51 protein-coding genes and 7 tRNA genes (1 of these 58 running past the window's edge) are annotated in these 57,671 nt (G+C 26.6%); 26 read left to right on the forward strand and 32 right to left on the reverse strand.

The features are described 5' to 3' along the window. Positions 1 to 298 precede the first annotated feature (298 nt). Positions 299 to 1,321 carry a transcription termination factor NusA gene (gene nusA / locus C7380_RS08190; RefSeq protein ID WP_109605024.1) on the reverse strand — a complete coding sequence of 341 codons (1,023 nt, stop codon included), beginning with the start codon at positions 1,319 to 1,321 and terminating at the stop codon, positions 299 to 301. Between the two features lie 15 nt (positions 1,322 to 1,336). Further along, positions 1,337 to 1,804 carry a ribosome maturation factor RimP gene (rimP, locus tag C7380_RS08195; RefSeq protein WP_109605025.1) on the reverse strand — a complete coding sequence of 156 codons (468 nt, stop codon included), beginning with the start codon at positions 1,802 to 1,804 and terminating at the stop codon, positions 1,337 to 1,339. Between the two features lie 310 nt (positions 1,805 to 2,114). Here rimP and C7380_RS08200 point away from each other — a divergent pair, with 310 nt between their 5' ends. From C7380_RS08200 to C7380_RS08230, 7 genes are all read left to right on the forward strand, one after another. Continuing rightward, complete coding sequence (locus C7380_RS08200) at positions 2,115 to 3,350, forward strand: hypothetical protein (RefSeq protein ID WP_109605026.1); 1,236 nt, start codon at positions 2,115 to 2,117, stop codon at positions 3,348 to 3,350. Positions 3,351 to 3,386: 36 nt separating this feature from the next. Next, positions 3,387 to 6,203, forward strand: coding sequence for a DEAD/DEAH box helicase (locus C7380_RS08205; protein WP_109605027.1), 2,817 nt, complete (start codon positions 3,387 to 3,389; stop codon positions 6,201 to 6,203). Positions 6,204 to 6,258: 55 nt separating this feature from the next. Next, entirely contained in the window at positions 6,259 to 6,720 is a 462-nt protein-coding gene (locus C7380_RS08210; RefSeq protein WP_109605028.1) for a QueT transporter family protein, read from the forward strand. A gap of 170 nt (positions 6,721 to 6,890) precedes the next feature. Then, positions 6,891 to 8,276 (forward strand): pyruvate carboxylase subunit B, encoded by a 1,386-nt coding sequence (locus C7380_RS08215; protein WP_109605029.1) that lies wholly within the window; start codon positions 6,891 to 6,893, stop codon positions 8,274 to 8,276. A 232-nt stretch (positions 8,277 to 8,508) separates the two neighbouring features. Continuing rightward, positions 8,509 to 9,708 (forward strand): sugar ABC transporter substrate-binding protein, encoded by a 1,200-nt coding sequence (locus C7380_RS08220; RefSeq protein WP_109605030.1) that lies wholly within the window; start codon positions 8,509 to 8,511, stop codon positions 9,706 to 9,708. 81 nt (positions 9,709 to 9,789) lie between these two features. Beyond that, positions 9,790 to 11,532, forward strand: coding sequence for an ABC transporter permease subunit (locus C7380_RS08225; RefSeq protein WP_109605031.1), 1,743 nt, complete (start codon positions 9,790 to 9,792; stop codon positions 11,530 to 11,532). After that, entirely contained in the window at positions 11,532 to 14,129 is a 2,598-nt protein-coding gene (locus C7380_RS08230) for an ABC transporter permease subunit (protein WP_109605032.1), read from the forward strand. Before C7380_RS08225 ends, C7380_RS08230 begins: the two co-directional genes overlap by 1 nt. Positions 14,130 to 14,177: 48 nt before the next feature. Here C7380_RS08230 and C7380_RS08235 read toward each other — a convergent pair whose 3' ends face one another. After that, entirely contained in the window at positions 14,178 to 15,839 is a 1,662-nt protein-coding gene (locus C7380_RS08235; protein WP_109605033.1) for a nucleoside kinase, read from the reverse strand. Between the two features lie 68 nt (positions 15,840 to 15,907). On the opposite strand from C7380_RS08235, the gene C7380_RS08240 reads away from it, so the two are divergent. Next, positions 15,908 to 15,982: transfer RNA gene (locus C7380_RS08240), tRNA-Gln, on the forward strand. A gap of 71 nt (positions 15,983 to 16,053) precedes the next feature. On the opposite strand, the gene C7380_RS08245 is transcribed toward C7380_RS08240, so the two are convergent. The 7 genes from C7380_RS08245 to C7380_RS08275 form a co-directional block, all read right to left on the reverse strand. After that, positions 16,054 to 18,042: a peptidylprolyl isomerase gene (locus C7380_RS08245; protein WP_109605034.1), complete on the reverse strand. Its 1,989-nt coding sequence runs from the start codon at positions 18,040 to 18,042 to the stop codon at positions 16,054 to 16,056. Positions 18,043 to 18,162: 120 nt separating this feature from the next. Then, positions 18,163 to 19,143, reverse strand: coding sequence for a thiamine pyrophosphate-dependent enzyme (locus C7380_RS08250; RefSeq protein WP_109605035.1), 981 nt, complete (start codon positions 19,141 to 19,143; stop codon positions 18,163 to 18,165). A gap of 16 nt (positions 19,144 to 19,159) precedes the next feature. Next, complete coding sequence (porA, locus tag C7380_RS08255) at positions 19,160 to 20,329, reverse strand: pyruvate ferredoxin oxidoreductase (protein WP_109605036.1); 1,170 nt, start codon at positions 20,327 to 20,329, stop codon at positions 19,160 to 19,162. A gap of 15 nt (positions 20,330 to 20,344) precedes the next feature. Beyond that, complete coding sequence (locus C7380_RS08260; protein ID WP_109605037.1) at positions 20,345 to 20,653, reverse strand: 4Fe-4S binding protein; 309 nt, start codon at positions 20,651 to 20,653, stop codon at positions 20,345 to 20,347. Continuing rightward, on the reverse strand, positions 20,646 to 21,221 hold the full coding sequence (locus C7380_RS08265; protein ID WP_109605038.1) for a 2-oxoacid:acceptor oxidoreductase family protein: 576 nt from the start codon (positions 21,219 to 21,221) through the stop codon (positions 20,646 to 20,648). Before C7380_RS08265 ends, C7380_RS08260 begins: the two co-directional genes overlap by 8 nt. 53 nt (positions 21,222 to 21,274) lie before the next feature. Further along, the gene (locus C7380_RS08270) at positions 21,275 to 22,870 is read right to left on the reverse strand and encodes a glycoside hydrolase family 57 protein (protein ID WP_109605039.1); all 1,596 of its coding nucleotides are present in this window, start codon (positions 22,868 to 22,870) and stop codon (positions 21,275 to 21,277) included. A 15-nt stretch (positions 22,871 to 22,885) separates the two neighbouring features. Further along, positions 22,886 to 23,593: a DUF4912 domain-containing protein gene (locus tag C7380_RS08275; RefSeq protein WP_109605040.1), complete on the reverse strand. Its 708-nt coding sequence runs from the start codon at positions 23,591 to 23,593 to the stop codon at positions 22,886 to 22,888. Positions 23,594 to 23,963: 370 nt separating this feature from the next. Here C7380_RS08275 and C7380_RS08280 point away from each other — a divergent pair, with 370 nt between their 5' ends. From C7380_RS08280 to C7380_RS08305, 6 genes are read left to right on the forward strand one after another with little or no spacing between them, the layout of a single operon-like run. Beyond that, positions 23,964 to 24,437, forward strand: coding sequence for an OmpH/Skp family outer membrane protein (locus tag C7380_RS08280; RefSeq protein WP_109605041.1), 474 nt, complete (start codon positions 23,964 to 23,966; stop codon positions 24,435 to 24,437). After that, entirely contained in the window at positions 24,437 to 25,144 is a 708-nt protein-coding gene (lptB, locus tag C7380_RS08285) for an LPS export ABC transporter ATP-binding protein (RefSeq protein ID WP_109605042.1), read from the forward strand. Before C7380_RS08280 ends, lptB begins: the two co-directional genes overlap by 1 nt. A gap of 9 nt (positions 25,145 to 25,153) precedes the next feature. After that, on the forward strand, positions 25,154 to 25,681 hold the full coding sequence (locus C7380_RS08290) for a TIGR00725 family protein (protein WP_109605043.1): 528 nt from the start codon (positions 25,154 to 25,156) through the stop codon (positions 25,679 to 25,681). Next, complete coding sequence (gltX, locus tag C7380_RS08295; RefSeq protein WP_109605044.1) at positions 25,678 to 27,051, forward strand: glutamate--tRNA ligase; 1,374 nt, start codon at positions 25,678 to 25,680, stop codon at positions 27,049 to 27,051. The genes C7380_RS08290 and gltX overlap by 4 nt, the downstream gene beginning before the upstream one ends. Before the next feature lie 9 nt (positions 27,052 to 27,060). Continuing rightward, positions 27,061 to 28,287, forward strand: coding sequence for a L,D-transpeptidase family protein (locus C7380_RS08300; protein WP_109605045.1), 1,227 nt, complete (start codon positions 27,061 to 27,063; stop codon positions 28,285 to 28,287). Between the two features lie 28 nt (positions 28,288 to 28,315). Beyond that, the gene (locus C7380_RS08305; protein WP_109605046.1) at positions 28,316 to 29,317 is read left to right on the forward strand and encodes a radical SAM protein; all 1,002 of its coding nucleotides are present in this window, start codon (positions 28,316 to 28,318) and stop codon (positions 29,315 to 29,317) included. A gap of 17 nt (positions 29,318 to 29,334) precedes the next feature. Here the strand turns inward: C7380_RS08305 and C7380_RS08310 are convergent. The 9 genes from C7380_RS08310 to C7380_RS08350 all read right to left on the reverse strand — a co-directional run bounded on the left by C7380_RS08310 (position 29,335) and on the right by C7380_RS08350 (position 33,458). Then, positions 29,335 to 29,410: transfer RNA gene (locus tag C7380_RS08310), tRNA-His, on the reverse strand. 50 nt (positions 29,411 to 29,460) lie between these two features. After that, positions 29,461 to 29,537 (reverse strand) — tRNA-Arg (locus tag C7380_RS08315). Next, positions 29,538 to 29,613 (reverse strand) — tRNA-Gly (locus tag C7380_RS08320). 5 nt (positions 29,614 to 29,618) lie between these two features. Then, positions 29,619 to 29,694 (reverse strand) — tRNA-Pro (locus tag C7380_RS08325). Positions 29,695 to 29,895: 201 nt separating this feature from the next. Beyond that, the gene (locus C7380_RS08330; RefSeq protein ID WP_109605047.1) at positions 29,896 to 30,156 is read right to left on the reverse strand and encodes a hypothetical protein; all 261 of its coding nucleotides are present in this window, start codon (positions 30,154 to 30,156) and stop codon (positions 29,896 to 29,898) included. 5 nt (positions 30,157 to 30,161) lie between these two features. Beyond that, a complete protein-coding gene (minD, locus tag C7380_RS08335) occupies positions 30,162 to 30,986 on the reverse strand; it encodes a septum site-determining protein MinD (protein ID WP_109605048.1) in 825 nt (274 codons plus the stop codon). A 135-nt stretch (positions 30,987 to 31,121) separates the two neighbouring features. Further along, on the reverse strand, positions 31,122 to 31,304 hold the full coding sequence (locus C7380_RS08340; RefSeq protein WP_109605049.1) for a ferredoxin: 183 nt from the start codon (positions 31,302 to 31,304) through the stop codon (positions 31,122 to 31,124). A gap of 59 nt (positions 31,305 to 31,363) precedes the next feature. Continuing rightward, entirely contained in the window at positions 31,364 to 32,308 is a 945-nt protein-coding gene (locus C7380_RS08345; protein ID WP_109605050.1) for an NAD(P)-dependent oxidoreductase, read from the reverse strand. 1 nt (position 32,309) lies between these two features. Next, the gene (locus C7380_RS08350) at positions 32,310 to 33,458 is read right to left on the reverse strand and encodes a pyridoxal-phosphate-dependent aminotransferase family protein (protein WP_109605051.1); all 1,149 of its coding nucleotides are present in this window, start codon (positions 33,456 to 33,458) and stop codon (positions 32,310 to 32,312) included. Between the two features lie 327 nt (positions 33,459 to 33,785). Here C7380_RS08350 and C7380_RS08355 point away from each other — a divergent pair, with 327 nt between their 5' ends. After that, a complete protein-coding gene (locus tag C7380_RS08355; protein ID WP_109605052.1) occupies positions 33,786 to 34,244 on the forward strand; it encodes a Dps family protein in 459 nt (152 codons plus the stop codon). 31 nt (positions 34,245 to 34,275) lie between these two features. Here the strand turns inward: C7380_RS08355 and C7380_RS08360 are convergent. The 6 genes from C7380_RS08360 to C7380_RS08385 form a co-directional block, all read right to left on the reverse strand. Continuing rightward, positions 34,276 to 34,351 (reverse strand) — tRNA-Trp (locus C7380_RS08360). Positions 34,352 to 34,420: 69 nt separating this feature from the next. Continuing rightward, positions 34,421 to 34,774, reverse strand: coding sequence for a hypothetical protein (locus C7380_RS08365; RefSeq protein ID WP_109605053.1), 354 nt, complete (start codon positions 34,772 to 34,774; stop codon positions 34,421 to 34,423). Further along, positions 34,771 to 36,720 carry a ferrous iron transport protein B gene (gene feoB, locus C7380_RS08370; protein WP_109605054.1) on the reverse strand — a complete coding sequence of 650 codons (1,950 nt, stop codon included), beginning with the start codon at positions 36,718 to 36,720 and terminating at the stop codon, positions 34,771 to 34,773. The genes C7380_RS08365 and feoB overlap by 4 nt, the downstream gene beginning before the upstream one ends. Next, complete coding sequence (locus C7380_RS08375) at positions 36,710 to 36,949, reverse strand: hypothetical protein (RefSeq protein WP_109605055.1); 240 nt, start codon at positions 36,947 to 36,949, stop codon at positions 36,710 to 36,712. The genes feoB and C7380_RS08375 overlap by 11 nt, the downstream gene beginning before the upstream one ends. Positions 36,950 to 36,967: 18 nt before the next feature. Continuing rightward, positions 36,968 to 37,420, reverse strand: coding sequence for a FeoA family protein (locus C7380_RS08380; RefSeq protein ID WP_109605056.1), 453 nt, complete (start codon positions 37,418 to 37,420; stop codon positions 36,968 to 36,970). Between the two features lie 188 nt (positions 37,421 to 37,608). Then, positions 37,609 to 37,682 (reverse strand) — tRNA-Gln (locus C7380_RS08385). A 142-nt stretch (positions 37,683 to 37,824) separates the two neighbouring features. Between C7380_RS08385 and rpoD the strand changes: the two genes are divergently transcribed. Continuing rightward, positions 37,825 to 39,060 (forward strand): RNA polymerase sigma factor RpoD, encoded by a 1,236-nt coding sequence (gene rpoD, locus C7380_RS08390; RefSeq protein ID WP_109605057.1) that lies wholly within the window; start codon positions 37,825 to 37,827, stop codon positions 39,058 to 39,060. A gap of 63 nt (positions 39,061 to 39,123) precedes the next feature. Here the strand turns inward: rpoD and C7380_RS08395 are convergent, their stop codons facing one another. Genes C7380_RS08395 through sufC form a run of 6 tightly spaced genes read right to left on the reverse strand, consistent with a single transcriptional unit; the run spans position 39,124 to position 44,562 of the window. Continuing rightward, positions 39,124 to 39,504, reverse strand: a complete 381-nt coding sequence (locus C7380_RS08395; protein WP_371682085.1) for a CoA-binding protein — start codon at positions 39,502 to 39,504, stop codon at positions 39,124 to 39,126. Positions 39,505 to 39,509: 5 nt separating this feature from the next. Next, positions 39,510 to 39,935 (reverse strand): Fe-S cluster assembly sulfur transfer protein SufU, encoded by a 426-nt coding sequence (sufU, locus tag C7380_RS08400; protein WP_170110825.1) that lies wholly within the window; start codon positions 39,933 to 39,935, stop codon positions 39,510 to 39,512. After that, positions 39,932 to 41,161: a SufS family cysteine desulfurase gene (locus C7380_RS08405; RefSeq protein WP_109605060.1), complete on the reverse strand. Its 1,230-nt coding sequence runs from the start codon at positions 41,159 to 41,161 to the stop codon at positions 39,932 to 39,934. The genes sufU and C7380_RS08405 overlap by 4 nt, the downstream gene beginning before the upstream one ends. Beyond that, the gene (locus C7380_RS08410; RefSeq protein ID WP_109605061.1) at positions 41,139 to 42,353 is read right to left on the reverse strand and encodes a SufD family Fe-S cluster assembly protein; all 1,215 of its coding nucleotides are present in this window, start codon (positions 42,351 to 42,353) and stop codon (positions 41,139 to 41,141) included. The genes C7380_RS08405 and C7380_RS08410 overlap by 23 nt, the downstream gene beginning before the upstream one ends. A 28-nt stretch (positions 42,354 to 42,381) precedes the next feature. Further along, positions 42,382 to 43,794, reverse strand: coding sequence for a Fe-S cluster assembly protein SufB (gene sufB / locus C7380_RS08415; protein ID WP_206050568.1), 1,413 nt, complete (start codon positions 43,792 to 43,794; stop codon positions 42,382 to 42,384). A 21-nt stretch (positions 43,795 to 43,815) separates the two neighbouring features. Beyond that, complete coding sequence (sufC, locus tag C7380_RS08420) at positions 43,816 to 44,562, reverse strand: Fe-S cluster assembly ATPase SufC (RefSeq protein WP_109605062.1); 747 nt, start codon at positions 44,560 to 44,562, stop codon at positions 43,816 to 43,818. A gap of 226 nt (positions 44,563 to 44,788) precedes the next feature. Here sufC and C7380_RS08425 point away from each other — a divergent pair, with 226 nt between their 5' ends. From C7380_RS08425 to C7380_RS08455, 7 genes are all read left to right on the forward strand, one after another. Next, positions 44,789 to 45,376, forward strand: a complete 588-nt coding sequence (locus C7380_RS08425; protein ID WP_109605063.1) for a cyclodeaminase/cyclohydrolase family protein — start codon at positions 44,789 to 44,791, stop codon at positions 45,374 to 45,376. Between the two features lie 136 nt (positions 45,377 to 45,512). Continuing rightward, positions 45,513 to 46,634: a tRNA guanosine(34) transglycosylase Tgt gene (gene tgt, locus C7380_RS08430; protein WP_109605064.1), complete on the forward strand. Its 1,122-nt coding sequence runs from the start codon at positions 45,513 to 45,515 to the stop codon at positions 46,632 to 46,634. A gap of 153 nt (positions 46,635 to 46,787) precedes the next feature. Continuing rightward, positions 46,788 to 47,147, forward strand: a complete 360-nt coding sequence (locus C7380_RS08435; protein ID WP_109605065.1) for a VanZ family protein — start codon at positions 46,788 to 46,790, stop codon at positions 47,145 to 47,147. Positions 47,148 to 47,195: 48 nt separating this feature from the next. Beyond that, positions 47,196 to 48,968 carry a tetratricopeptide repeat protein gene (locus C7380_RS08440; RefSeq protein ID WP_109605066.1) on the forward strand — a complete coding sequence of 591 codons (1,773 nt, stop codon included), beginning with the start codon at positions 47,196 to 47,198 and terminating at the stop codon, positions 48,966 to 48,968. A gap of 12 nt (positions 48,969 to 48,980) precedes the next feature. Beyond that, positions 48,981 to 52,016 carry a hypothetical protein gene (locus tag C7380_RS08445; protein WP_109605067.1) on the forward strand — a complete coding sequence of 1,012 codons (3,036 nt, stop codon included), beginning with the start codon at positions 48,981 to 48,983 and terminating at the stop codon, positions 52,014 to 52,016. Then, positions 52,003 to 53,154, forward strand: coding sequence for a 23S rRNA (uracil(1939)-C(5))-methyltransferase RlmD (rlmD, locus tag C7380_RS08450; protein WP_109605068.1), 1,152 nt, complete (start codon positions 52,003 to 52,005; stop codon positions 53,152 to 53,154). The genes C7380_RS08445 and rlmD overlap by 14 nt, the downstream gene beginning before the upstream one ends. A 12-nt stretch (positions 53,155 to 53,166) precedes the next feature. Further along, complete coding sequence (locus C7380_RS08455; protein ID WP_109605069.1) at positions 53,167 to 53,940, forward strand: MBL fold metallo-hydrolase; 774 nt, start codon at positions 53,167 to 53,169, stop codon at positions 53,938 to 53,940. A gap of 76 nt (positions 53,941 to 54,016) precedes the next feature. Here C7380_RS08455 and C7380_RS08460 read toward each other — a convergent pair whose 3' ends face one another. Further along, the gene (locus C7380_RS08460; RefSeq protein WP_158274854.1) at positions 54,017 to 54,613 is read right to left on the reverse strand and encodes a TetR/AcrR family transcriptional regulator; all 597 of its coding nucleotides are present in this window, start codon (positions 54,611 to 54,613) and stop codon (positions 54,017 to 54,019) included. Between the two features lie 219 nt (positions 54,614 to 54,832). Here C7380_RS08460 and C7380_RS08465 point away from each other — a divergent pair, with 219 nt between their 5' ends. The 3 genes in view from C7380_RS08465 to C7380_RS08475 are tightly spaced (at most 25 nt apart) and all read left to right on the forward strand, a layout consistent with a single transcriptional unit that may run on beyond the window. Beyond that, complete coding sequence (locus C7380_RS08465; protein ID WP_109605071.1) at positions 54,833 to 56,365, forward strand: phytoene desaturase family protein; 1,533 nt, start codon at positions 54,833 to 54,835, stop codon at positions 56,363 to 56,365. Continuing rightward, positions 56,365 to 57,531, forward strand: a complete 1,167-nt coding sequence (locus tag C7380_RS08470) for a flavin reductase family protein (protein ID WP_109605072.1) — start codon at positions 56,365 to 56,367, stop codon at positions 57,529 to 57,531. Before C7380_RS08465 ends, C7380_RS08470 begins: the two co-directional genes overlap by 1 nt. 25 nt (positions 57,532 to 57,556) lie before the next feature. Further along, positions 57,557 to 57,671, forward strand: the start of a protein-coding gene (locus C7380_RS08475; RefSeq protein ID WP_109605073.1) for a hypothetical protein. It continues 653 nt past the right edge of the window; 115 of the gene's 768 nt are visible here — the first part of the coding sequence; the start codon lies at positions 57,557 to 57,559; its stop codon lies off the right edge, out of view.

Here is a 57,671-nt window from a genome sequence, read left to right on the forward strand (position 1 = left end):
TATTAAAAGCTTTTTCTAAGCTTTTTCTTTTGCTATCTTTTTTTCTTTCTTCCCTTCTCTTTTTTCTCTTTTTTATCGCTTTTTATTCCTTTTTTACTTGTTTTTATTTTTGTTGCTTTTCATTTACTTGTTTTTATTTCATATCCCTTTTTTATTGCTCTATTTTTCAAGTCACTATGTAAAACTTAATATAATATTATTATAATTAATTAATTAACGTACTTACACTAATCATAACATTTGTTTATTTAAAAAGTTTGTATATTTTATGAACAATTAATTAATAAAAAGAAACATGTTAAACTGTATGAATATCTATTTTCCAACCTGTTATCTTAGCTGCAGTTCTTGCTGTTTGTCCACCCTTTCCAATAGCAAGAGAGAATTGATCTTCTGGTACATATACTACGGCTTGAGTATTTTCTTCATCTATACTTATATTTTTTACTTCAGCAGGTGCAAGAGCATTTTTTATAAATATTTCAGGATTATCAGAATATTGAATTATATCGACTTTTTCTACTTTTAATTCATTTAATAATTCATTTATTCTCATACTGTTTTCACCTATACAAGCGCCAACAGCATCTACATCTTTATCATTAGACTTTACAGCTATTTTTGTTCTTATACCAGGCTCTCTATATATTTTTACTATTTCTACAATATTTTCTTCTATTTCTGGAACTATTGTTGTTAATAATTCTATTATTAATTCAGGAGAAGTTCTTGTTACAAGTATTTTTGGACCTTTCGTTGTTTTTTGAATATCTTTAACATGAACTTTTATTAAATCTCCTTGAAGTAATTTTTCGCCAGGGATTATTTCTTTTTCTGGAAGTTTTGTTTCCAATTTTCCTATTCTTATTTCTGCATATCCATCAGCAACTTTTAATACTTCTGCGTTTGTTATCTTGTTTCTCAAAGATACGTATTTATCAAAAAGAGCTTTCTTTTCAAGTTCTTTTATATTCTGTAAAATAACTTGTTTAGCTGTTTGAGCAGCTATTCTTTTAAAATCTTTCTTTAAATTAATTTTTTTCCTTATTTCTTCACCTATTTGAACTTTTGGATTAATTCTTTTTGCTTCTTCTAAAGACATTTCTTCCTGTAAATTTTCAACATTTTCAACAACTTGCCAAACTTGATAAACATTTAATTTCGTAAATTTATTATCCATTTCTACATCAACATTTTTTGTTCCATAATTTTTTTTATATGCGCTTTTAATTGATTTTAATATTATATCTATTAAAACATCTCTACTTATTCCTTTTTCTTTTTCAAATGTATCAAGCGCTTCTAATAAGTTTATATTCACAAATTACACCTCCGATTAAAAATCTATTTCAAGGTTGGCTCTTGATATGTTATCCATTTCTATTTTAAATAAACTCTTTTTTGAAGATTTTTCTTCTATAATTAATTCATCATTTTCAATTTTTTTTATGTATCCAGTGAAAGAGTTTCTATTTTCAACCTTGTTTTTTGTTATTATTTTTGCTAATTTCCCTTTAAATCTTATAAAATCTTCTTTAGATCTTAATGGCCTATCGAGACCTGGAGAACTTATTATTAAATCATAGCTTCCAAAAGGAAAATCTTGTTCTTCACACCAAGGTTCTATTTTTCTTGAGAAATTAGCACATGTTTCTATTGATACAAAATCTTTTAAATCATCTATTATTATTTCAATTGTTTTTCTTCTTTTTGAACCTTTTATATTGATTTCAAATATTTCTAAATTCATTTCTTTGGCTATTTCTTCAGCTTTTTCTGATAAAGTATTTTTTATATCTTTCATTCTCCGTCTTCCCCCTTATAACAAGATTCGAGGGCCGATTAGCCCTCGAAATTAATGCTTTTTATAGGTCTTCTGATAAATTATATCACATATAAATATAAAAATCAAGCATTGTTTAATATTTTTTGAATAGAATATTATGTTTTGTATATATTAATCAAAACATAATTTTTAATCTTTTTAATATTAATCTAAATAAATTAAAATATTAAATTGAAGATTATTTTACTTTTTTATAATTATATATTCAGTATAATGAACTTTTTTTATGATAGAATATTGTATGAATAAGTCTAATGGGAGGAAAATAATGAACTTTAAAATATATTTATTGAGTGTAATTTTTTTAATTCTTAGTTTTACAGGTTTTTCAGAAATAATATCATATATTTCAACAAAAGATGGAAAAATAATTGAGAATAGTTATATAGATGATTCATTATTATATGGAAGGTATTATGAAAATTTAAAAAATTATTTAAATATTGGAGATAAATATTATTTGTTTAATACATCTAATATATTATTCAATTCTTTGAAAGAAGTAGTTGATTATAAAATTATGGAGAAATATCTTAATGATAACAATATATTTATTGATTATGATAGTTTAAATGATAAAGTTGATCTTAATTATAATAGGCTTAAATCAAATGAATTTATTTTTAATAAAAGTGTCATTTTTTTTGATGAAGAAAAAAATATAAGAAATTATATGAAAGTTAAGATATGGATGGAATTAGTTGATGAAAAATTTTCTGATTTTCTGATCAATAAGAAAATAAATATTTCAGTTGAAAATTGGTTTGAAAAGTATAGAGAAAATTTTGATTTTATTGTTACTTGGAAACCTTTAAAAATAGAATATAGAATAGATAGAATTGATAAAACATCTAAATTAATAGAGACTGAACAATTTTATAGGAATATAATTTTTGAAGAAAAAGATGTACCTGATGAATGGATATTCTCCTATTTAAAATTAAATGATATTTCTTTCGAAAATAAAAAAAATACATTGGAAGATCTTAAAAAATTCAAAGCTCTCTCTCAATCTTTTAAAGATGGAAAAGTTATTGAAATGTCTTTGATTAATTTGAGTCAGGTATTGAATGAAAAATCTATAGAATTAGAGAATGAAAATATTTATAATTCATATAAGGAAATTTATTATTATAAAACATTATATGATATAAATTCAATGAATGAGCTTGATGAGAGAATAAAAATTTTAGAAGATGATCTGAATGATTTATCGAATTTTAAAAAAAGAATACTCAAGGAATTATATTATAAAAATAAAGATTCGCAGATTATAAATTATTTATACTCTAATTTTTCTGATGATTTAGATATAGATTATTTGTATTTTGATTATGTTTATGAAGTTATGAATGAATATTATTCTTTGTATGGAAGAGATGAAAATTTTATGATTAAAATAAAAAATAGTTTAACTCAATTACAAAATATATCTAGTACTTATGATGAAGATAAGCCAAAATTTGAAGATTTGATATACAAATTCAATAAACTTATTGATTAGCGAGATTATTATCTCGCTTTTTTGAGGAGATTTTTTATGAATTTTAAAGTTATTGCTTCTGATTATTTAAATAATGCGACTGATGAAAAATATAATAAGGCTAAAAAAATACTAAAAAATGAAGGTATAGAAAATTATAAATTTTATGAATTAGATGAAAAACTTTATATTTCTGGTTATGTTGAAGGAGTATTTAGTAAGTGTATTCTTTCAGAATCTTTTTTTTATGATTGTGAATGTGAATATTCAAAATTCAAAATAGGATTATGTGAACATATAACAGCTTTATTATTAAAATATATAAATTATATAGAAAGTGAAAAAAACAATAGTAATATTTTGAATTATAAAAGTGATTTTTTTTATATTGTAGATAAACTTGTTGATACATATCCAATAGAAAATTATTTTGATTATATTATGATCATAAGAGATGATAAAAATATCTATTTGAAATTTTATAAAAATGATAAAAATATTTGTGTCGATTTTGAATCTGATAACATTATATTGAATGAATTTTATTTAAATTTACAAAATAATATTTATTTGAATAAAGATAAATATCAAATAAAGTCTTTTAAATTTTTACAAAGATATTCTAATTATTTTTTTATCGATGGAGATTATTTTAATTTGAACAATATTGAATTGGAATTATCATTAAAAAAAGAAAATGAAAATAGAATATTTGTAAATTGGAATTTTAAAGATAATAATGAGATCTTAAATTCATTCGATTATTATATTTCGAATTTTGATTATTTGATAGAAGATAAAGAGAATAGAAGATTTTATTATCTTTATTTAAACGGTAGAACTGATTTGAAATTAGAAGAATTAAAAGAAGAAATAATTGAAATTGAAGATTTTCAAAAATTTTTTAATGATTATATATTTGATTTAAATATTAATACTAAATTTGAAGATTTTGATAAACTTATTTTAACTAAGAATTCTATACCAAAGTTGTATATTTTGAGAATAGGAGATAAATTCAAATTTAAAATTAAATTTGAATTATATGATAAAGAATTAGATTTTAAAGATATTAAAAATTGTTATTATGATGAGAAATTTTTAGAAAATGTCTTGAATGAATTAAATATTTATAAAATAGATTTGGATGATAATGGAGAAAAAGTTGTAGATATAACTTTTTTTGTAAATTTTATAGAAAATGATCTGAACAAAATTGATAAAAAAATAAAAGTTTTGTATTCTAAAAATATAAGAATATCAAACAATCCAATTATAAAAATTAGAACTAAAGTTTTTGATAATGAATATAAAATTGATTTAAATATAAATGATGAAATATTGAATCTTGAGAATATGAAAGAAAGTAATTATATTGTTTTAAAAAATGGAGATATAATAAAAATACCTTTAAAAATAAAAAAGATAATAAAAAAATATAATGAAAATAAGTATTTTAAAATAGGTGAATTAATTGATTATCAAGATATTCTTGAAGGGGATTTAAAAAAAGTATTTGAAGAGTTAAAAAAATTTAAAGAACTTGATAATTATGAATTAAATAATTTTAAAGGTAATTTGAGGGATTATCAGGTTTATGGATATAATTATCTTAAATTTTTGAATGAATATAATCTTGGAGGAATTCTTGCAGATGATATGGGTCTTGGAAAAACAGTTCAAGTTATAGCATTACTTTCAAATGTTTCCTTAGATAAAGGAGCATTGATAGTTTGTCCAAAAACACTCATACAAAATTGGAAAAATGAAATAAATACATTTTCTAACTTGGCTGTTGGAGAATACATCGATGATAATGACCTTAATAATTATGATATTTTAATAGTTAATTATGCGACATTGATAAATAGAGAAAATTTAATAAAAAATTATTTTGATTATATAATAATAGATGAAGCACAGTATATAAAGAATAGATGGACTAAAACTTCAAAAGTAATCAAGAGTCTTAGGGCAAAAAACAAACTTGCTCTAACTGGTACACCAATAGAAAACAATATTGAAGATATATATAGTATATTTGAGTTTATACTTCCTGGATACTTTGAAAATGAAGATTTCATAAAAAAAGTTTATAAAAATAAAGAAGAAAAAGAAAAATTCATAAAAAAAATAAGCCCTTTCATACTTCGAAGAAAAAAAGAAGATGTTTTAGATGAATTACCTGAGAAATTTGAAAAAGAAGTAAAATTAAATATGGAAGAAGAACAAAGATCTTTATATATTAAATATTTAAATTATTTTAGAAAAGAGATAAAAAAAGATAATATAAATATTTTTGAAGCCTTGTTGAGATTGAGACAGATTGCATGTCATCCTTATTTAGTTGATAAAACATTTAAAGAAAGTTCAGGAAAGTTTGAATTTTTAAAAGAATTTATTGAAGAAATTATGAATACTAATCATAAAGTCATTGTTTTTTCTCAATTTACTACAATGCTTGAGATTATTGAAAAATATTTAAAGGAAAAAGATTATAATTATTCAATTATAACTGGAAAATCTAAAGATAGACAAAATATTGTTGATGAATTTAATAATAATGATAATAAAAAGATTTTATTGCTGAGTTTAAAAGCTGCTGGAATTGGACTTAATATAACTGGAGCAGATTATGTTATTCATTATGATCCATGGTGGAATCCATCGGTAGAGAAACAGGCTACAGATAGAGTTTATAGAATAGGGCAAGATAAAGATGTCTTTGTTTATAAACTTATAAGTATTGATAGTATAGAAGAAAAAATTTCTGTTTTAAAAGATAAAAAAAATAAATTATATGAAGATATTTTGGGAGATAAAGAAATATTTTCTGATATGAAAAAAGAATATCTTGAAATTTTATTTGATTAAAGTTTATAAATGGCGGTCGGAGCACCCGCCTTATCAAAACACGGAGGTGTTATATATGAAAAATAACACAAAAAGGATAGTAAATTCAGGTGTTGTAGCGGCAGTTTATGTAGTTTTATGTATTTTATTCCAACCTATAAGCTTTGGGCCAGTACAATTTAGAATAGCTGAAGCATTTACTGTATTGCCATTTTTAGATGCTGCTTTTATTCCAGGTTTGTATATAGGTGTTTTATTGGCAAACATCATAGGAGGCCTTGGTGCTTGGGATATTTGGTTGGGGAGTTTTTTTACTTTAATAGCTGCATACTTAACTTGGAAGATGCCTAATAAATGGCTTGCTCCACTTCCTTCAGTTTTAGTAAATGCATTTGGTGTTTCTGCGTATGTATCGGTTTTGTACGAAGTTCCTTACTGGATTTCTGTTTTATGGATAGGAATAGGACAAGCTGTAGTTACATACTTAATAGGAATTCCTATATTAATATTATTTAAAAAACATTATAAACCATCTTAAGATGGTTTATAATGTTTTTTTTAAAATTAGTGAAAAAATGAATAAAAGTATAATATAAAGATATTTTTTTTGATATAGAATAATAAACTTAATTAAATAGATTTGATATTTAAATTTTCAATTGTTATCATTAAATTGAAGCAAAAAAATATCGGAGGTGTAAGCTAAAAATGAAAAGACCACTTGTAGTAGATACGACTTTAAGAGATGGACAACAATCATTAATAGCTACAAGAATGAAAACTGAAGAATTTGAATCACAATTATCAGAATTTGATAAAGTTGGTTATTATGCAATGGAAGTTTGGGGAGGAGCAACATATGATTCATGTATAAGATTTTTAGATGAAGATCCCTGGGAAAGACTTGATATAATAAGAAAAAACTTAAAAAATACAAAAATTCAAATGTTGCTCAGAGGACAAAATCTTGTTGGATATAGACATTATTCAGATGATGTTGTTGAATTATTTGTAAACAAGATGGCTGATCATGGTATGGATATAGTTAGAGTGTTTGATGCCTTAAATGATATAAGAAATTTAAAAAAATCTATAGAAATTGCTAAAAAAAGAGGTATGGAAGTTCAAGGGACTATGTCATATACACAAAGCCCTGTTCATAATTTAGATTTTTATATAAACTTTACAAAAGAATTGGTTGATAATGGTGTAGATTCTATTTGTATTAAAGATATGGCAGGTCTTTTAATTCCAGAAGAAGCATATAAAATAGTCAGTGAATTAAAATCTAAGTTTGATGTACCTATTGAACTACATTCTCATAATACTACTGGATTGGCAGCGATGAGTTATTATGCCGCTATAAAAGCAGGTGTTGATAGATTAGATTTAGCCTTGAGTCCTTTTGCAATGGGAACATCTCAACCAGCAGTTGAAACATTTAATGCTGCTTTTGATCTCGGGTTAAATCAAGATATAATAATGAAATTATCTGAACATTTCTGGAATGTAAGAAAAAATCATGAAGATAAAGATATGAAGATGACATCGATAAATGCCAAAATATTAAAAGCACAAATCCCTGGAGGAATGTTATCTAATTTAGTTTCTCAACTAAAGCAGCAAAAAGCAATAGATAGATTGGATGAAGTTCTCGAAGAAGTACCAAAAGTTAGAAAAGATCTTGGATATCCTCCATTAGTAACTCCTACAAGCCAAATTGTTGGGGTTCAGTCAACTATAAATGTTTTAACGGGCGAAAGGTATAAAATGATTACTAATGAAGTTAGAAACTATTTAAAGGGTATGTATGGAAAATCTCCAGCACCGGTAGATGAAGAACTCATGAAAAAAGCTTTAAAAGATGAAAAACCTATAACTTATAGACCGGCAGATGATTTAAAACCAGAAGTTGAAAAATCAAGAAAAGAATCAGGTATTCTTGTTAAAAATGATGAAGATCTTATAACTTATATACTATTTGGAGAAACTGGAATAAAATATTTAAAAGATAGGTATAAAAAAGAAATAAAAGTAGATTTTGATATAGTTGATGAATATTCAAAAGAAGAAACGAATATTTATCCAGTATAAAACAATCCCCCATATCTTTATGATATGGGGGATTATTTATTTAAATATAATTTTAATGTTAATATTTCTTAATTTAAAAAAATAAGAGTTAAAAAGAGTTTTAATGTTTTAAATAAAAATAATTGCCTGTAATCATAAATAAACAAGTGTGAAAATAAAAAAAACTATGATATAATTTTCATAGACAAAACGTTTCCATTTTTAAATTTAATGCATAAGGAGGTTTTTTTTGATGAAAAAATTTTTAATGATAACCTTAATCATGGTTTTTTCAGTTTTAATGGTATTTGCTGATTCTATATTAGTTTGGTCATCAGAGAAACAGGTTGATTTCATGAAATCGATAGGTGAAAAATTTACAAGAGATACTGGAATTTCGGTAGAAGTTCAACAAGTTAATTTTGGTGATATAAAATCTAAATTTTTAACAGCAGCTCCAGCTGGAGAAGGACCAGATATTATAGTTGGTGCACATGATTGGGTTGGAGAACTTTCTGAAAACGGTTTAATTGAACCATTTCCAATGTCTGCAATCGAATTAGATAAATTTGCTCAATCAGGAATAAACGCATTCATGGTTGAAGGAAAATTATATGGGGTCCCTTATGCAATTGAAGCTCCAGCAATTATGTATAATAAAGACTATTTAGAAGAAGCACCAAAGTCAATAGATGAATTGATGGAAATAGCTAAAGAATTTACAACTGATGAAACTGTAGGATTTATATATGAAGGTCATAATTACTACTTCTCTCATACATTTGTTGCAGGTAAAGGTGGATATATTTTCAAATGGGATGCAAAAAGTGGTTATGATGTAAATGATATAGGTTTAAACAATTCAGGTGCCGTTGCAGGTGCTAATATAATAAAAGAACTCTATAGTGGAATAATACCAAAAGGTGCGAGTTATGATACAATGGATTCTATGTTTAAAGAAGGATTAGCGGCTATGGTATTAAATGGACCATGGGCAGTTAAAGGTTATGTAGATGCCGGTATAGATGTAGGTGTTCTACCTTTAACAGAATTAGCTTTAGGCGATGGTCAAATGGGTAAACCGTTTGTTGGTGTTCAAGGATTAATGGTTAATTCAAGATCTAATAATAAAGCATTTGCTTTAGAATTTGTTATAAATTATCTTGCTACAGCAGAAGGAATATATGATTTCTATCTTGCAGACCCAAGACTACCTTCAAGAGATGATGTTAATGAAATAATTGCTCAAAGAGGTGGACCAATTCCAGCAGATATAGTAGCTCAATTTACAAAGAGTGCTGCAGGAGGAGAACCGATGCCTAATATACCTCAAATGGCTCCAGTATGGGCTGCTATGGAAGAAGCTTTGAAGAATATAATAAATGATAATCAAACAACTCAAGATGCTTTAAATGATGCGGTTAATAAAATAAAATCTACAATTTCAAAATAAAATTTTAATTTTAATTTTTAGGGGAAAGGGGAAGGGAAATAGTTCCTTTCCCCTATTTATATACCAATAGGAGGGCAAATTATGAGTAAATTGAGTAGAATCCTCATATGGTTGGCAGCTTCAGTTTTAAATGGATTAATGGTATGGATAATATTTACTCTTTTTTTTATAGGAAATTCAGGTTTAGCAATAGTATTGGCAGCATTTTTGTTTGTTGCAGATTGGGCTATATTTTCCAGTAAGGGATATCCTTATAGATATACTTTATTTGCTTTGTTTTTTCTTTTTATATTAACCATATATCCTATGTATTATACTGTAAAGACATCTTTTACCAATTATGGAACTGGGCATCTTTTTTCAAGAGAAAAAGCTATAGATATATTACTTACAGATCCAAGTTATAATTATGAGCCAAAAGACTCTGAATTTATGGATTTTAGTATATATATAAAATATGATGAAGAGTTTAAACCTACAGAAGATTTTTTGATACTTTTAAATAATGAGAAAGGCAAGTATCTTGCTGAAAAACCAAAAGTATTGGAATATGATTCAACAGGATCATTACTGTATTCAGAAACCTCTATGTATGAAATTAATAATGATTTTGTAAATACTGAGGAAAACGCTTACAAAATTATAAGAGCTGATTCTGAAGATGATTCATTCATTCCTGCAATAGAAAAAAATAATAATGTCAGATATACTTATTTTTATTCACCATATGATGATTCTGTAAGTTCAAATTCTGCATATTATAATTCTGTTCTAAGGCAGAATTATATGAAAGCATTAGTAATTTCATTAAATTCTAAAGATTTTATGTTATCGAATAAATTTATATATAAAAAATTTGGAGAGGCTTATAAAATATATGAAACAAGAGTAAAAACTATAATAAGAGGAGATAGAAAAGAATATAGTACTTATATATATAATAAATTAGCCGAAAGAGAAGTAATGGAGAAAGATGGTTTCTTTCTTGATTATAATGAGAATGGTCAATTACAACGTTTAATAGGATATCAACAAAATATAGGAACAAAGAATTATACAAAAATTATAAATGATAGTAGGATATCTAAACCATTTTTTCAAATATTTGGATGGACTTTCACTTATGCTGCTTTAAGTGTGATATTGAGTTTTATAATAGGATTATTTTTTGCAGTATTTTTGAATGATTCAGGATTAAAGGGAAGATTAATTTATAGAACTCTTTTGATAATTCCATGGGCTATTCCAGCTTTCATATCTGTTTTAGTTTGGAAAAATGGTTTTTTTAATCAAACATATGGAATTTTAAATAGATTTGTTTTAAGTAGTTTTGGAGCAGAAAGTCTTGCATGGTTAGATAATCCATTCTGGGCTAAAGTTTCAGTAATAATAGTAAATACATGGTTAGGATTTCCTTATATGATGACAGTTACTTTGGGGTCTTTACAGAGTATACCATCAGAATTATATGAAGCGGCTTCGATAGATGGGGCATCAAGATGGAAACAGTTTAAAAAAATAACTTTACCATTATTAATGGTATCTGTTGCGCCATTATTGGTAATGTCTTTTGCTTTCAATTTCAATAATTTTACTAATATATATCTTTTAACCAATGGAGGACCTGCAATACCTGGAACATCTACTCCAGCTGGAGCTACTGATATATTGATTTCATTTACTTATAAGTTAGCATTTGAAGGATCAAGAGGACAAGATTTCGGATTTGCAGCTGCGATCTCTGTATTAATATTTGCAATAATTGCTATATTGAGCTATTTTAACTTTAAATTTTCAGGTTCTTTTGAAGAGGTGAGTAGATAATGGCTAAAATAGAAAGAAAAAATTATTTGATAAGACATATTGTATTGATATTACTCACTTTTATCATATTATTTCCTTTAATATGGGTTATTTCTACTTCTATAAGAAGGGATAATGCAGCTTTTTCTCCTAAACTTTTTTCTGATAGAGTTACAGCAAATAACTATAAGGAACTTCTTTTTCCCAAAAAAAATGTACCAGAAATTGTTAAAAGTTTAAATCAAGTTTCGGGATATATAGGAGATTATTCTGAATATTCTGTGGAAGAAGCCCAAAAAGAAAGTGAAGAATTATTGAATGAACTAAGGATATATTTCAATGATACAAGAAATGAAATGGAAGAAAATTTAAATATATATCAAGATATTTTTAAATTATATGATGAAAAATATAAATCAAAAATAATTTCGGATTCGAATGAATTAAAAAATAAAGACTTTAATATATTTAAAAAGGAATTAGAAAGTTTAAATAAAGAACTCAATTTAAATTATGATAAATATGAAAAAAATTTAAGTATTTTTTTAAATGAAAGACAAAATATAACTTTAGAATTATTAAAGATAAAAAATGAAAGTAATATTGATTATATAAATGAAACTATTGATACTATTTATAAAATTCCACTTAAAACAACATTATGGAAAATAAGAACTTATAAAAAATGGGTAAAAGAAGATGAAACTATCGATACTTTTGCAGATAAAATATTCAATTTAGAAGATATGTGGAAATCATTAGAAATTGATGAAGAAAACTTAAATAAGAGCATAGAACAGAGTCTAGAGAATAATTATTCTGATTTAGTTATACAAAAAGAAAAAATTGAAAATAATATAAACAACATTGAAACTAAAATACAAGATTTGGAATCTAAAATAAGTATTATGGATAACAATGCCAAAGAATATTTAACTAAATTAATAGCAATATCAGATCAATATATACCAGAAAGTAAAAAAATTATGGCTTCTTATAATTTAATAAAAGATTTAGACTTTACAAAAATAGAAGGAAAAGAACCTCTTTTTGGAGAAGATATAAAATTTTATGAATCAGTAAAAGCTTTTTCAAATAATATGAATAAAACTTATAATAATGTGAAAAGTATAGATAGATTTAAATTAAATGGGTTTAATGAAACACTTAAAAATTTTGAAGAAGTTTATAATTTTTTGAATGAAAATTTTACCAAAATTTATGCTTTAAAGGATGATAAAAGTGTTTTATCATCTTATCAAGCTTTAAAAAGTATTACTATTAAATTATCAGTATCAATAGATGAAATAGTAGAAATATCTGAAAAATATAATGAATATTATACAAATTTATTGAATTATCAAGATGAAATTCAAATTTTAAATAAAGATAGAGATAATTTTGTAGAAAATCTAAAAGTTTTAAATGAAGAAAATCAAGATAAATTAGAAATTATAAATAAAAGTAAAAATCTTTCGAAATTAATATTTTATAAAAATTATGCAGAACAACAAATAAAAAATATAGAAGAAACAAAATTATATTCTGATTTTATAGGAACTAATTATTATTCATTTTATAAACCAGAATATAATAGATATGCTATTTTAGAATGGGATACAAAGTTTAAAGAATCTTATAATAAATATATAATGGGAAAAGATGCTTTGAATAAAATAATAGAAAATATGGAAGATGAGATATCAGTTTATGATGCCAATCTTGAAAGTTTTCTAAACTTAAATTATGGCGGTAATATTTCATCTATAAAATATCTTGAAAATATAAATATGATGTATGAAAGAGATTATAGCGCAGTAAAAGCTGATATTTCAAGAGCATCAAGAATTGTAAATGATTTAGCAGATAATACAGAATATTCAGAATTAAAGACAAAAATGAAAAAAATAGATAAAAATTTATATTATTTACAACAAAATTGGGAGAAGAAAATAAGAAAACCTTTTTTAAAATGGTTGTTTAATTCTTTTATTGTTGCTGGATTATCATCTATTTTTACGGTTTTAGTAACTTCTTTGGCAGCATATCCATTTTCAAGAATGAGATTCTTTGGAAGAAAGAGTGGACTTTATTTTTTAATGATAATACAGATGTTCCCAACTGTAATGTTTATGATTGCTATATATGGAATTTTGAATTTTATGGGAGATTATATACCTTTAATTGGATTAGATAGTCTTGGCGGTTTAATATTTGCATACATGGGAAACGTTGCTTATAATATGTGGCTTTTTAAGGGTTATTATGATACTATACCAGATTCACTTGAAGAATCAGCTATGATAGATGGAGCTACACGTTTTCAAACATTTTGGAAAATAGTGTTACCTTTATCATTACCCATAATAGCTGTAATAACGATAATGACTTTTATGAATACATTCAATGAATTTGTTATTGCAAAAATAGTTCTTCAAAGTGAAGCGAATTACACATATGCTGTTGGATTACAAACATTTTCTCAAGGACCATTTGAAACTCAATGGGGATTATTCACTGCAGCAGCTTTAATTGGAGCACTTCCTATGGTAATAATTTTCCTTACTATGCAGAAATGGATAGTTGGAGGATTAACTCAAGGTTCTGTCAAAGGTTAATTTTAATGATAAAAAATGTTCAGCCTTCAATATAGGCTGAACATTTTTTTAATAATCAAAAGAACTTCTCCCTATAAACTCTCTAATTACAGAGGTTCTTGGAATTTCTTCTAATTCAGTTATAGGCATAAAATAATCTAAAAATCTCAATAATCTTTTAGCTTCTGGATACTCTTCATTATCTGCACATATATTCAACAAAAGGGGTTCTGCAAATAATTTTAATACAGATAATTCATAAACTAAATGTGAATTAAACATTATATCAGCTTCTTCTTGATAAGGAAAAATATTTCTTTCCTCTCCTCTTCTAACTGATGCCCACATCTTTAAAGTATCTAAAGCATTATGACCTCTAGAATTAAAATCTCTTACAATACGTCTTATAATTCTTGTATCAGTTGTAGGAATTCTATTAACACTATCGAGATTCATCTGAGTTAATGCACTCACATAAACTTTGAATTTTTGATCTCTTGGAATATCAGAAGTTAAAGTTTCATTTAGTCCATGTATTCCTTCTATTATTATTGGTTGATCTTTTTCAATTTTTAATTTCTTTCCAATCCATTCTCTTTTACCGTTTATAAAATTAAACTTTGGAATTTCAACTTCTTTTCCTTCTATTAAGTCTTTCATTGTTTTATTTAATAAATCTAAATCGAGTGAAAAAATTGATTCAAAATCATAATTTCCATTTTCATCACGAGGAGTTAGAGATCTATCAACAAAATAATCATCTAAAGATATTTGAACGGGTCTTAAACCGTTTACTTTTAATTGAATGGCTATTCTTTTAGCAGAAGTAGTTTTTCCTGATGACGATGGCCCAGCGATCAATAATAGTTTAGAATTTTTTCTTTTTATAAATTCATCAGCGATCTGAGAATATTTTTTTTCATGCAAAGCTTCAGAAATTCTTATTAATTCACAGACATTATGTTTTCCACCCACTATAAGTTCATTTAAATCGCCAACAGTTCTTATATCCATTATTTTGAGCCATTCATTATATTCATTAAAAGTTGCCGATAACTTGGCAAAATGTTTATATTCAGGGATTTTATCTGGCGAAGATTCATTTGGTGAAATCATAACAAAACCATTTTCAATTTTTTTAATTTCAAATTTTTCTAATTCTCCTGTAGAGTAAGGCATATATCCATAAAAATAATTAAAGTATCCATTAGCCTTATAAAAGTTTACAGTAGATTTTTTTCTATATTTGAATAAATTAGCTTTATCTTCTTGATTATCTTGCTTAAATAAATTTATTACATATTGTTTATCTTTTGTAAGTTTTTCAAAGACAAGATTTTTTTTAACCAATTCTTTCATTCTTTCCACTATTTTATCTAAATACTCTTGACTTGGTATACCCGAATCGAATTCACAGTAAAGACCAGGTCCTATAGAATTATTGACATAAAATTTATCATTTGGATTTATATCTTTTAAAGCCATATAAATTAAAAATAATATACCTCTTCTATATATTCTTACACCATCTGGATCACTTAAATCTAAGAATTTTATATTTCCTGAATGTTCAACTTTTTTAAATAATTCTTTGATATTATTATTTATTTTTACACCGTAAACTTTTTTATTATAATGTTTTTCAAACTCTTGTTTTAATTCATAAAATGAAGTTCCCTTTTCTACTTCATATATATCTCCATTGTTAACATCTGTTAGGGAAATTTTCATAAAAAACATCCTCCTTCTTGTTGACAAAGTCCAATTTCTATGTTATAATAATTTACGGAATTAGATGCTGGGACGTGGCCAAGCGGTAAGGCGGCGGACTTTGACTCCGTTATTCGTAGGTTCGAATCCTGCCGTCCCAGCCATTTTCTTTTTTAGAGAAATCAAACCGGGCTTTAAGCCCGGTTTTTTTATTTCTTTTCATTTTAATCTGTTTTTAATTTACAGATAAAGGCTCTTCATTTAAAGGTGTTGCTTCAGAAGAAAGGTTTGTTTCTATTTCTTCTATCATTTTATCTATGTCTTTATAATAAGTAGAGTCTATTTCTTTTATTTGTTTTAAATAAGATAATTTCATATTTTCATCTTCAAGAACATCAGATAAATCCATTCCAACTTCGAGTGCATCTAATTTCGTATTTGTACTTTCTTCGGTTGATATTACAGAAGCTATATTCAACATTATTTCCCTTATAGGTTGTTGTAAATACATACTTAATACAGAACCTCCACCGAGATAATTAGAATACATTTTAAGCTGTTCTATTTGTAGTTTTGAATATGCAATTTTTACTTTTGGATCAGATGGATTTTCTTTATAATAATCTTGTACAATTCTTGTTGATGATGGATATTCATAGAAAAGTTCAGCTAATAATTTTGATCTTCTTTCTGAAACTATATTTAATTTATTTTCTAAATTTGTCTTATATTCTTTAGCTTTTTCAACGGATTCTATACCATATCCTTTTAAATCTTTTTCAGCAGTTCTATAATCTAAAACATCTGAATACTTAAATTTTTCGTCTATTAAACTTGAAGTATCTGCATTTTCTTCATTCATTTTTTTGTCTATTTCAGTGATTTTTTCTTGTATTTCTTCATCAGATAACTTTTGTACTTCTTCATCTAATTTACCTTGAAAACTTATAAATTTAGTCAAACTGTCTAATCTTGTATTATAAATATTTTTTAATGAAGCAGTTACATTAGAGTATACAGCTAAATAATCTGTGTCAGCCTCTGCTGAAACTTGACCATCTTCATAAAAAGCTATTAATGAAAGTTCATTTTCTAATTTTTCTAATTCATCTAAATTTTCTAAGTTATTGTTGAAATCTTCTGCGAATTGTAGTTTTTCATCCATATATTTCTTTCCAAATTTCATTTCTTCTTTATAAGAAACTAACCAATTTTTAAACTTTTCATTTGAAACTTTATTTTCTATTTCAGAATAAATATCACCAAAGTTAAAAACATCTTTAGGTTCATTGAATACTTTTTTATCTTGAACATTTATTATATGATATCCGAATTGAGTTTTTACAGGTCCTATTAATTCGTTTACATTTCCATTAAAGGCTGCATCTTCAAATTCCTTTACCATTTTTCCTCTACCAAACCAACCTAAATCACCAGAAGATGTTGCATTTGCTGTATCTGTTGAATATTTTGCAGCAGCATCTTTGAAAGATATTTCATCATCTTTTAGCATTTTATATACATCGTTAGCAGTTGCTTCATCTGTAATCAATATATGCTGTGCTTTTACTTGTTCATAATCTTTTTTTATAGAATCAAAATTTTCTTCTATATACTTAAGTCCTTCATCTCTACTAACTTTAGCAACGTCGTTTTTTACATTATCAAAAATTGTATCTTGTTTTATTGAAGAACCAATAGAATTTGTGAGTATTGATTCTATCTGCTTTTCGCTTCCATAAGCATTTTTTATTTGTTCCCATTGATCTGGATTAGCTTTTAATTGATCTAATTGTTCTTTGACTTTAATACTTAAACTATCTTTTAATTCTTTGTCAGTAGGAACTAATTCGTTTTGTTCAGCATAATAATTCATAACCTTCAAATCAAAAAGCTGATTTGCTATTGAAACTTTTAATGATAAAGAATCAAATATAGGGTCTATTTCTCTATTATAATATTGTTTGTACTGTTGCAACATTCCTTGATATTGTGTATCTAATTCGGTATTCATAACCCAATATGGATAATTCAGTTCTTCACCATTCAAAGTTAATAACAATACAGCATTATCTTTTACAGGCTCATTTTGAGTATTCAATGCTGCCGCCTGATTAGAAGATGACAAATAAGCTGCAACTGACCACCATATGATACCGACTATAAACAAAGCCGCTATTACAAATGAGATCGCTTTCTCATGTTTAATAAACCACTTATTCATTTATTACTCCTCCCATACAAAATATATTATTAGATCTTTTATATTTTATCACATAAAACCTTAAATTATGTTAAAAAAGCGGGGAAATTCCCCGCTTATTAAAAATAAAAGATATTTAATTTATATTTTTGTTCTTAATGGTTTATCTTTTGATATTTCTTCTAATGCCAATAATCTATCCCATTTAGCATTTACATATTTTTGCATTTCTTCAATAACTTCAGCAGAGTCATCTCTCTTTAGAAGTTTGTTGAATCTTCCAAGCTTAGTAACATAATCTGATACTGGTTTGAAGTTTCTTGGTTTTTTAGTTACTTTATATTCTCCCATGAAATATTCCCAAAGTGGCCAATATTTTGTTTCAACAGCCAATTTAGTCATCTCTGGACCTGAAGATTCAGGTATTCTCCAGAATCTAACACAAGGAGCTAAAACAGCTATAAAAGCAGGACCTTCAAATTCTAAAGCCTTTTCCATCTTTTTCATGAAATCCATTGGTTCTGAAGTTGATGCAGTTGCTGCATAAACTCCTTCATGACCTGCTATTATATCAACTATTGATTTTTTGAACTGGAGTTTTCCAGCTTTTGCTTTACCAACAGGTTCTGTTGTTGAGTCAGCACCAGTTGGAGTAGAACCTGATCTTTGGTTACCAGTGTTCATATAGCCTTCATTATCATATAATACATATACGAAGTCATGACCTCTTTCAATTGCTCCAGAAAGAGCTTGAAGACCTATATCATAAGTTCCACCATCACCTGCAAAAGCAATAAATTTAACTTTTTTATTATCAACTTTTCCTCTATTAACTAAAGATCTATAAGCTGCTTCAGCACCAGTTATTGTAGCAGCAACATTTTCAAAAGCATTATGAATATAAGGCACATTCCATGCTGTAAAAGGATAAATTGTTGTAGAAACTTCTAAACAACCTGTTGCAGCACCTACTACTGGCTCATAACCTAAAGCTTTTGCTGTTAAAGTAGCCCATTTAGCTACCATTGGCGCATTACAACCAGGACATAATCTGTGTCCTTGGGTAAAAGGCCAATCATTTTTATCAACATAATCTACCAATTGTTTAATATTTAATGGCACAAAATTCACCTCCAAATTAGTCTCTTAGTCCGAGGTATTTCTGTTCATTCAATTCGAGCTTATCATTTATAGCATCTTCAAATGCATCATGAAGCTGATGAGTTGTAACATCTCTACCACCAAGACCGTAAATATATGACCCCATCTTTGGCTTTTGTTCAGCATCATAAAGAGCTGATTTTACAAGTGAATAAAGAGGAGCTTCTTTACCGAAAGACATAGCTCTATCTAAAACAACAACGGCTTTTTTACCATTAAGAGCTTCTTTTATTTCTTTTTTAGGGAATGGTGTGAAAACCCAAGGTTTCAACAATCCTGCTTTTATTCCCTTATCTCTTAATTCATCAACAACATATTTAGCTGTTGATGCTGTAGAATTCAATACTACCATAACATATTCAGCATCTTCCATTTTATATAAATCTAAGAAATCATATTTTCTTCCTGAGATTTTTTCAAATTCTTCAAATACTTCTGGCAATAATTCATATGCTTTTTTCATAGCAGCTTCTTGTTGCATATGATGTTCATAATAATAGTCAAATAAGTCTAAAGAACCTAAAGTTACTGGTTTTTCTATGTTTAGTAATGGATACTTTGGTTCCCATTTACCAACAAAGTCTTTAACTATTCCATCATCTAAAGGTTCAAATATATCAACACCATGTGATGTTATGAATCCATCAAGGTTAACCATTGTAGGAAGTAAAACATCATCTTTTTCTGATATCTTTGTTGCAATTAATGTCATATCATAAGCTTCCTGATGATCTTCACAGAATAATTGTAACCAACCTGAATCTCTTACTAACATAGCATCAGAATGATCACAATGAATATTAATAGGTCCTGATAATGCTCTATTAACTATAGGCATTACTACAGGTAATCTATAAGAAGCAGCTATATAAACTATTTCAGTCATAAGAGCTAAACCATTAGCAGCAGTAGCTGTCATTGTTCTAGCTCCAGCAGCAGCAGAACCAACTACAGCACTCATTGCCGAATGTTCTGATTCAACAGGCACCATAACTGTATCTACTAAACCATCTGCAACGAAATCTGCATAATATTGAACTATTGGAGTCTGTGGTGTTATTGGATATGCAGCAACAACATCTGGGTTTATCTGTTTCATAGCTATTGCTACTGCTTTAGCGCCAGTAACGGCTAATTTATTTGGCATTAAGATATACCTCCTTTACTTCAAAAATTCTGATTCTGGTTTCATTTCAATTGCCTTTACAGGACAAATAGCTGCACAAGTACCACAGCCTTTACAATATGTCATATCAATACCAGTCATTTCTGTCTTTTTGCCATCTTCTGTTAATTGTCCTGTTATTGCCATATCTGGACAATATAACCAACATTGCATACAATTTATACATTTATCTTTATCGACTATAGGTCTCATTACTCTCCATTTACCAGTTTCATACTGTCTTGCTGTAGCTGGTTTATCAACGATACCACCTATAGGAAGTTCATTCCATTTTTCATTAGCCATTGATGTTCACCTCCGCAAATCCTCTGTCGAGTGCTCTCAAATTAGCGTCAACTATAGCTTGAGAGAATTTATGTGAAAATGCAGCGGTAACTTTTTGTTTTACAGAATCCATAGGAACTATATCTGTTAATTTTATTAAAGTTCCAATCATGACTGTATTTGGGATACCTCTTTTTATTTCTTCTAAAGCGATATCAGTTCCAGCGATAGTTGCTATTTTACCATTAAAACCTGTTATTTTACTAACTTCTTCTGGAGATTTTATAGTGTTAACCACCAAATAATTCTCTTCTGCTAAACCTGAAGTAATATCTGGGTTTCCAAGAAGTGTATCATCAATAACAACAACGATATCTGGGAATTCTACGTTGCTTCTTACTCTTACGGGTACTTCTGAGATCCTGTTAAAAGCTTTCATAGGAGCTCCTGATCTTTCGGCACCGTATTCAGGGAATGAAGTTGAATATTTTCCAGCATCTAGAGCGGCTTCGGCTAAAAATTGTGAAGCACTTTTTGCACCCTGACCAGCTCTACCATGCCATCTAACTTCGAAATACTTTTCTGGCACAATAATGCCCTCCTTTCAAAGAGATGTAAGTATATGTGAAAAAAATAATAATCTTAACAATTATTTCTAAATATTTTATAATCCAAATCATCAAATATTTTATCAAGCCATTCTATTTCTTTTAATCTTTTTTCATCGATTTTATTATCAAACATATAAAAAAGTTCAAAAAATCTATTTATATGTTCTTTTGTTCTTTTAACTGCATATTCTACAGTTGTTCCAGTTGTCATTATAAATGCCCAGTCAGAAGCTTGAGCAAGCAATAATTCTTTAGCCATTTGATTTAAAATCCTTATCAAAGTAGGATCTTTATCATCATATTTTGATGTTTTGACCATAATATCAGACATTTCAGATAAATGTTTATAAACCCAATCGTTAGATTTGTTCAACCATACATCATTGAATCCTTTTGCTCCCCAAGTAGAAGCACCTGGAGTTAACATCTGTACTTCTTCGAGACTTTCTATTATTTTAGAAGGTGTTGAAGATTCTATTTCATCATTTTTTTGAAGTTCTCTGAAAAAATTTTCAATAAAATAAGGTCCTTCAAACCACCAATGACCAAATAATTCAGTATCAAAAGGAGCAACTATTATAGGTTCTAAGTCGGGCATCATAGAGATTAATCTTTTAATTTGAGATCTTTTTTTTGATATAAAATCTTTTGCATGTTCTGAAACAGCTATAAAAGCTTCATCAATATCATAAAGTTCTTTTAGTTCTAGAGGTAACTTTTTATCAGTTATTTTATGATATTTTATTCCAGTGTTGATCCTCATGCCACTCGGATCAATAAATGGTTTTATGTATTCTAAACTTCTATCAAAACCAATATCTCTGTAAAATTCTCTATATCTTGAATCACCAGGATAACCTATATCAGAACTCCAAACTTGTTCTGAAGATTCAGGATCTCTTGAAAAAGCAAAAACTTTATTTTTTGTTATTATAGGTCTATAAACACTATATTTAGCAGGAGAACTTCCATACCAAAAAGCGTGAGAATCTACAAAAAAATAATTAAAATTAAATTCATTTAAATATTTATCGAGATCTGGTGTATATCCGCATTCAGCAAGCCATATACCTTCAGGGTTTTTATTAAAATTTTTGTAATAAGTATTTTTAGCAGTTATTAGTTGAGCTCTAATGGCAGCAGGATGATTCATCATGAAAGGAAGAAATCCATGTGTTCCATTACATGTTACCACTTCAATGTAACCTTTATCTTGAAATTCCTTGAAGCCTTTTAAGATATTATGACTGTATTGGTCGGAGAATAAGAATAAAATCCTTTCTAAATAAGAGTTATAGAATTTTGCCATTTTATATTTTCTTGGATCTTCTTCCTTAGTTTTTTCAATTTCTAATTCAGATAAAGTTATCATAGCTCTCAAATGTTTTTCATATTTAACTTGCAAATCTTCTGTAGTTAACATTTCCATCAGAGTAGGTGTAAAACTTATAGTTAAATTAAAAGGAATATTATCTTTTTCAAGTCTATTAAATACATCTAAGAGAGGTAAATATGTTTCTGTAATTGCTTCAAATAACCAATTTTCTTCCATAAAAAAGTCATAATTAGGATGTCTAACATATGGCAAATGAGAATGAAGTATGAAAAGAAATTTGCCCTTTCTCATATTAATCCCCCCTTTTTAAGAACTTAAACTATAATTACCAAAAGAATTACCTTTTATTTCTTCAATTGGTTTTATATAGGTATTTAATTTAACAGGTTTAGATATTATTTTCTGTTTTTTTATATTGAACCATTCTTCATTTTCTTTTATACTAGGATTTTTAGAAGGAATAAAAATATTTTTAGATTTCATAATTTCTTTAAAAATCCCATCATCTTTTAAATATCCAATACGAGCATAATAATTTTTATTACTATCATTTAAATTAAAATAATAATTATTCATATTAGATATATTTATATGTGTTTCAAAGATTCTAAAATCGTTTTCATCACAAAAACGTAAAATAACATTATTTTTTATTTTATCATTATTTAAAAGTTTTTTTGTTTTTTCATCAAAGTCCCAAAATATATAAATCCATTCATAGTTTACAGGTAAAATTTCAAGTTTGTTTTTTTTATAAGTTTTTTTAAGCTCTTTTGGCTCTAAATACATTTTTTTGGTATTCTTCCTTTCTGTTTTTTTATTATTAGAACTTTTATTTTCTAACAATCCTTGAGTATCTAATTCAAGTAATTTTTTCTTTATTTCTTTCAATATATCTCTTTTTTTCATGGATCTTCTTAGTCTTATGTTTAAGTTTTTAGCTGTTTTTCTTAATTCTTGTATACTTGGTTCATCTGTTTTTAAAATGTTTATTATATTTTCATCTAATTTCATAATACCCCCCCTCACATTAAGCTTTATTTAAAACAATTTTATCATAAAAAAATTAAAATTAAATACAAAAAAACGGAGCTAATAAAGCTCCGTTATAAGGGTGGGGGATCTATTCATTTTGAATAGGGGGTTACTTACATATACAAAATAATTATATCAATTGATTGTTAAATGAATTTATCAAAAAAACAAATATTAGTAAAATAAAATATTATATGATTATTAATAAAAAAGTTTAAATTATTATAAGTTTTTTATTTTAAAAAATGTCTTGATTAAGTATTAATTAAGATTAAAATTATAAAATTGAAAAAAAATCATATTTAAAGTATAATAATTTGTATGATTAAAAATTTTTGGAGGTGTTTTTGTGAATAAAAAAGTGGTAGTTTTATTTTCATTGTTGATGGCTTTATTTTCTCTTAGTTTTGCTGCAAATTTAGAAAGTTTAAAAATTGGTTATGTGGATTTTCAGGTTTTAACCGAAAATACAACTAAGTGGAAAAGTTTACAAGAAGATTATAAAAATGATTTTGATTTTTATCAAAATAAAATAAGTAAAATGGAAGAAGAATTTAAAAATTTTCAAGCAACAAATCCTTCTCAACAAGAACTTCAAAGAAGAGCTCAAGATTTACAAGTAAAAGTAAATCAATATCAGTCAACTATTCAAGAAGAATATGGAAATAAAACAAATAAATTATTACAAGAAATAAGAGATATTGCAGCTCAATATGGCAAAGAAAATGGTTTTGATATAGTATTATATGATCAGGGTGTAATATATGCAAGTGAAAAAATCGATATAACTGAAAAAGTTATAGAATATGTAAATAATAAATAATGAATAATTTAGTGGAATGTATAGGAATATACAAAAAATATGGAAGAAAAGAAGTGCTTAAAAATGTTAATTTTTATGCTGAAAGAGGAAAAATAACAGGGATACTTGGACCTAATGGTGCAGGTAAAAGCACTCTTTTTAAAAGTATATTAGGATTAGTTATACCAAATAAAGGTGATGTATACCTTGATGGTGAAAAACTTACTCATTTACCAATACACAGAAGAGCTCTTAAGGGAATGGCTTATTTACCTCAGGAGCCTTCTGTTTTTAAAAATTCTACTGTTAAAGATAATTTATACATGATTGCAGATCTTTTAAAAATAGAAAATAAAGATGAAAAAATAAAAAAAATATCAGAAGATTTTGGAATACAAGATTTATTAACTCAATATGCTGATTCATTATCTGGTGGAGAAAAAAGAAGATTGGAATTTGCAAGAACTCTGTTAATAAATCCAAAAGTTATAATGCTTGATGAACCATTTGTTGGAATAGATCCAATTACTGTTAAAGATATTCAAACTATAATAAAAAAATTATCAAAAGATGGAATATCTGTAATAGTAACAGATCATAATGTTGATGAAATTGCTCAAGTTGTAGATGATTTATATGTTGTACATAAGGGTAATATAATTGCACATGGAATACCACAAGAAGTTTTAGAGTTAAAGGAAGTAAAAGATAATTATCTTGGATATTGAGGTGATTTAATGAATATAGGAGTTATAGGATATTCTGGGGATAAAAATTTAGAACCAGTAAAATCTTTAAAGAACATATGTTTTGAAATTGGAAAACTTATTGCTGAAAATGGAGACACTTTATTAACTGGTGGAAGAGACGGAATAATGGATTTTGTTTGTGAATCAGCTTATAAAAATAATGCTAATGTTGTAGGAATTCTTCCGTGGGATGAAGAAGGAAATAAATATTTAAATACAACCATAAAAACAGGTCTCGATTTTTCTATGAGATCTTTTGTTTTATTAAAATCTGTTGATATTGTTATAAGTGTTGGTGGACAAGTTGGAACAGCTTTAGAAATACTTGGAGCTTATGCATATAAAAAACCTATCATATTAATGAGAGGAACAGGTGGATGGACTGATACGGTGACTAAGACGTTAATAGAGGATAAATATTTAGATAATAGAAAAATGGTAGAATTATATCAAGCTTATAATATAGAAGAATTATCTCAACATATAAATAATTTAAGAGGAGATGTCAACTTATGATAAGAGTACGATTTGCTCCCAGCCCAACAGGATATTTGCATGTTGGTGGGTTGAGAACAGCTCTTTTCAATTGGTATTTTGCTAAGAAAAATAATGGGAAATTCATATTGAGAATAGAGGATACCGATACAGAAAGATCTAAAAAAGAGTATGAAGATATGATATTGGAAGAAATGAAATGGGCAGGTCTTGATTATGATGAAGGCCCTGACAAAGTTGGAGAATATGGTCCATATAGACAAACAGAAAGATATGAAATATATAAAAAATATATTTTAAAACTTTTAGAAGAAAAGAAAGCTTATTATGCCGTTTATGATGAAAATCAAGAAAATATAATATATAAAAGTTATGAATATCCAGAAAAATACAAAGATAAAAGTATAACAGTTAATTTTAAAGTTCCAAAAAATCAAAAAATAAAATTTACAGATATGATAAAAGGTGAATTAGAATTTGATTCTAATATTTTTGATGACTTTGTTATATTGAGATCTAATGGAGTTCCTGTATATCAGTTTACGGTAGTTATAGATGATTATTTGATGAAAATAACTCATGTTATAAGAGGAGAAGATCATATATCTAATACTCCAAAACAAATAATGTTATACAATGCTCTTGGAGTCAAATCTCCTGAATTTGGACATTTGTCTTTAATACTTGGTGAAGATAAAACACCATTATCAAAAAGGCATGGTGGTACAGCAGTCACATATTTTAGAAAAGAAGGATATTTGCCGCATGCGTTGATGAATTATTTAAGTGTTCTTGGTTGGAATGCTGAAAATCAGATATATAATTTTAAAGAAAAAATTGAAGATTTTAATATAAATGATGTTTCTCCAAGATCTGCTGTTTTTGATTACAAAAAATTGTTATGGATCGATGAAGAACATCTAAGAAATGAGGAAGATGAAAAAATATATCAATTTTTTATGAATTGGTGTAATTACAATGATATAGAAATAAAGGCTGATGAAAAGCTTGTAATAAAGACTATTTCTATATCTAAAAGTAAAGTTAGTACATTAAAACAATTGTTCGAATTTATTGAAAATTATTTTAGAGATGATTTTGAATATGAAGAAATATATATAAAAAAATTTGTGGAAAAAGAATGGTTTAAATCACTCATGCAGAAATCCATAGAAATTATAAAAAAAGCCGAAGACTTTTCTATTGATGGTGCAGGTAAAACACTTCAAAAAATTGCAGAAGAAAAAATAACAGGGAAGAAAAATACATTCCAATCTATTAGAGGAGCATTACTTGGAAAACTTGTAACTCCAGGTTTATATGAAACAATAGCTATTTTGGGAAAAGAAGAAGTTATAAAAAGATTAGAAAGAGCTTTAAATATAAAATAGAGGTGAAATATGAAAAAAATAATTCTCATAATTTCTCTACTATTAAGTTTTAATTTTTTATTAGCAAATAATTTTTCATTGTATATAAAAAATTATGATGAAAAAGAGAGAATCGTTACATTGTCTTTGAATGCTAATTTTGTTCATATTGATATACCAAAAGTATATATAGAGTATGGTGGGATTAGAAGATTGATAGAAGTTAATAAAAAAAATTCTGGAAATTATGAGATATATTTAAATTTTTCAAAATATCCTGCAGTTGATTTAAGTTTCTATATCTATGCTCATGATATAGCAGAAAATAAAAGATATGCATATTTCCCTGATTTGCTTAATAAAAGAGACTATTCCTTATTTGCTGATATAGATATAACTACATCTAAAAGTGAAAATGGAAGTAATTATTATTTAGGAATAAATAAAAGTGATAGAATAAATTTAAATCAAATAACAGGTGAGAATTTTTATACTAAAGATGAAAAAATATTTTTAAATCATCTAAATTTTATAGAAGATGGAATACATAATTTTTATTTTGAATTTAAAACCAAGAATAATTATTATTTCACAAAAAAAGTAAAAATATTAAAAATAAAAGATATTATAATAACAGAAAATAATTTAAAACCAAAACAAAAGATAAATATATTCAATTATCATGTTGTTCAAAGCGGAGATAATATATATAAAATAGCTGAAAAATATGAAGTTACACCTGGTGATATAGTGAGTATAAATGGAATAACAGAACCTTCAAAAATATATATAGGGCAGATATTAAAAATAGGTAATATAGACTATTATGAAAGTCCATTACGCATAGAAATAGATTTATCAAAAAATATGCTACATCTTTATTATAGAGAAGAATTATTAAAATCATATATAGTTGCAGTTGGTAGATCGGATTCTACTCCACCAGGATATTATAAAATCTTTTATAAAGAAAAAGAACCACCTTTATATTGGAATGATGAAATAATACAATCTGGATCAGTTATAAATGGAATAGGAAGTAGATGGCTTCAATTATCTGTTCCAAAATATGGCATTCATGGAACTACAAAGCCTTGGGAAATAGGAAAAAGAATTTCTCATGGTTGTATAAGAATGTTTAATTTTGATGTTGAAGAATTAGACTTTATAATTTCTTTGGGAACTGAAGTATATGTTTATAAAAGTGATGAAAATATAGATATTATAAAAAAAATAAAAGAAGATGAAGAAATTTGATTCATCTTCTTTGTTTTAGGAGTGAAAAATGAAAAAAGAATATATAATTCCAATATTTATACCTCATGGAGGATGTAAAAGACAATGTGTTTTCTGTAATGAATATGCTGCAACTGGACTTAAAGAATTTCCGGAAAGACATAAATTAGAAGAAGAATATAATAAGTATAAACAATATTTTCCAGAAAAAAATAATATTTATATAGCTTTTTATGGTTCTACTTTTACTGCATTGAAAGAAAAAGAAATGAAATATTATTTGGATTGGGCTGATGAAAAAATAAAGAAAAATGAAATAAAAGGTATAAGATTTTCAACATCCCCCGAAGAAATTAATTATGAAAAAATAAAAATTTTAAATGATTATAAAATTTCTGTTATAGAAATAGGGGTACAATCATTTTTTGACGATGTTTTAAAACATTCTAATAGATCCCATAATGTAAAAGATATATTCAATGCTATTGATATATTAGATAAAAATAATTATTCGTATGGGCTTCATTTAATGACTGGCTTACCAAAAAGTACTTTTGAAAAAGAAATAAAATCTGCTGAGATATTATCTAAAACAAATGCAAAATTTGCAAGAATTCATCCAACAGTAGTTTTAAAAGGGAGTATACTTGAAGAGTATGAAAAAAATAATAAATATAATCCTGAAAGTTTAGAAGAAGCTATAAAGAAAACTTCGAAGATGACTATTAAAATTGAGAAAGAAAATATAAAAGTCATAAGACTCGGCTTGTGTTTGTATGGAAAAGAGATAAATAATGTTTACTCTGGACCTTATCATAAAAGTTTTGGAGACCTTGTTAGAACAAATATAAATAGGTATATACTGACTTATTTAAAGGATGATTTAAAAATACCAAAATCTATGAAATCACAATTTATTGGATTTAAAAAAAGAAATAAAGATCTTATAAATGAAAATATATTTTATGATGGAATATGTATTAAATACAAAAATAAAAGTATTAGTTTAGCTGATATATATAAAATAATAGATAAAAAAATAGAAGACTGATAAGTCTTCTATTTTTATGGGGTGGCTAGTGGGGCTCGAACCCACGACATCAGGAGTCACAGTCCTGCGTTCTACCAACTGAACTATAGCCACCATCAATTATTAATATTAAAAAAGCGCCACTAAAACTTTAAATAAAGAAGTGGCGCGCCCAGAGAGGCTCGAACTCCCAACCCCTGGATTAGAAATCCAGTGCTCTATCCTGTTGAGCTATGGGCGCTGGAGCGGTAGACGAGAGTCGAACTCGCAACCCTCGGCTTGGAAGGCCGATACTCTACCAATTGAGCTACTACCGCATATATGGTCGGAGCGACTGGGATCGAACCAGCGACCTCCGGTTCCCAAGACCGGCGCGCTACCGGCTGCGCTACGCTCCGCTTCATCTATTTCCGAAGTATATAATATCATATAAAAAACCTTTTGTCAATACTTTTGCTTTTCAAGAAAATTGAGAGTTTGTTAATTTTCTGATTTGATACCTTTTATAAACAAATTATAATGTCTAAGGATATTGAATTCAGCGGAAAGTAGCCTTTATAATGTTTAAAATAAAATTTTAGAATTTTATCAAATTCTTATCATTTATAAACTATACTTGCTACTATTGTAAATCCATTATCTTCTTTTGATACATGAACTTTTACATTTTGTTTTTCAACAGAAAAATTTCTATATGCAAAATCTTTAATATAATTAACAACTGAATTAATTTCATCTTCAGATGCGTTCTTTATATGAACTCTTGTAGTCTGAGGATTTTGATTGCCACTTCTAACAAATTTTTTCATTCTATCAGTAGCAACTTTACCACTTTTTTGTTTTTTTGAGAAAGGCCACATAATAATCAACCTCTTTTCCATAATTTGTTGAAAAATCCAAAAAAGCCTTCCGAATTTTGAGAAAATTTTTTAATATCTTCATTTACAGGAATAAAATTTCCGGAAATTCTTTCAGTGATATTATCAAAAACATAAGCCATCTTACTATTTTCATCTAAAGAAAGTGGTTTTCCTTCATTTGTAGATATTATTATATCTTCACTATCAGGAATTATTCCTAAGATATCAATTGCAAGTGCTTCTTTTATATCATCAGCTGAAACCATATCATTTCTTTTAACCATTTTGGGTTTTAATCTATTTACTATGAGGGACATATTTTTTTCTGTATAACCATGATTTTCAAGAAGACCAATAACCCTATCTGCATCACTGATAGCTGTTAAATCTGGTGTTGTTACAACTATAGCATGTTGAGCTCCTATTATAGCATTTGAAAAACCTTGTTCTATACCGGCTGGAGAGTCTATTATTATATAATGAAAATGCTTTGAAAGAATAGCAATTATTTCTTTCATATCAGCGGGAGTAACCATATTTTTATTTGCTGTTTGAGAAGAAGCTAATAAACTCAAATTTTTCATATACTTATGTTTTACAAGAACATCTAATACATTTTTATTACCATTGACGACATCCATTATAGTATAAACAATTCTATTTTCAAGACCTAAAACAAGATCTAAATTTTTTAATCCTATATCGGCATCAATTAAGCAAACATTATAACCTTTGCTTGCAAGTGAAGACCCAATATTAGCTGTAATTGTGGTTTTTCCAACTCCACCTTTACCAGAGGTAACCACAAATACTTTAGAACTTTCTTCCATAAAAACCCCTCCGATTTTTTCAAATCAACTATATTTAATAATATTATACATTAATAAAAAAGTAATTCAAAATTTAAAATTAAAAAAAATAGCAAAAAAGTCGGGAATAAATCCCGACTTTTTTATAAAAGATAATTATTCTTCTACTTGAATTGCTTGTACAGGGCAAGAATCAGCAGCATCCTGTGTACATGGTGCATCTGTTTCAGGAGCAATTGCTTCTGCTTTACCTTCGTCTGTTATTGAGAAAACGTCTGGACATAAGTTTTCACAAACTCCACAACCGATGCAAGCATCTCTGTCTACAAATACTTTCATTAAAACGCACCTCCTGCCTAAAATATGGAACTATTCCAGAGTTATTATACCACAATTTTTTATTTTTCAAAATGGATTTTTTTTGTCGCATTAACAATTCTTTCAACCATATTTATTCCAACTCTATATTGAGCTTCTTTCGTTGTAGCGCCAATATGAGGAGTAGCTACGACATTGTCAAAAGATAAAAGTTTTGTATAAATTTCTCCTTTGGCAGGTTCTTTTTCAAAAACGTCCAATCCAGCACCTAAAATTTTTTCATCTTCAAGTGCTTTTAATAAAGCTTCTTCATCCAATACTCCACCTCTTGCACAATTTATCAATAAGGCACTTTTTTTCATCATATTTAATTCCTTATCAGAAATCAAATGATGAGTTTTTTCATTATGAGGGATATGTAATGAAATTATATCGCAATTTTTTAATATATAATCTAAATCTACTTGTTCAATATTATAATTATCTTTATCTTCTTCAGATATTTCATAAATATCGTAAACAAAAACTTTATCATTAAAACCAGATACAAGTTTTGAAAGATGTTTCCCAATATTTCCAAAACCAATTATTCCAAAATTTTTGTTGGAAAGTTCTAAGCCTTTTAAGAGCTTCTTTTCCCATAGACCTTCTCTTATGCCATTTGTACCTCTATTTAATTTTCTATATATTGATAATATCATACCAACTACTAATTCAGCTACAGACAAAGAATTTTGACCTGGAGTATTTAGAACTTCAATTCCAAATTCTTTAGCAGCTACCTGATCTATATTATCTAAACCCATACCAGCTCTACCTATTATTTTTAAAGAATCTTTTCCAGCTTCTATTATTCCTCTTGTAACTTTAGTAGCCGATCTAACTACAAGAATGTCTATATTCTTTACTTCATTTTTTAATTCTTCTGGTTCTAAATGATTATTTGTTATAGTAAATTCAGGTAACTCATCATTAAATTTTTTTATAGCAGATTCAGCCATACCATCATTTAAATGAATTCTCATATTAAACACCTGCCTCTAAGAATACTTTTTCAGCAGCTTTTACACCTGAACCCAATTCAACATCATATCCAAATTTAGTTAAAGCCATTTCAAGAGCTGATATACCTACAATTACATCAAATTGTGACATATAACCAAGATGAGCAACTCTAATTATTTTTCCTTTTAAAGTGTCTTGACCACCAGCAAACGTAACTCCCCATGAATCTCTTAGAAAACTAACTATTTTTTTACCATCCACATTTTCTGGAACTTTTATTGAAGTTAGAACATTTCCAGGATTTTTTGCGAAAATCTCTAAATTCATAGCTTTCATAGCTGCTCTTGTCGCAATTGCCATCAATTCATGTCTTTCCCATAATCCTTCTATTGTTTCTTCTTTTAACATCTCAACTGATTTTGCCAATTGATAGACAAGGTTTATAGGTGGTGTCCAAGGAGAATCAGGGAATTTTTTTGAATAATAATTGATATCGAAGTAATATCTATTATTTGTACAATTTTTTGCAATTTCAAGAGCTTTAGGACTAAAAGATATCAATCCAATACCAGGAGGCATCATAAATCCTTTTTGAACTCCAGTTACAACTACATCTATTCCCCATTCATCCATTTTTAAAGGTTGAGCTAGTAATCCAGAAATTGAGTCAACAACTAAAACAGCATCAAATTCCTTTACCACTTTAGCTATTTCTTCTATTGGGTGTACAGTTCCTGTAGAAGTTTCACTCAATGTAGTAAAAACAGCTTTAGTATCTGGATTTTTTTCTAATTCTTCTCTGATTTTTTCAGGAGTTACAAAATCACCCCATTCTAAAACTATTTCGTTTAAATCCGCTTTAAAAGCTCTACAAATATCTCCCCATCTTTCACCAAATTTTCCAGAATTAACAGAAATAGCTTTATCACCAGGATTTATAAGGTTTGCAACAGCTGTTTCCATAGCCCCTGAACCTGATGAAGAAAGTATGAACACTGGATTTTCTGTTTGGAATAAATATTTACAACCATCGAGAGCTCTTTTTTGAATTTCAAGATACTGAGGTGTTCTGTGATGTATAGTATCTTTTGCTCCTTCTAAAAGAATATCTACAGGTACTGGAGTAGGTCCAGGTGCCATCAAATAATTTTTTCTAACCATTTTAGCCATAATTTTTCCCTCCCCTGAGAAAAAATTTTCGTGAAAAAAATTTCATATAAACATTTATATTTTACATTATATTTTAAAATAATTAAAATAACAATTCATTAAGATAAATGAAGAAAACTAAAAATAATTAATATATATTACTTATAAGCACTTATAACTTTGATTGATTAAAATAAAGTTTTTTGAAGTACCCTTTTTTGTATTTTTAATTTTTTTGTAAATAAAAAGACAAAAATGAATTCAAAAAGTAATAAAAGTATGTTATTATATAAATGAATTTGAAAAAGATATATAAAAATATATATGAAATATAAAGGAGGAATTTAAATGCTTTTGGGAATCAAAAATGTTAAAGAAATAGTAGAGGAATTGAATAATTATCTTGCGGATTTAAATGTTTTTTATGGTAAACTTCATAATTTACATTGGAATGTAGAGGGAAAGGAATTTTTTACTGTACATGAAAATGTTGAAAAAATATATGATAAAGTCAATGAAGAAATAGATGAAATTGCTGAAAGAATATTAACACTTGGACAAAGACCAAAGGTTAAATATAGTGAATATTTAGAGATCTCAAATATAAAAGAAATAGAGAGTAAGGGTTATAATGGTAAAGAAGTAATAGATGTAATAATTTCAGATTTTGAATACATTATAAATAAAATAAGAAATATTATAGAAAAAGCATCTGAAAACAATGATGAAGTTACTGCAGATATATTAACAGGTAGTTTAGCATATTATGAAAAAACAGCATGGATGTTAAATGCTATGAATAAATAAAAATAAAACCAGCTTAAAAGCTGGTTTTTTTTGGCACGCCCGGAGGGAATCGAACCCCCAACCTACGATTTTGGAGACCGTCGCTCTGCCAATTGAGCTACAGGCGTATATCCGAAGATTATTATATCACAAAAAAAATATATATTCAAGTTTTAATTGTATCTTTTTTATAAAATTTATTTTTTCTTTTTTAAGTAATTAAATTCATATCTAAATAATAATATGCAAATAACTCCAAAAATAAAAATACTTATATTATAGGTTGGAAAATTGTTTGGATCTAAAGCATATGCTAACCAATTAGAAAGATATTTTAATAAATCAAAAACAAACAAAATAATTCCCATAAGAGATGCAACTATTATATGAGCAGATTTATGATACCAAATATGGTTATTATTAAAAAGTCCATAAAAAGATGTTAATCCTATTATAAAAAGAGTCAAAGAATAAAATAAATCATAAGAAAAAAATATAACGGTTAATGAAAAAGATATAACAGATAATAATATTATAAATATATTTTTCATAAGAACATACCTCCAATATAATAAACGATATTGGCTAGAAGATATGCTATTAAAGTGGTATAAAAAAATGTGAAAAAAGTCCATTTCCAACTACCTGTTTCACTTTTTATTATACCCAATGTTGCAAAACATGGTACATAGCCAAGTATAAAAAATATTAAAGCCATAGCTGAAGCAGGAGATAAAGAATTTCTTAAGTTCATTATTAGAGAGTCTCCAGAGGCATTAAATAAAGTTGAATAACTTGAAACTACGATTTCTTTAGCTGCAACTCCAAAAACTAATCCTGTATTTACTCGCCAATCCCATCCTAAATGAGATGTTATAGGTTCAAAAAATTTACCTATTTGAGCTGCATAAGATGAATTGATATTATTTGAAGCTGGAAAATAAGATAAAAACCATATTAAAATAGTTGCAATTAATATTATTCCACCAGCTTTCTCAAGAAAATGTTTTCCTTTATTCCAAGTATAAAATAATAAATTCTTAATAGTTGGCATTCTAAATCTTGGTAATTCAATTGTGAATGGAATATTTTCCGTTTGAGTTATAAATTTTTGTATAAGTTTTGCCGATAATAAAACTAATAAAATCGAAGATAAATATATTATCAACATTATTGTGGCTGAATTTTTACTAAAAAAAGCACTTATTAAAAGAATATAAACAGGTAATCTTGCAGAACATGATGCAAATGGTATACTCAATATTAAAGCCATTCTTTCTTTTTTATTTGAAACAGTTTTTGTAGACATTATAGCTGGTACATTACAACCAAAACCAAGTATTATGGACATAAAAGATCTTCCAGAAAGACCAAATTTTCTGACTATTTTATCTACAAGAAAAGCTGCCCTTGGTAAATAACCAGATTCCTCTAAAAAACCCATAAAAAAGAATAGAACAAATATTTGCGGTATGAAAACAAGAACACCACCAACTCCAGCAATTATTCCATCTACTATTAATGAATTCAACCAAGGTATTTTAATAAAACTTGAAATCCAGTTTCCTAGACTTGAAAAACCAATATCTAAAAGATCTGAGAGTGGACTTGCTATATTAAAAGTTAATGAAAAGACCATAAATAAAGCAATTATATATATCAAAAGTCCTAATACTTTATGAGTTAAAACATGATCTAACACATCTCTTAAAGACCAATCTCTTCCTTTGGAAATTACAGAAGAATCAACAATATTTCTTATAAATCCAAACTTCCAATTAAAAAATAATTCTTTTAAATCTTTCATATCATGAGTAGATTTTAATTTTTTTACAAGATTTTCAGGATAATCAAAGTTCTTTTCTTCAAATTCTAAAAAATTTATTCCAAGCCATTTATTATTATAATTTTTTAAAGAATCAAATTTTTTAGATTCAGATATAAAAGAATCTAAAAAATCATTTATTTCTTCAGGATATTTTATAAAATATTTTAAGTTTTTTGTATTGTTTGATAATTTTATTATTTCATTCAAGAGTTTGTCTATACCAATTTGATTTTTTGCAGAGGTTAAAATAACAGGTATGTTTAAGGTTTTAGAAATTATTTCTGGGTTTATAATTTTTCCTTTTTCTTCAGCTTCATCGATAGAATTTATTGCTAAAATAACTGGTATTTCCATCTCCATTATTTGTATTAGAAGATACATAGACCTCTCAAGATTCAAAGCATCTGCAACTACTATCACAAAATTTGGAATTTCATTCAAAAAATAATCTCTTGCAACTCTTTCATCTTCGCTTTGAGCAGATAAAGTATATATACCTGGTAAATCAACTAATCTAAAATTTTTATCATTATATTTAAAACTTCCAACTTTTTTTTCAACAGTTACACCAGGCCAATTTGCAACATATTGTTTTGTTCCAGTCAAAATATTGAATAAAGAAGTTTTTCCAACATTAGGATTACCTATTATTGCAATTTCATTGATCACAACCGTCACCGCCAAGAACAGGATTTTTTTTACAAAAACCTGATACAGGACAACCAGAACAATCTGTATTTATCTTATTAACAACTTCAAACCTTAAACCTCTCGATATTAAAAAAGGTATTATAATATTCATATCACTAGTGCTCAAATTAAAATGTTTTTTTATATCTTCAACAGTAGAAGATTTATTTTTTTTGGCAAAATTAATAATTTCAGAAAAATTAATCATAAAAAAGCCTCCAAATTTTTAAAGTTTCTTACATAATATTTTTTTTGCTTTTCCTTTATTTATAGTTATTTTAGACGAATTATTTTTCAAAATTATTTTTCCATTAATATTTTTTATAACTTCTATTTTAGAACCTTTATAAAGTCCATTAGAAGATAAAAAGTTTTCTAATAATTTACCAGAATTAACCGATAATATAGTATAATTACCAGTAGTACAATCAGAAAGATTTAATATTATTTCTGATACATCTATATATATTCTTTCAGCTTCAGATCTTCTCAACATAAGTTTGTTATCATCTATTTTATAAACCATTGGATCATTAAATGGTGATATATGTGCTAAGGTAATAGTTTTTCCTGGTATAAGGCCCATAGCCTGAAACCTTTCTTTTTGATCTGAAGGAAAATCTAATCTCGAAATATTTCCTGAAAAACCTATTGAAAGATATGTTAATGGCAATATCATAATTAATATCTCCTTTTAAAATCTATCACTAATAATATTTTACCATATGATATAAAGTTAGATGTACCTAATTATATTAAGAAAGTAAAAATTTATAAAACAATTATTAAGATTCTTATATATATATTTCAAAATAAAATGATTTCAAAAAAATAATATAACAAAAAAACCCACCTAACGGTGGGTTATGGCTGGGAGAGGAGGATTCGAACCTCCACTCTCGGAGTCAGAGTCCGATGTCCTGCCATTAGACGATCTCCCAGTGAATACGTAGATTATTATAGCATAAAAAAATAAAGCTGTCAATATATTGCTTTTTAACAAAGTTATAATTATTTTTGAACTTTTATAAAAGATAGAGGTCTAAACATATGGGTAAATAATCCCGAAAGGGGGAACATAACTTGGCAAAAAAAGATGAAACAAAAGAAATACTATCTAAACTTCAGGAAATCGAATTTGAAGAACTAAAAGAGGATGGTGATGAGGCTGTAATAAAATTAAAGAATAAAAAGAAAAAAATAAAAAATGTAGATAGTATCATAAAGTTATTGATTAGAAGTGCCAAGAAAAAAGAAAATGTTTTAACTTACTCTGACATTGATGAAGCTTTACCCGCAGAAGCATCTGATGAAATAGACAGCAATTTTATAGAAAAGATTTATGCATCGCTTGAAGAAGAAGGAATTACAATTTTAGAAGAAAATGAAGAAGAACAAGAAGATGATGATGAAGATATAGAAGATGAAGAGGTTATAGAAATACTTGAAGATGTAGAAATGAAAATGTATGATAATATATCTCTTGGGGACCCTATAAAAATATATTTAAAAGAAATATCTAAAGTTAATTTATTAACACCAGCAAGGGAAAGACAATTGGCAAGAAGAGCACAAAAACAAGACAAAAGAGCAAGAGATGAATTGATAAAAGCAAATTTAAGACTTGTAATAAGTATAGCGAAAAGATATACGGGAAGAGGATTGAGTTTTTTAGATTTAATTCAAGAAGGAAATATAGGACTGATAAAAGCAGTAAATAAATTTGATTGGAAAAAAGGATTTAAATTTTCTACATATGCAACTTGGTGGATAAGACAAGCAATAACAAGAGCAATAGCAGATCAGGCAAGAACTATAAGAATACCTGTGCATATGGTTGAAACTATAAATAAAATGAATAAAACTATAAGAGAATATTTACAAGAGAATGGAGAGTATCCAACTGCACAAGAATTATCTAAACTCATGGATAAACCAGTTGAAAAAGTTAATGAAATACTTATGAGTGCTAAAGATATAATATCTTTGAATTCACCAATTTCAAGTGGAAATGGTGATGATGATGAATCAGAAACAGGAGATTTTATAGGTTCTGATGATTTAACTCCAGAAGAAGTTGCTCAACAAATGATATTAAAAGAAAAACTTGAAGAAGTACTCGATACCCTTCATCCAAAAGAAGCACTTGTATTAAAAATGAGATATGGTTTTTTAGATGGAAAACAAAAAACTTTAGAAGAAGTTGGACAATTTTTTAATGTCACAAGAGAAAGAATTAGACAAATAGAAACGAAAGCATTAAGAAAACTGAGACATCCAAGCAGAAGTTCACAATTGAAAGATATAGTAGATGGTTAAAAATAATTAAAAGCGGATCTTTATGAATTCAATAAACATTTAGATCCGCTTTCTTATGTAAATTTAATTTAAATATTTACTTTCAACCATTATGCAATATTCAAAATTATATTCGATATCATTTAATGTTTCAAGGTATCTTTCAAGTTCTATTGATTCTGCTCCAGGCTGATACCAAAATTTTTTAAACCCATTTTCATAAGCTTTTTTAGTTATATCGAGACCTATTTTTGCAGGAACAACAAACACAATCAATTGAACCTCTTCTGGAAGTTCATCAATATTCTTATAATTTTTAATATTTTCTATAATCTCTTCATTAGGATTCACAGGATATATATTAAATCCTTTTTGTTTTAAGTTTTTAACAATTTTGTTTCCATATTTTTCTGAATTATTTGAAGCACCAATTATGGCAATATTTTTAATATCTTTCAAAGATATCATTTTTATCCCTCCTCGAAATCTTCGATAGTTTCTAAAGCGGTATGCCATGCAAGAGTGAAGCACTTTATTCTCATAGGATAAGTAGAAATATCTTTAAATATATCTAAGTCACCAATTATATGTTCATTAAAACTTTTCCCTTGGGACATTTTTATAACTTCATTTATGAGTTCTTTACCCTTTTCAGTATTTAATCCTTTTAGAGCTTCACACAGCATAGAAGTAGATGCCTGAGAAATTATACAACCATGTCCCTTGAATTTAGCATCTTTTATGATATCATCTTCTATTTTTAAAAATAAATTTATTTCATCACCACAAGATAAATTTTTAGCATGGTTTTCATAAGCATTTTCTAAAGAACCTTTAAATTGAGGATTTTTTGCATAATCAAGAATAATTTCAGAATATAAATCTTCTAAACTCATTTTAACCACTCCCAAACTTTTATCAATCCATTATAAAGTTTGTCTACATCATTTTTATCATTGTAAATATAAAAACTTGCTCTACATGACGATTGAATTCCAATATCCTTCATAATTAATTGAGCACAATGATGACCAGAACGAATTGCAATTCCAGTTAAATCATTTAATAAATGTGAAACATCATGAGGATGAATGTTTTTTAAATTAAAAGATATTATTCCAAATTGAGAAGAATCTTTAGGACCGTACAATTCTATAAAATCTAATTTATTTAATTTATTTATTGCATATTGTGTAATATCTGATATATGATCCGAAATTAAATCAAATCCTATTTCATCTATTATTTTTATTGCTTCATTTAAACCTGAAATCCCTTCCATATTTGGAGTACCAGCTTCAAATTTATAAGGTAAAATATTGAAAGATGTATCTTCATAATCAACTTGATCTATCATTTCACCGCCAAATAGAAATGGATTCATATCATTCAAAATTTTTTTCTTTCCCCACAAAATACCTATACCACCAGGAGCTAACATTTTATGACCTGAAAATGCTACAAAGTCAGCATTTAATTCTTTTAAATTTATTTCATGATGAGGAACATATTGTGCCGCATCTATTAAAATTAAAGTTTTTTCATTTATATTTTTAATTTTTTTAATCAGATCTTTAATATCTATAATTTGTCCTGTGACATTTGAATGAGCAGTAATAGCAACTAATCTTGTTTTTTTATTTATATTATTTAAATATTCAGATTCATTAAAAATGCCATCTTTATTCTTAAAAACCTTAGTATTTATATTAAAATTTTTCCCTATTTGTTGCCAAGGGACAAAGTTTGCATGATGTTCTAAACTATTTAAAAGAATTTCATCACCATCATTAAAAAAATTTGAAATAGCTAAAGAATAAGCAACAAGATTTATTGATTCCGTAGTTCCTTTGGTAAAAATAATTTCTTTAGAAGAAGAAGCATTCAAAAAATCTTTTAATAAATCTCTAGTTTCTTCTAACAATAAAGTAGATTCAGCTGCTAATGTATGACTTGATCTATGTACATTTGATCTATGATTTAAAGAATATTCATAAACTCTGTTTGCGACTCTTTTTGGTAAAAGAGTCGTCGCAGCAGAGTCTAAATAAACTAATTTGTTTTCATTAATATTGCGTTTCAAACTGGGAAATTCTAAATCAAATTTTTGACTCAATAACATTTCTAATCACCTCAGAAGTTTCTTTATGATACTTTTCTACTTCGTCTATAAAAGATTCAAAAATAGCTAAAGAAAGAAGCCTTTTAGCTTCTACTTTAGAGAAACCTCTTGTCATAAGATAATAAAGCGTATCTTCATTTAAAGTTCCAACAGAAGCAGCATGAGAAGCATTAACTTCATTTTCGTCTACTAATAAACTTGGTATGGCTTCTGCTCTTGATTTTTCTGATAATAAAAGAGTATGTTCAGATTCAGAAGCATTAGCTTCTTTTGCATTTTTCTTTATGTCTAAAGTTCCTCTAAAAACAGCTTTTGAAAGATCTTTTAAAACACCTTTCCCAGTAATATCGCCAGTAGTATTTTTTCCATAAAATCTTATCAAATAAAACATATCGATTATATTATCATTATATCCAAGAAAATAAGGTTTCATAAATGCATTTGAATTTTCACCACTAAGTCTAAAAATATAATGTGGAGAAGAAATTCTTCCACTTATATGAAGGTCGTAAACATTTACAGTTGCATTTTCACCAACCTCAAATAAAGCATTATCTATATTTATATCTTTGTCACCTAAATGAGCTACATTTATTATTGTTAATTCAGCATTTTTACCTAAAAAACCTCTTAAAGAAGTTGTTCTAAAACCATCTTCGTTACTACCATTTAATATTCTAACTACAGTAACTTTAGAATTTTCTTTTATATTAAAAATTGTATTTTCATATATAGGATTATCTAAATTATATTCTAATATTATAGGCTTTTTTTCTTCATTTTTTTTAGTTTTTATATAAAATCCAGTATTAAAAAAAGTATCTGACATTAAAAAAAACTTTCTATTAGCACCTTCCATATCATATTTTGCAAGAATTTTTAAACCTTCTTCATCTATATTATCTATTGATAAAGGATTACCTGAAATTTTTGGATTAATTTTCTCTATATATTTTAATGGATCATAACCATTCAGTTTTGTTCTTTTCCATTTAGGAAATCCCCATTGTTTATAAGATTCATATCTTGTTTTTTTAAAAGTTATTAGATCTTTATTTTTATACTGTTCAATAGATCTTGAAAGTTCATTTTCATTATAATCTATTTCAGATTCAATTTGTGGAACTTTAGATTCCACAGTTAAAAAATTATTATGTTTTAAATCTATTGCTTTTTCAAATATTGTTTCCATTTATTAATTCACCTCTTTCACAATGATATCAACCTATAGATGATTCAACTTCCATATTTATAAGTCTGTTCAATTCAATTGCATATTCTATTGGAAGTTCTTTTGCAAAAGGTTCAACAAAACCTCTAACAACCATAGCTTTTGCTTCTGCTTCAGAAAGGCCTCTTGTCATCAAATAATAAATTTGTTCATCTTTAATTCTTCCGATTTTTGCTTCATGACCAACGTCAGCTTCATTTGTATGAACTTCTATAAGAGGAACAGTATCACTTTTTGATTTATTATCCAGCATCAAAGCTTGACATTCTACAGAAGCTTTAGCACCTTTTGCATTTTCACCAATTTTTAACCATCCTCTATAAAAAGCCCAACCTCCAGCAACACTTATAGATCTTGCATCAATATTTGCAGAAGTATAAGGAGCAAACATCATAACCTTTGATCCAGCATCCATATGTTGATTAGAACCGGCATAAGTAATAGCCTTAGTTTCGGTTTTAGCTCCTTTTCCTCTCAAAATAGAAGAAGGATATATCATAGTTTTAAAAGAACCAAGTGAACCAGATACCCATTCCATTATTCCATCTCTATCAACAATAGCTCTTTTAGTATTCAAATTATAAGTATTTTTACTCCAATTTTGAATAGTTGCATATTTAACTCTTGCAGATTCTTTTACATATATTTCTACCATTCCAGCATGTATATTTGTAGTATTATAAAAAGGAGCAGAACATCCTTCAATGAAAGCTAATTCAGATCCTTCTTCTGCAACTATAATCGTATGTTCTAATTGACCCATTCCTGGATTATTCATTCTGAAATAAGCTTGTAATGGTAGAGGAACTTTAACGCCACGAGGAACGTACAAAAATGTCCCTCCGCTCCATATAGCTCCATGCAATGCTGCATATTTATGGTTTGTAGCTGAAACAGCTTTCATAAAATATTGTTTTACAAGATCAGGGTATTTTTTTACAGCAGTTTCCATGTCCATAAAAATAACACCTAAATCTTCAAGATTTTTCTGAACATGTTGATAAACGACTTCTGAATCGTATTGAGCTCCAACGCCCGCCAAAGCTTTTCTTTCAGCTTCTGGAATACCTAGTTTTTCAAATGTATCTTTAATTTCATCAGGTACCTCATCCCAAGAGTTTGTTCTTTTGGCATTCGGTTTAATATAAGCAACTATTTTACTTAAATCTAAATCTTTTAAATCTACTCCAAATTGCGGATCCTTCCAAGATTCAAATATTTTAAGAGATTTTAATCTCAAATCTAACATCCATTTTGGTTCTTGCTTTTGTTCTGAAATTTCATATATTATTTGCTTATTAAGGCCTGGTACAGACTTATAAGCATACATTTCAGGATTTCTAAAATCAAATCTACTTTGATCTACAAGAAGATCCTTCATATCAAAATCTTTATTAGACATCTTAACCACTCCTTAATTAAACTATCCTTCAATCATAGAATAACCATTTTCTTCTATTTCTTTAGCCAATTCGGCACCACCAGTTGTGATTACATGACCTTGTGAATAAACATGAACAAAATCTGGAATAACATAATTCAAAATTCTTTGATAATGAGTAATTAAAAGTATACCCATGTTCTCAGTTTTAAATTTATTTATCGATTCAGCAACTATTCTTAAAGCATCAATATCTAAACCTGAATCAATTTCATCAAGAATAGCTAATTTAGGATTTAAAAGACCCATTTGCATTATTTCACTTTTCTTTTTTTCTCCACCAGAAAAACCATTATTTACATATCTATCTAAAAATAATTTATCCAAATAAACTGTGTCAGAAAGTTCATCGATTTTTCTGCTTAATTTCAAAGCAGATATACTATCATTTTCGTTTATATTTCTATAAGAATTTAATAAAAATTGCCTCATTTTAACTCCATCAACTTCTTCTGGTGCTTGAAAAGACATAAATAAACCTAATTTAGCTCTTTCATCAGTAGAAAGATCAAGAATAGATTGTCCTTTAAAAAGAATATCACCTTCGAGAACTTCATATTTTGGGCTTCCCATTATAACATTTGCCAAAGTTGATTTACCAGAACCGTTAGGCCCCATTATTGCATGAATTTCTCCAGAATTAATAGTTAAATTTACACCTTTTAATATTACATTACCATCTTCTACTACACTAGCCTTTAAATCTCTCACTTCTAATATTTTTTCCATTTAAATGCCTCCTCACAAACATTCAAATCAGATTGTTTTTGTTGTATATGTTAATTAAATTCTACCATAAAAGTCAGAATTAAGTCAAATTAAATATGATATTTTTTGTAAAGATTATATATAAAAAAAATTAATAAAAAAAATCAAAAAAATATGAAACATTTTTTTAAATGAAAAATGATATAATATACAATGACAAGATGTCTTCTTATAGGGGTGAGATAGCATGTATAGAAAGATGAGCATAGAAAATTTTAATGAAAAATTGAACCAAAAAACTCATATTCCAGGTGGTGGGGCAGTTGCGGCTATTGTAGGGTCTTTAGCGGCATCTTTAAGCGGAATGGTTGCCCAATATACACTTGAAAATGAAAAATATGAACAACATGAAAGTAAAGTAGAAAAAGCTTTAGAAAAACTGATACATATATCCGATGTTTTAATGGACTGTGCAGACGAAGATTCAAGAGCTTTTGATAAGGTTTCAAAAGCTTATAAAGGCATAGGGGATAAAGATTTAGCATTGAGAGAAGCTGCCTTAGTTTCGGCTAAAATATCGAAATTAGGATATGAAATAATGGAAATCTCTTATATGTTATACAAATATGGAAATAAAAACCTTAAATCGGATGCACAAATTTCTTGTTATCTTGGATATTCTGTTTATAACTCTGGATTAATACTTGTAAAAGTTAATGCTAAAAGTATTAAAGACAAAGAAATAAAAGAAAAAATAGTTGGAGATATAGATAAAATAATTATAACTGCTGACAAATTGTTAAAAGATATTAGAAAAGAAATAGATATCGATTAAAAGTTAGAAATATTACGTATATTACAACGTAAGTTATAAAATAAAAATTACAAGGAGGGTAGACGTTATAGTAAAACATGTAATATTATAAAATAAAAAAATTTTATAAGTTTTACATAACGATTTTAAATAATTAATGTCAAAAATAAAATATGAACTACTACATGTTGATAAATACTCAAAAGCGAGAAGAGGAAGAATACATACCCCACATGGTATTATAGAAACACCTGTTTTTATGCCTGTTGGTACTAATTCAACAGTTAAAGGATTAACAAATGATCAAATAAAAAATATAGATTCTGAAATAATACTTTCAAATGCTTTTCATCTTTTTTTAAGACCTGGAATGGAAATAATGAAAGATTTTGAAGGTATACATAATTTTATGAATTGGAATAAACCTTTATTAACTGATAGCGGAGGATTTCAAGTTTTTTCTTTAAAGGATAGAAAAATATCAGAAGAAGGAGTGCTATTCAGATCCCCTCTTGATGGATCAAAAATAATGATGACTCCTGAGAAATCTATGGAAATCCAACAAACAATAGGTTCGGATATAGCAATGGCATTTGATGAATGTGTAAATGCTAAATGGGGATATGAATACATGAAAGATTCGGTTGATAGAACTTATAGATGGGCAAAACGCTCATTTGAAGCACATAAAAAAGAAAATCAATCACTTTTTGGAATTGTTCAAGGCGGCTTATTTAGCGATTTAAGACAAAGAAGTTTAGAGCAAATAACTTCTATACCATTTGACGGATTTGCACTTGGAGGTCTTGCAGTAGGGGAAAAATATCAAGAATCAGAAAAAGTGTTAAAAGAATTTGGTGATAAACTTCCAAAAGATAAACCTAGGTATATAATGGGTATAGGATCACCAACCATGATGTTTTTATCTGTAGAAAATGGAATGGATATGTTCGATTGTGTATTACCAACGAGAATGGGAAGACATGGTACAGCATTAACTTGGAATGGAAAATTAAACTTGAAATCGGCAAAAAATAAATTTGATCATAGTCCTATAGAAAATGATTGTAATTGTTATGCTTGCAAAAATCATACAAGAGGATATATAAATCATCTCTTAAAAAGAGATGAAATGTTGGGTAAAACTTTAATATCTATACATAATCTATACTTTAACATACACCTTATACATAAAATGAGAGAAGCGATAGAAAATGATTCTTTTTTAGATTTCAAAAAAGAATTTTTTTCAAATTCGTCATATCCTTTACAAAATTAAAAAAATTCAAAAAAAACAATCGGGCTTATGTCCGATTGTTTTTTTGAATTTAAATAAACTGTTATGAATGATATTCATCTCTAATTAATTTTTAATAAAATTAATATATAATAACTATATATTGACTAAAATATGATTTAATGGGTGATAAAAATGAAAATAGAAAAAATAATCTGGAGAGTAATATTTATTATATACATTACTCTTATTTTTTATTTATCTTTAAGTAAGCCAATAATACCATACTCTACTTTTAAATATGAAGATAAAATAATTCATTTTATAGCTTATTTTATAAGTTCAGACCTATTTTTTATGGCTTTTAAAAATACAAAAAGAAAAATTTTATTCAGTATTTCGATAATATTATATATATCTTTTCCAATAATAACCGAATATATACAATCTTTATCAAAATATCATATATTTAGTTATTATGATATGATAGCAAGTCTTGGAGGTTTATTTTTTGGAATGATATTTTTTCTTATAAAAAATAAAGCCTTCAAGTAAAAATATCATTAAAATATTATGCTATAATTTCTTTTGGAGGTGTACAATTTGAAAAAAATAAAATATGCTATAGTATATCTTAACATAGAACCAAATTATGCTAAATTACATAATTTACCAGTAAAATTACCAATTCTCGCGGAAGATTTTTATAAAGCAAAAAATGAAAATAAAATACCTTTAGACATAATAATAAGAGGACTTGAAGCTCAAATAAATGTAAAAAAAGATGAATATTATTCGAGTTATTTAGTTTATCATTATTATGAAATGTTTAAACAATTGATGAATAAAGAAGATTTTGAATTAGCTTACAAATATTTATTAAAAGCTAAAGAAATTTTACATGATTATAGATTTCATTTTTATTCCGGTTTATATTATGCAAAACTCGGAAATGAAGAAATTGCAGAATTAGAATTAAAACAATCCATAAGTGAAAAAAAAGATTTTGCTTATGGATACTTTGAGCTTGGAAATTTAATGTATTTCAGAAAGATTTATGATGAAGCTGTCGATTATTACATAAAAGCTATAGAATCAGATAAAGAATTTTCGCTAGCATACCTAAAAATAGGAGATATATTCGCAGAAAATGGAAGATATGAACAGGCAATAGAAAACTACTTTAAAGTTATTAAATTAGATTCTCAATTTATTCCAGTTTATCAAAGATTAGGAGTAATCTATAATCAACTAGAAAGATATAAAGATGCTTATCTAATACATAAAAAAGCATTGGAAATAGATAGAAACAATTATGAAATTTATTATAATAATTCATATAGTTTATCAAAACTTGGCAGACATTTAGATGCCATAAAAAATTTAGAAAAGGCACTTACTATAAAAGAAACGGATTTTATTCTTCATGAATTATCCTTAGAATACAAAAATATAGGAGAGTTTATAAAAGCTATAAATGCAGAAGAAAAAGCTTTAAAACTTTCAAGTGATGAAAACAAAAATCTAATATATTTAACACTTTTAAAATTATATACAATAATTGAAGATGAAGAAAATGTAATAAAAAATTATAACAAACTTAAAAATACTGATTTACAAATACCTTCAAAATCACTTTTGATGTTTTTTTACCTTTCAAAAGGAGATATAGAAAATACAGAAAAGATTTTAAGCAAACTAAATAAAGAAGGACTATTTTTAAGTTTACCATTAAGATTAGACAAAATAGATACTTATTTAGAAAAATTAGAAAGTTATACAGATTTGGCAGTTGAAAAAGCTTTATTAGAAAGTTTTGATGATGATGGAATGATAGATGCCAAAATTCTTTCAGAAAAATTATCAGAAAATGGATTAAAAGGAGAATATATAGGTTGGTTAAAAGAACCTTTAGATAAAACATCTAAATTAAAACCATTAGGATTAAAAGTAATAATAAATGCTCTATACTTATCTGGATTCAACTATGGATTATCAGAAAGAGTAGAATCAACACTTTCAAAATACTTATGGAAAGATAATTATGGATTAGCTTTTTCAAAAGTTCTTTTAAGATACTATCAAAATAGAGTTTTTGGAGAGCAAAGTAATTTAGAAAATTTTATAGAAGAAATAATAGAAGAAATAAAAGATTTAAACTATAAATTTTCTAAAATAATTTCGGAATATGAAACATATATATTGGACTTTGATTCTATTTTAGAATCGAATATGAAAACATTTGAAGATGCTTTATACATATTTTTATCAGCTATGAGATTTGATTTAAGTATTGAGGAAATAGAAAATCAAAAATTCAAAAATGAAGAAGTAAAGGATTTAATAATGTTTGTAGCAAAGTTAAACAGATTATAAGGGGTGTAAATAATGAAAAAGAGCCTGTTATTTATTTTAATATTTATTTTTAGCACAATTTCATTTTCTTCAATAAAAGCAGTAATGCCAAAAAATAATCAAGAAGAAGTTGATTTAAAAATAATATTTAAATGGAGTTATGAAAGTGATCAAAATGATAAAAAAGTTAAATTTAGATTGTATATATCAGAAAATCCAAATATAAAAGAAGAGGATTTAAAATTAAATAATCTTTTTTCAAACTTTTATGCAGGCGATGTTTTAAAACCCCAAACAACGTATTATTGGAAAATAGAAGCATTATCTGAAGGGAAAGTTATAGATAGTCAAACTTTTAGATTCAAAACAAGAGAATTACAAAATGGAGACATATATCAAATATTTTTTGAAAATTATAAAAGTTTAATACCATATGGAAAATATTTTATAGGTATAAACAATGATTCATTTGAAATAATAGATGAAAATAAAAATAAAATAAAAACAATAAATGTTAAAGGAATAATAGAGAATATATATAAAAAAGAGATAATTTATATAAAAACTAAAGAAAAATTATATTTATTATATCCAGATATGATAATAAAAGAATTTAATTTTGATAAAAAAATAATAAAAGTAAATGAAGAGACTTATATAACAACAAAAAACGAAATATATGAAATAAAAAGTAATAAAATAGAGAAAATATATAGTTCACGTGAAAATATCATAGATACAAAAATATTTGATCAGCACATAATAATAGCTTTAAAAAATAAAATACAAATATTAGACTTTGATATGAAAAATATAAAAGAAATAAATTTTAAAGAAGAAATACAACAAATCCTTACATCAAAAAATAAAATATTTATTATAACAAAAGACTATATACAAGAACTCGACAAAAATTATGATGAAATAAAAAGACTAAACTTTAAAATATCTTCGGATAAACTAAATAGAAAGTATTATATACACAGTGAAAACATGATAATTCTTGCTGGAAATAATACATTACAAATTTATAATGAAAAATTAGAATTGATAAAAAACATAAATTATGAAGAAAAATACGATTATTTTATATCTTTAAATGAAGATAAATATGTGTTAATAGGAGAAAAAATAAAAGCTTTTGATAATAACAATAAAAACATATGGTCTTATTCTTCAATAAGCCCATTAACTCCTATATCAAAACCATATAAAGATGGATCTTTGATATCAATAGGAATAACAGACTATGTTGACAGATATATAATATTTTTTGAAGAAGATATAACAAATGAAACAAACTATAAAAAAGTAATACAAAAAATAGAACAGGATTCAAATGAAAAAGAAAATCAAACAAAATTTGAAAACACAGAAGAAAAAATCCCAAAAGATACTGAAAATACTGTAGAACCTATGAAAAATGATGAAGACCTAATTAATATAGATCATACAGAACCAGCAACTGTTGAAAATACTATAAATGAAATTACAGAAGAACCTACGCCATTAAATATAACAGAAAATGCTACAAAAATAGATCTTGAAAAAGAAATAAAAAGTTTAACTCAAAAATCAACCGAAACAACTAAAGAATCAACGATAACTAATTTTACTAAACCAGCCACAAAAATTGATAATATAAAAGAACCAAATATATTTGAACAAATATTTGGATTAGTTCCAAAATATGATTATAAAATAAATTTTGATTATGATGAAATAGATGAAAAACAAATAAAAATTACTTGGGATGGAACACCTATTACAGATAATTTTATAATCGAACTCAATGATAACAAAATTTTAAATACAGTAACTACAGAGTCAACTGAAGCTACATTGACTTTAGAAAAAAATAAAAATTATAATTTAAAATTATTTACTATAAAAGACGGAAAAAAAATAAACTTAGATTCTAAAGATTTTAAAACTACAAACTTTCAAAAAACGGTCATATTAGATAAACTATACGATGAATATGCTTATAAAGTAGTATCAGATGAAAATAATTTTTACATTGCAGGTTATGAATCAAGAGATTCATGGAAAGCAAAAATAATAAAAATAAATAAAAATTTAAAAGAAAAAAAAGAATACATATTTGGTGGAGATGGTACAGATTTCTTTAAAGATATAATAATTACAAAAGATGCATCAGAGAATGCAAATTTAGTAGCTATTGGAGATACATCATCAAAAGGCTTAAATGGAGATGCTTATATAGTTTCTATAACTTCAGATGGAACTATAAATTATGAAATAAATTATGGTGATTTTGGAAGAGATAGTGGAATATCTATTTCTAATATAGACGACGAAAGTTATGTTGTATCCGGTAACTTTTTTACGAATAATAGATTAACAGATATCTTTGTATCAAAATATACAAAAGATGGTGCAAGAATATGGACAAATAACTTTGGTGGAAAAAATTTAGAAATCGCCAACTCAGTTGTTAATAATTCAAATCAAGGATTTATAGTTGTAGGATATACGAGATCATTCGGATATGGAAAATTTGATATATATGCTATAAATATAGACTATTATGGTAAAGAAAAATGGTCTAATGTGTATGGAGATGAAAATGATGATATTCCAGTTGGAACTATAAAATTGGGTAAGAAATATTACATAATATATGAAAATGAAGGCGAAGAAATATATCATAGTATTGTAGAATTAGATGAAAATAAAGGATTTGGAAATTCTTTCAAACAAAAATCAGAATACAAAGAAAAATTACTTGGAACAAAAGTAATAAATGATGAAATATATACATATGGATACAGAGAAAAAAATAATAAAAAATTAGGAATAGTTTATAAAATAAATATAGAACAGAAAAAATTTGAAGAATTTTTAGAAATAGAACTTGATGGAGACTATCAAATAATAGGCTTGGATATACAAGATGAATATATATATACATATGGAAACATTATGACAAAAAGAAATACGAACAATATAGTAATAACAAGAGATATTATTCAACAAAAGAATCAAGATCAAATTCAAACAAAAGATTTAGAAGAAAAAAAGGAGATAAAAAATGGAATTATGTAGTGTTTTTGGAAAATGTGGTGGTTGTGAATTCCTTGATATAGAATATGATGAACAATTAAAAAATAAAGAAAAAAAAGTTTTTGAAATATTTAAAAATCTTAATTTAAAACCAAAAAATTATCATGGGATTGTAAAATCTCCCAATACATATGAATATAGAAATAAAATGGAATATACATTTGGAAATGAATCAAAAGATGCCCCATTAAACCTTGGAATGAAAGCAAAAGGTAGAAAATTTGATGTTCATTATACCAAAGACTGCAAGCTTGTAGATGATGACTTTAACCAAATAGTAATTTTTACAAGACAGTTCTTTTTAGAAAGGGAATATACATTCAGAAATTATAGGGCTCATAAAGGGTATTTAAGGCATTTATCTGTTAGAAAAGGATTAAACACAAATGAACTATTGATAAATATAGCTACAGATCAAACTGATGAAAATGATAAGGATATAAAACTATGGGCTGAAGGAATACTAAATTTGAAACTAAAAAGTAAAATAGTATCGATTCTTCACAGTAAAACCGGAGCAAAAGGAAATGTATTAAAAGCAGACAAATTAGAAATAATATATGGAAAAGATTATTATATAGAAAAAATATTAGACTTAAAATTTAAAATAGGTCCATTTTCATTCTTTCAAACTAATACATATGGGGCAGAAAAATTATATGAAACAGCCATTCAATATGCTGAAAACACTGATATAACATATGATTTATATTCAGGAACGGGTACAATAGCCTCATTATTATCAAAAAAATCAAAAAAAGTTTATGCTGTTGAAATAATAAAAGAAGCAGTTGAAATGGCTAAAGAAAATGCAGAATTAAATGATATATTTAATGTTGAATTTATATGCGGAGATGTAAAAGAAGAAATAACAAAATTAGAAGGACATCCTGATTTTGTTGTACTTGATCCACCAAGAGCAGGATTAAATCCAAAAGTTTTAAAATTTTTAAAAGAACAAAAATTTAGAAAAATAATATATGTATCCTGTAACCCAGAAACACTTGCAGAAAATATAAAAGAAGTTGAAGATTTATACGATTTTCAACATTATCATTTAGTAGATATGTTTCCCAATACAAGGCATATAGAAAGTGTTGCAGTGCTAGAAATAAAATAGAGGTGGATTCTCATGGAACAATGGTTTACCATAGAAAAGATAGATGATGAAACATTTGCTATAAGTGAATATGGTCATTGGGAAAAAATGCATTCATATCTAATTGTTGGAAATGAAAAAGCATTATTAATAGATACAGGTTTAGGTATTGGAAACATAAAAAAAGAGGTAGAAAAACTCACCAATCTCCCTATAATAGTTTTAACTACACATTTTCATTGGGATCATATAGGGGATCATAAAAGATTTGATGAAATATATATAAATGAGCTTGAAAAAGATTGGTGTTTAGAAAAATTTCCAGTACCAGAAAAAATAGTAAAAAATAATTTAGAACCTAAAAATTTCAGTAAAAAACCTCCAGAAGAATTTGATTTAGAGGAATATAAAATTTTTAAAAGTGATAAAGTAAAATATATAAAAGATGATCAAATAATTAATATAGGAAATCGTGAAATAAGGGCTATGCATACTCCAGGTCATTCTCCTGGGCATATGTGTTTTTTTGAAGAAGAAAGAGGATATCTCTTTACAGGTGATCTCATATATAGCGGTACATTATACGCCTTTTATCCAACAACTGATCCTATAAAATTTAAAAATTCAGTTGAAAAAATAAGTAAAATAAAAGGAATAAAAAAAATATTGCCAGCACATAATGAATTAAAAATAAATATTGATATCATAGATGAAATATTAAAAGCATTTGAAAAGATAGAATCTGAAAATAGATTAGAACAAGGAAATGGAATATTTCAATTTTCAAATTTTAAGATTCATATATAAAATATTTAAATAAAAAATAATATAGAACTCCAAAATAGATTTGTAATTTTTATCTTCTATTTTGGAGGTTTTTTTATTATATTTTGACTTGAAAAGTCTTCAAATAAGTTATTATAGATTTTTCGCTTTCCGAAGTTAAAGAATAGCTACCTTTATGAAGGCACCAATCAAAAACCATTCCTCTACCTAAACGCATACATACTTCAGATACTTCTTCAGGGTTAAAATTAGGCAGAAATTCTCCGGCTATAATACCTTTTTCAAGAGATTCTTTAATTAAAACATAAGGGTATCTTTTAGAACATAAAGAATATCTATCTTCGCTTGTAAGTAAATGGGTATAAGCATCGGCTACAAACCTCCAACCTAAATCTTCAATAAGAATATTTGCCCTATTAAAAAGTTTTAAAATCCTATCTAAATTATTCTCATAAACTATATTTTCTATATTTTCAGCAATCATGGAGTCTATTTGAATATAAGATTTTTCCAATATTTTTTCTTTAGAATCAAAATAATGATAAAAAGTACCTATAGAAACATTGGCTTTATTACAAATATCTTTTATTTTAACTTTTTTAATTCCTTTGCTTTTAAATAATTCTAAAGCTATTTCAGTTATTTTAAACTTAGTATTTATAGCTTGTTTTTGTCTGTTTGTTAGATTATTCAACTTTTTCACCTCGCATTAATTATATATTTTTTTTTTAAGATATACAAATATTATCAAAATAATGGATATTTATGCAAATAATTGGAAAAAATGTAAAATAAGTTAAAAAAACTTTAATTTAATCTTTGTGAAGAATTTGACAATATTTTTTTGTAATGATAAAATTCCATTGAACTTAATTCGGTGAATTAAATTCGATATATTAAAAGGGGGAATTTTATGAACTATGATGTAATCATTATAGGTGCTGGAAATGGTGGATTATCAACTGCTACTAAATTAGCAATAAATGGCAAGAAAGTTTTAGTATTAGAAAAACATAATATACCTGGAGGGTGTGGAACAAGCTTTAGAAGGGGAAGATTTGAATTTGAGGTTGCACTTCATCAATTGAGTTCTATGGGAAGTTCAGAAAAACCTGGTCCATTAAGAGAACTTTTTAAAGAATATGGAATAGAAGACAAAATAGAGTGGATTCCTATAGAATCATTGTTTAAAGTTAATTTTCCAGATGGAAAAGGAGTATCTCTGCCAGCTAATAGGAAAGATGCTGAAAAATTATTAAAAGAAAAATTTCCTGATGAATCCGAAAATATTACAAATTATTTTGATACAGTGTATAACTTTAGTATAGAAACTGACAAATTTGCAGAAATGCAGGCTAATTCTGTTAATGAACCAAGTAAATTAAAAAAAATAATGATAAAACAATTTTTTAGTAAAAAATTTCCGACGCTTGCAAAATATGCATTAAAAAGTACTCAAGAAGTTTTGGACGAATTTTTCAAGAGTGTAGAATTACAATTATGTGTGAATGCGTATTGGTGTTTTATGGGAATGCCTCCTAATAGATTTCCTTTTTCAATACTTGCAAGATGTACTTATATTTATATGGAAGATAAACCATATTATCTTAGAGGTGGATCACAAGTTATTTCACAAGCTCTTGCTGATACTATAAGAAATAATGGAGGAGAAATAAAATATAATTGTGGAGCAAAACAAATACTTATAAAAAATGGTAAAGCTTATGGAGTGATAGATGAGTTTGATAATGAGTATAAATGTGATTTTGTTGTATCAGGAATATCTCCGATAGAAACGTATTTTAATTTAATAAAAACAGAAGAAAGTGTGAAACAGGCTAAAGAATATTTAAAGAGTTATACAGTTGGAATATCTGCTTTAACATGTTTTATTGGATTAGATTGTACACCTAAAGAAATTGGATTTACAGATAGTTTTAATTTAAATTATGAAAATCTTGATTGTAATGAATCATTTCAAAATGCATATAAATTAATGCCAGATATAGATCCGCTTATAAATACCTGTTATACAGTAGATGATCCAAAAGTTTCTCCAGAAGGAACTACAGTTATAACAGCTGGTACTTTAAAATATGGAAAAGCATGGATGGAACTATCTGCCGAAGAATATTATGAAACTAAATATAAAGCGGGCAATATGATAATAGATCGTTTAGAAAAAAAATATCCTGGATTTCGTTCACATATAGAAGAGTTCGAAGTTGCGACTCCATTAACCCATATGAGGTATTTAAAACATCCACAAGGTGCTATATACGGATTTGAACAAGATTTGAAATCAAGTGTTTTTTTCTTTCCAAGAGAAGAATATATAAAGAATTTAACTTTTTCAAATGGTTGGGTAAATATATGTGGATTTGGGCCAAACTATCTTTATGGAAGCACAGTTGCGGATAAGATTCTTAAAGGAGTTGAAAAATAATGTCAGATTTAAAAGAAATGATAATAAGAACGATGCCTAATGGAAAAGAAACTTTAAATGAAATAAAAGTTTTGAAAAAAACTGGTTATGATTATAGCCTTGAAAAAGGAAAGGTAGAGAAAACAATAAATAGATTGCATAGAGATAATTTAAAATTAATAGTATCTGAAATAAGAAATATTAATGAAAATGCAAAAACATTTAGATTGATAACAAAAAATGAATATCTGCCAGTTTTTCAAAGTGGACAATATATAAATTTATTTGTTGAAATAGATGGAGTTAGAACAAGTAGACCATATAGTATATGTTCTTCAAATAAACAAAGAGCATATTATGAAATTACAGTTGCAAGAATACAAAATGGATTTGTTTCAGATTATTTTTTAGATAAAGTGAAAGTTGGAGATGAATTTGAAGCTAATGGCCCAGCCGGAGTATTTCATTTCAATCCTGCTTTTCACAATAAAAATAATGTTTATATAGCAGGTGGAAGTGGTATTACTCCTTTTATAAGTATGATAAAAGAAGTTACAGAATCAGGATTGGATAGAAATATTCATTTGATTTATGGCTGTCGTGATGAAGATAATATTTTATTTAAAGAAGAATTGGAAAGAATACAAAATAAACATTCAAATTTTAAATTTTCTGTTATTTTATCAGAAACAAAACAAACATACAAAGGATTGAAAGGATTTATAGATGAAAAATGTATTAAAAATCTTATAAAAGATATAAAAAATAAAACATATTATATATGTGGTCCACAAATAATGAACGATTTTGTAGTTAATGAATTAGAGAAAATGAATATAAAGAAAAGTATGATCAGAAGAGAAATGTTTGGAAGTAGACAAGATATTCAAAATGAACCAGGATGGCCGAAAAATTTATCAGGTAATGAAACTTTTAAAATTAAAATAAATGATAAAAAAGAGATAGAAGCGTTTAGTAAAGACTCATTATTAACAACTCTCGAGAAAAATGGTATAAGAGTAAATGTATGTTGTAGAAGTGGGGAATGCAGTCTTTGTAGAGTTCAATTAAAAAAAGGTAAAGTATTTATGCCAAGAGGAGTTTTACTTAGACATGCAGATGAAAAATTTGGATATATTCACTCTTGTAAAGCTTATCCTATAACTGATATAGAAATATGCATCTAAATAATATAATAATGGGGGAATTAAAATGACAAATTCTGGTTTTGAAAAAAAGGGAATAAATTCTAACTTAATTTTAATTATAATGACTGGAATATTCACTGCTTTATCTATGCTCACCTCATATAATCCTATTTGGGCAA

The sequence above is a fragment of the Oceanotoga teriensis genome, from assembly GCF_003148465.1.
In the GTDB taxonomy this organism is placed as follows: Bacteria; Thermotogota; Thermotogae; order Petrotogales; family Petrotogaceae; genus Oceanotoga; species Oceanotoga teriensis.

Bases quoted from the DNA above. Each gene is read 5' to 3' on its own strand.
- rimP (WP_109605025.1), bottom strand. From the start codon at position 1,804: ATGAAAGATATAAAAAATACTTTATCAGAAAAAGCTGAAGAAATAGCC.
- C7380_RS08200 (WP_109605026.1), top strand. From the start codon at position 2,115: ATGAACTTTAAAATATATTTATTGAGTGTAATTTTTTTAATTCTTAGT.
- C7380_RS08205 (WP_109605027.1), top strand. From the start codon at position 3,387: ATGAATTTTAAAGTTATTGCTTCTGATTATTTAAATAATGCGACTGAT.
- C7380_RS08210 (WP_109605028.1), top strand. From the start codon at position 6,259: ATGAAAAATAACACAAAAAGGATAGTAAATTCAGGTGTTGTAGCGGCA.
- C7380_RS08215 (WP_109605029.1), top strand. From the start codon at position 6,891: ATGAAAAGACCACTTGTAGTAGATACGACTTTAAGAGATGGACAACAA.
- C7380_RS08220 (WP_109605030.1), top strand. From the start codon at position 8,509: ATGAAAAAATTTTTAATGATAACCTTAATCATGGTTTTTTCAGTTTTA.
- C7380_RS08225 (WP_109605031.1), top strand. From the start codon at position 9,790: ATGAGTAAATTGAGTAGAATCCTCATATGGTTGGCAGCTTCAGTTTTA.
- C7380_RS08230 (WP_109605032.1), top strand. From the start codon at position 11,532: ATGGCTAAAATAGAAAGAAAAAATTATTTGATAAGACATATTGTATTG.
- C7380_RS08235 (WP_109605033.1), bottom strand. From the start codon at position 15,839: ATGAAAATTTCCCTAACAGATGTTAACAATGGAGATATATATGAAGTA.
- C7380_RS08245 (WP_109605034.1), bottom strand. From the start codon at position 18,042: ATGAATAAGTGGTTTATTAAACATGAGAAAGCGATCTCATTTGTAATA.
- porA (WP_109605036.1), bottom strand. From the start codon at position 20,329: ATGCCAAATAAATTAGCCGTTACTGGCGCTAAAGCAGTAGCAATAGCT.
- C7380_RS08260 (WP_109605037.1), bottom strand. From the start codon at position 20,653: ATGGCTAATGAAAAATGGAATGAACTTCCTATAGGTGGTATCGTTGAT.
- C7380_RS08270 (WP_109605039.1), bottom strand. From the start codon at position 22,870: ATGAGAAAGGGCAAATTTCTTTTCATACTTCATTCTCATTTGCCATAT.
- C7380_RS08275 (WP_109605040.1), bottom strand. From the start codon at position 23,593: ATGAAATTAGATGAAAATATAATAAACATTTTAAAAACAGATGAACCA.
- lptB (WP_109605042.1), top strand. From the start codon at position 24,437: ATGAATAATTTAGTGGAATGTATAGGAATATACAAAAAATATGGAAGA.
- C7380_RS08290 (WP_109605043.1), top strand. From the start codon at position 25,154: ATGAATATAGGAGTTATAGGATATTCTGGGGATAAAAATTTAGAACCA.
- gltX (WP_109605044.1), top strand. From the start codon at position 25,678: ATGATAAGAGTACGATTTGCTCCCAGCCCAACAGGATATTTGCATGTT.
- C7380_RS08300 (WP_109605045.1), top strand. From the start codon at position 27,061: ATGAAAAAAATAATTCTCATAATTTCTCTACTATTAAGTTTTAATTTT.
- C7380_RS08305 (WP_109605046.1), top strand. From the start codon at position 28,316: ATGAAAAAAGAATATATAATTCCAATATTTATACCTCATGGAGGATGT.
- C7380_RS08330 (WP_109605047.1), bottom strand. From the start codon at position 30,156: ATGTGGCCTTTCTCAAAAAAACAAAAAAGTGGTAAAGTTGCTACTGAT.
- minD (WP_109605048.1), bottom strand. From the start codon at position 30,986: ATGGAAGAAAGTTCTAAAGTATTTGTGGTTACCTCTGGTAAAGGTGGA.
- C7380_RS08340 (WP_109605049.1), bottom strand. From the start codon at position 31,304: ATGAAAGTATTTGTAGACAGAGATGCTTGCATCGGTTGTGGAGTTTGT.
- C7380_RS08345 (WP_109605050.1), bottom strand. From the start codon at position 32,308: ATGAGAATTCATTTAAATGATGGTATGGCTGAATCTGCTATAAAAAAA.
- C7380_RS08350 (WP_109605051.1), bottom strand. From the start codon at position 33,458: ATGGCTAAAATGGTTAGAAAAAATTATTTGATGGCACCTGGACCTACT.
- C7380_RS08355 (WP_109605052.1), top strand. From the start codon at position 33,786: ATGCTTTTGGGAATCAAAAATGTTAAAGAAATAGTAGAGGAATTGAAT.
- C7380_RS08365 (WP_109605053.1), bottom strand. From the start codon at position 34,774: ATGAAAAATATATTTATAATATTATTATCTGTTATATCTTTTTCATTA.
- C7380_RS08375 (WP_109605055.1), bottom strand. From the start codon at position 36,949: ATGATTAATTTTTCTGAAATTATTAATTTTGCCAAAAAAAATAAATCT.
- C7380_RS08380 (WP_109605056.1), bottom strand. From the start codon at position 37,420: ATGATATTGCCATTAACATATCTTTCAATAGGTTTTTCAGGAAATATT.
- sufU (WP_170110825.1), bottom strand. From the start codon at position 39,935: ATGAGTTTAGAAGATTTATATTCTGAAATTATTCTTGATTATGCAAAA.
- C7380_RS08405 (WP_109605060.1), bottom strand. From the start codon at position 41,161: ATGTTATTGAGTCAAAAATTTGATTTAGAATTTCCCAGTTTGAAACGC.
- C7380_RS08410 (WP_109605061.1), bottom strand. From the start codon at position 42,353: ATGGAAACAATATTTGAAAAAGCAATAGATTTAAAACATAATAATTTT.
- sufB (WP_206050568.1), bottom strand. From the start codon at position 43,794: ATGTCTAATAAAGATTTTGATATGAAGGATCTTCTTGTAGATCAAAGT.
- sufC (WP_109605062.1), bottom strand. From the start codon at position 44,562: ATGGAAAAAATATTAGAAGTGAGAGATTTAAAGGCTAGTGTAGTAGAA.
- C7380_RS08425 (WP_109605063.1), top strand. From the start codon at position 44,789: ATGTATAGAAAGATGAGCATAGAAAATTTTAATGAAAAATTGAACCAA.
- tgt (WP_109605064.1), top strand. From the start codon at position 45,513: ATGTCAAAAATAAAATATGAACTACTACATGTTGATAAATACTCAAAA.
- C7380_RS08435 (WP_109605065.1), top strand. From the start codon at position 46,788: ATGAAAATAGAAAAAATAATCTGGAGAGTAATATTTATTATATACATT.
- C7380_RS08445 (WP_109605067.1), top strand. From the start codon at position 48,981: ATGAAAAAGAGCCTGTTATTTATTTTAATATTTATTTTTAGCACAATT.
- rlmD (WP_109605068.1), top strand. From the start codon at position 52,003: ATGGAATTATGTAGTGTTTTTGGAAAATGTGGTGGTTGTGAATTCCTT.
- C7380_RS08455 (WP_109605069.1), top strand. From the start codon at position 53,167: ATGGAACAATGGTTTACCATAGAAAAGATAGATGATGAAACATTTGCT.
- C7380_RS08465 (WP_109605071.1), top strand. From the start codon at position 54,833: ATGAACTATGATGTAATCATTATAGGTGCTGGAAATGGTGGATTATCA.
- C7380_RS08470 (WP_109605072.1), top strand. From the start codon at position 56,365: ATGTCAGATTTAAAAGAAATGATAATAAGAACGATGCCTAATGGAAAA.